Here is a 53,192-nt window from a genome sequence, read left to right on the forward strand (position 1 = left end):
TGCCGCGGAGTCCAGGGCGCGCTGGCCCAGGCACCATGAGTCACGAACGAGGAGGCAGCCTCCGCTGCGGCCCCGCCGGATCCGATAACTGTGGCAACGAGGGCGACCCGGAGCCGGCCGGTGGACCGTGCCGGCGCGGGACTTCGGCGGTTTCCTCGGTGAATGTCCTGCGCGGGCGCACATCCTCATCGAAGAAGAATCTCCGCTTAGCCCAGACCCCTTCGAAAACACCGGCGCGACATCCCCGTAGCAGGCTGAAGACGCTGGTGGCAGCCTCGGGCACTACAACGACAGGATCACTCAAGGCTCGTGACCCTTTTTCTTGGTTTGAATGCTTGAGACACTCATCCGACCGGGGGTACAGGACGCCTTTAAAACCAACTAGCAATCAATTCCCTACGAACGAGGAAGAGCCTGTGATCATGAAGAGACATGAACTGCGACTAGAAACGGCTGGCTGGCTCCGTATAGGCCCGGTGGAGGGCTCAGGACACGTTTCAGGCCGTCATCCACTCAAGATTTTCTGGGGTCGATTGTCGTTATCGATAAATCGATTCCAAAACCCGGCCAACGGCAGAAATACTGAACTTGGCCGATACCGCCTCAAGACCGTTCTCGGCCAGACGCAATGCTAGATCTTGATCTCGCAAAATTGACTCTACAGCTTTGGCAAGCTCATCCGGCGAGCCGTCAGTAACGAGTGCAGCATTACAGTCACGAAGGTCACTGGCGATACCTGAGTCCGCGGTGGTCACCACCGGTGTTCCAACCGACAGGGACTCAAGCACAGTCATAGGGAAGACTTCGCCTCGACTAGGAAGTACATAGACGCTGGCACGAGCGAGTCGCTTTCGGGCGTCCACCATAGGGATAGGGCCCTCGTACATAACTACGGATTCAAGAGAATGTTCCGCAACAAAGGAACGCAATGCGGGAAGATCTCCTTCGTCAGGGCCTACAACAACAAACTTCGCATCTACACCATCCTGGCGGAGGAGTTTAGCCATACTCGCAAACGCAAGTACTCTTTTGCGCGGATGAAGGCGGGCGAGGAAAAGTACTTCATTTGGATTCTCCTGCACGACAGTGGGATCAGTCGGGATCGCGATACCATTTGCAATCCTTCGGACGTTCACGCGAGACTTAGCCACGTGGCCCAGTCCAGTCTCCTCCGCGGAAGTGAGCGTAAGGACACAATCTGCGCCGCATAGAATTCGTCGAGTAATGGCCAAATCAAGGATGCGACTGACAAATCTACGATCCGGCATTATCATTCCGTGGGTTTGGAGGACATACTTGGCGTTGCGGAGTTTCAGCATCTGAGCACAGGCAAGACTAATAAGATCACGTCCGGCATGAACATGCACGGTTGTATTCGCAGTGATCCGGCCTCTCAAATATCCGAGGAGTCCAGGCGCCCAAAGACCACTGAAGCCCACGGGAAGTACCTTGTTTACCCTAAAAAGGCTTATCTTTACGCCGCTTAATTCGACTTTCGCCAGGCCGTCCCATCCGGCGATGAGCTCTACCTCATGCCCCCGCCGTGCAAGCTCCTCCAATTGAGCAGCAGCCACTGCAATCGGCCCACCAAACGCACCATCGCTAGAAATATAAGTGGCAACATGAATAATTCTCAAAACGTCTCACAATCACTATTCGGTAAATCGTTGACCAATTATCATGCCAGGATTGCCTCTCACCACAGAATTCTCTGGTATATGTCCTTTGACGACTGACATAGGGCTGATTAGCGAAGAAGTTCCGAGGTGAGTTCCACCAAGAACAAGGCACCGCGATGTAACCCAGCAACCGTCTCCGATTGTCACAGGGCGTGTGATGAGTGCCATATCTTTCCTGTGAGCGTGACTTCCGGTCGTGATCATAGTTTCTTGGGAGATGACAACATCACAGCCAATATGAACCTCATCTTGGTTATGAATCCAAACCCCTTCCCCAATCCAGCTTCGGTCACCGATACGCAATTTCCACGGGAACTTCACTCGAGTTCGAGGCCGAAAAATCACATCTTCACCTATCTCGGCGCCAAACAAACGAAGAACGGCAATGCGCAATCGCGAACTCACCTGCCATGAACTGTTGACGAAGACTAGCTCCACGATTCCCCACAAGTACACCCAAAGTTTCGGCCTGCCCCATGCCGACTGTTCTCCCGGTGCAATCGAAAGATCTATTACTCGCTGAGACTGACCCAATTGATCCCCTCGTTGTCATACTGCCCAACCACTGGGCCCTGCCGGCTGCAGTCAGGACTATTGTTGCATCTGTGACTAAGACCCGCCTCCGAGTAACAATTCTCGGCTTGAACTACGCCCCCGAACCCACCGGCAATGCTCCCTACACCACGAGTCTGGCGGAGGGCCTCGCCGCCTCTGGCCATACCGTTCATGTTGTTACGGGCTATCCTCACTACCCCGAGTGGAAGGTGAGAGAGGGCTACACAGGCTGGTCTACCACCGAGGTGATTAACGGCGTGCATGTGAAGCGTGTGAGGCACCGCACACCGCGCACCCCAAATACCGTGGCCCGCCTTCACATGGAGCTGAGCTTCGGTTTGAGACTCATGTTTGCACGGTGGCACAGGCCTGATGTCGTGCTATTTGTGAGTCCTGCGCTGTTTTCCAGCGGCCTGGCCGCGCTACGTGCCCAGCTGGGACCACGCCGGCCTGCGGTTGGAATCTGGGTGCAAGACCTCTATAGTCGCGGCGTAGTCGAGACTGGCGGCGGTAGTGGAAAGTTGGCTCAGCTCACTGCCGTCCTTGAAGGAGCGATACTTCGGTCCACCGATGGCGTGGTTGCCATCCATGAGCGCTTCAAAACGTACATCGTAGAATCGTTAGGTATCCCAGAAAGCAAAGTCAAGGTAATTCGAAACTGGACACATTTGCCTCCCTCCCCTGCTCTTGATGTTGACCCGGTGCGTGCTCGCCTTGGGTGGGCTCCTGACGAAGTGATCGTCCTTCACGCAGGGAATATGGGCAAGAAGCAAGGGCTTGAAAACGTGCTAAACGCCGCGAGCTTGGCGCAAAAGGCCAAGAGCAAGGTCCGCTTCATACTGATGGGCGACGGAAATCAGCGTAGAACGTTGGAAACGCTGGCAGTTGGCCTCGAGCACGTAACATTTATGGCGTCTCTTCCCGGAAGTGAATTTATGGAAGCGCTGGCAGCAGCCGATGTGTTACTGGTCAATGAACTACCTGGAGTGACTGAGATGGCGGTTCCGAGCAAACTCACTTCCTACTTCAATGCAGGTCGAGCCGTAATTGCCGCGACTGATGCCGGCAGCGTTACAGCCATGGAAGTAGCCGCTTCTAACGGAGGAATCCGAGTTAATGCTGCCGATCCTCAGGCTCTTCTTAATGCTGTCGAAACCTTGGCCGCCGACCAAGACGTCGCTAGGGCCTTTGGAGCCAACGGGCTTCGCTTCAGACACGAAACATTGTCCGAAGTTGCAGCCTTGGGGCACTATGATGATTTCGTATCAAGCCTGGCATCGTCGCGCGGCCGCTAGGCTGTGTGACTTCTTAACTTTCGCACCATGGGGGGCACAATGACTAAGCGCGCACTAATTACGGGCATCACAGGACAGGACGGCTCGTATCTAGCTGAACTCCTGCTCAGCAAGGGCTACGAGGTCCACGGACTCATCCGAAGGGCATCTACGTTCAACACGGCCCGTGTTGACCACCTCTACGTGGATCCGCATGATCCCAAGGCCCAGCTGTTCTTGCATTATGGCGACCTGAGCGACGGAGCGCGGCTGGTCACATTGCTAGCCGAAATCAACCCCGACGAGGTTTATAACCTCGCTGCTCAGTCACATGTCCGCGTCTCTTTCGATGAGCCAGAGCACACTGCTGACACGACCGGGGTTGGCACAATTCGGCTTCTGGAAGCCGTGCGCATGTCCGGCATCAAGACAAGGTTCTACCAGGCTTCGTCGTCAGAGATGTTCGGTGCAACCCCGCCGCCGCAGAATGAGGACACTCCGTTCTACCCCCGGTCACCCTACGGGGCTGCCAAGGTGTACAGCTATTGGATCACCAAGAATTACCGCGAAGCGTATGGAATGTTCGCGGTCAACGGCATTCTTTTCAATCATGAGTCCCCACGCCGCGGAGAAACTTTCGTAACGCGCAAGATCACTCGGGCGGTAGCGGCTATCAAGGCCGGTAAGCAGGATCTTCTCTACATGGGCAACCTCGATGCAGTGAGAGACTGGGGTTACGCCGCCGAGTACGTCGAGGGCATGTGGCGGATGCTTCAGGCCGACGAACCTGACGATTTTGTGCTCGCTACCGGAGGCAACTACACAGTCCGCGACTTCCTGCAAATTTCATTTGATCACGCGGGATTAAATTGGGAAAATCACGTGCGTTTTGACGAGCGCTACCTGCGGCCCACGGAGGTCGATGCCTTGGTCGGAGACGCATCCAAAGCCCAGGAGAAGCTTGGGTGGAAAGCTTCCGTTCATACTCCGGAGTTGGCCCGCATTATGGTGGACGCCGACATCGAAGCGCTCAAGCATGCCGGTAACCACTGGATTGATACGGTCGACCTCGCAAGTTGGAAGAACTAATGGCAGACGGTGTCGACTTTGTTCCGGCCACACTTGATCGAACGTCGACATTTTACGTCGCGGGGCATCGGGGTCTCGTGGGATCTGCAATTTGGCGCCGGCTTGAGTCCGAAGGCTTCACAGATCTCGTGGGACGGACCTCGTCTGAACTAGATCTGAAGGACCGAGAAGCCGTATTTTCTTTTTTTGCCGCGTCAAAACCTCGCTATGTGGTTCTTGCTGCCGCCAAAGTCGGTGGAATTCTTGCCAACAATACTTACCCAGTCGACTTTCTGAGTGACAATCTCCGCATCCAGGTCAACGTACTCGATGCTGCGCGCGAGCACGGGGTCGAAAGACTCCTCTTCCTCGGGTCATCTTGTATCTACCCTAAGTTCGCGGAGCAGCCAATCCGCGAGGATTCGCTGCTGACTGGACACCTGGAACCCACGAACGACGCCTACGCCATAGCCAAGATTGCCGGGATCATGCAGATCCAGGCCGTTCGAAGGCAATATGGGCTGCCTTGGATTTCGGCAATGCCCACCAACTTATACGGTCCGGGCGACAACTTCTCGCCCGAAGGTTCTCATGTCTTGCCTGCGCTCATTCGTCGTTACGACGAGGCTGCGCAGTCTGGAGCTCAGAGCGTTACCAACTGGGGTTCAGGGTCACCCCGGCGCGAGTTCCTCCATGTCGACGACATGGCCTCCGCGTGTCTACACCTTCTGGAAAACTATGATGGGGCGGCCCAAGTGAACGTCGGCACTGGGAGTGATGTCACTATTAAGGAGTTGGCCTCACTCGTTGCTCACGCAGTCGGCTACCGAGGAGACATAACCTGGGACACCACGAAACCCGACGGAACTCCACGAAAACTGCTTGACGTATCAAAATTGTCGCAGTCTGGTTGGAGTGCTTCCATAGGCCTGGAAGATGGTATCCGCTCCACTGTTGATTGGTACCGGCAAAATTTGCTTTCAATCCGAGGTTGATCGACGAGACATATTGGTGTGCGCGTCTAGCAAATTAGCTTCGAAATGGGGACTCTAGTGGGTGAAGACGCAGACTGGCGCGCACGTTCCTCCCGGCTGTTGGGCGTGGTCGATGCGTTTGTCGTAAGTTGGGCCGTTGTAGGCGCCTTTATAATTCGTTTTGGTATTGAACCAGACTTTGTCGTGGCCGGGCAGGAACTAATCTATGCTTGGCTGTCAGTTGCTTTGGCGGCCGCATGGTGGCTCATGTTGGGTGCTTGGAACAGCCGGCAAAGTAGGGTACTCGGATCCGGACCCGACGAATACAAGCGTGTTGCAGCCGCGTCGCTTTGGTTATTCGGCATCGTCGCCATCGTCTCCTACGTACTCCGAATTGACACTGCAAGAGGCTACGTCGGCCTAGCCTTGCCGGTGGGCCTCTTGGGACTCCTTCTCGCGCGCTGGCTCATCCGACAACACCTCAGTATCAGACGACGCCAAGGCCGAAGCATGTCGCGACTTCTGCTGTTGGGGGGACCGAGCGCTGTCGCCCACTTGGCAGCGTCCCTTCAAGGGGCCAAGCATGCTGGATACCTTCCAGTGGCTGCATACACTCCTGGAACCATGGAAGGTCCTGCAGTTGAGCCCGAGTCCGGACTTCCAATTTTGGGCTTCCGGCCGGACACACGTTCCATCGTGGACGCTATCTCCGAGTGCGGCGCCGATGCAGTCGCAGTATCGGCCGGTGTCCAGCTTCACCCACAAACACTTCGTCATCTTGGCTGGGAATTGGCCTCTCGCAATATTGGTTTGATCATGGCCCCCGCTCTCACCGACATTGCAGGCCCACGTATTCACACGCAACAGGTTGCAGGTCTGCCACTGATTCACGTGACCACGCCGACCCTGGAAGGCGGGCAGCGAGTCGCTAAACGTTTGTTTGACGTAGTTGCTGCCGCATTTCTCCTGGTTCTTGCTGCACCAGCTATGACGTTCGTAGCCATTCTGGTAAAGCTCGACAGCCGTGGCCCAATACTCTTCCGACAAGAGCGCGTCGGTATCGAGGGCAAGATGTTTCGGATGCTTAAATTCCGGTCGATGGTCGTAGACGCTGAAACCAGGCTGCTGGACTTATCGAAGAAGAATGAGGGCAGCGGGCCCCTCTTCAAGATGAAGAATGATCCGAGGGTGACACGCGTCGGCGGAGTCCTACGCAAATACAGCATCGACGAGTTGCCTCAACTGTTCAACGTCCTTGCTGGTTCTATGAGTCTCGTCGGACCAAGACCCCCTCTGCCAGCAGAAGTTGCCGTCTACGAACAAGATGTCCGTAGACGGCTCCTAGTCAAGCCGGGCCTTACTGGCCTATGGCAGGTCAGCGGGCGTTCCAACCTGTCTTGGCAGGACTCTGTGCGGCTGGACCTCTACTACGTCGAGAACTGGTCCCTTGCCGGCGATCTCGTCATCATTCTCCGGACTGTCCGCGCTGTCTTCCACAGCACGGGCGCCTACTAGACTTTCAAAGCCGGACGACTGCCCTCTTGGGGAAGGAACTATAACATGCGCATTTCCGTTATTGGCTGCGGCTACTTGGGTGCGGTACACGCCGCATGCATGGCAAAACTCGGTCACGATGTGGTCGGCATAGATGTGGACGAGCGAAAGGTATCAGAGCTATCCAATGCTACGGCGCCATTTTACGAGCCTGGCTTGGAAGCTCTTCTTCGAGACGTTCAGGACACTGGTCGGTTGTCATTCACCACCGACATGTCCGCGGCGGCCGGCAGCGACGTCCACTTCATATGTGTCGGAACACCGCAAAAGAAGGGCGAAAACGGCGCCGACATGACCTACGTGGACGCAGCAGCGCGGGAGCTCCTGCCTCACCTCGCACCTGGAAATGTCGTGGTGGGCAAGTCCACTGTCCCGGTCGGGACAGCTGCGCGTCTGTCTGATCTCGTCAACGATCAAGAGCCGTCGGCCCACTTGGTCTGGAATCCGGAGTTTTTACGTGAAGGGCATGCCGTCTCTGACACCCTAAGTCCTGACCGTTTGGTCTATGGTGTTATTGATGGTTCGGAGGACCACCCTGCTGTAGCGGTGTTGGACGAGGTATATGCAGGCTCGCTAGCGGGTGGAACGCCACGCTTGGTCACCGACCACCCGACAGCTGAACTGGTAAAGGCGGCTGCCAACTCGTTCCTGGCAACCAAGATCTCGTTCATCAACGCGATGGCAGAGGTATGCGAAGCCACCGGCGCAGATGTGACTCGGCTCGCGGACGCTATCGGCATGGACGACAGAATTGGGCGAAAATTTCTACATGCCGGTATCGGATTCGGCGGTGGTTGCCTGCCGAAAGACATTCGTGCATTCATGGCTAGGGCCGGTGAACTGGGGGCTGATCAGGCCCTGACCTTCTTGAGGGAAGTCGATGCCATCAACATGCGCCGCCGTTCGCGTGTAGTCGAGTTGACTCGGGAAATCTGCGGTGGGTCCCTATTGGGCACGCGGGTCACGGTTCTCGGCGCGGCGTTCAAGCCCGAAAGTGACGACGTTCGGGACTCACCAGCACTTAGCATTGCCGCCCAACTCCAACTCCAAGGTGCAGTAGTCACGGTAACCGATCCAAAAGCCTTGGCGAACGCCGCCAAAAGATTCCCAGAACTACAGTATGAAGCCGACCTGGATCGGGCCATCGGCAATGCTGACGTGTTGCTTCTACTCACGGAATGGCAGCAGTATCGTGGCCTAGACCCCTATGAACTCGGATCCCGAGTTTCTTCTATGCGCATTTTGGATGGACGAAATGTGCTCGACGCAGCCAAATGGCGCGCGGCTGGATGGACCTACCGCGGCCTGGGACGACCCTAACTATGGGGCGTAATGGTTCTGAGGTTGACGCGGGGGGAGCACACGCCACGGGAGAGACCCTCTCAGCATCCTCTAGGGACAGCCGAATCAATCGCGGCCGGCGCCGCCACCCTCGCGCGGTCGTGGCAGCGCTGCTCGCTGCCGCCGCAATCCTCATGCTGGTAACAGCGAGTTGGCTGGGAGCTAAGGCAAATGCCGTTAAGACCGAACTCGAAGCCGCAGCGCAACTGATTCCTACATTGAAGGAGGAAATTGCGGCCGAAAGACCGCAAGAGGCCGTCGAAACTGTCAGGTTGCTCCGTACTCACACAGGAGCCGCACGAGACGCCGCCGGTGACCCTCTCTGGACCTTGGCCTCCGCCATTCCAGCGTTCGGGGCCAACTTCAGTGCCATCACGGAAGTTGCCCGGTCTGCCGACGACATTGCAACGCTCGGGTTGACCCCTCTAGCTAACGTGTTCGGATCCCTAAATTGGGACACTCTGCTTCCAAGCAGTGACGGGACGAACTTGGGGCCGATTCAAGAAGCCTCCCCCAGCGTTTCATCGGCCGCACACGCCGTGCGAGTCTCGGCCGAACGGCTAGAGGAGATTGATGCCAGCAGCCTACTCCCTCAGGTCGCTGAGCCGCTCGGACGAGCTCGAGAGCAGTTCCAAGCCGCCACAGGTGCGTTGGACGCGGCGGCAAATGCCTCCCAGATAGCCCCGGGAATGCTCGGAGCTGATGGGCCACGCAAATACTTGCTCATGATTCAAAACAATGCGGAAACTCGTGCAACGGGCGGAATCCCCGGGGCATTGGCAGTGCTCACCCTAGACGGGGGCAAGCTAGCGCTCGGGGAGCAAAGTAGCGCCAGCGAAGTGGGAATCATGTCCCCGACGTTGCCGGTCGACGCGGAACAGCAACAAATCTATTCCGGACGCCTCGGCAAGTACATGCAGGATGTAAACCTGACTCCGGATTTCCCGACATCCGCCTCCACCGCCCAAAAAATGTGGGAAAAGAAGACTGGACAGCGTGTAGAGGGTGTGATCTCCATCGACCCCGTTGCTCTCGGATACATCCTGGACGCCACCGGCCCGGTGAAAATTCGCACACCAGAACTCGCCGCAGCCGCCAGCGGTGTCCTGCCCACCGAGCTGAACGGTAAGAACGTAGTGTCCACCCTGCTTTCAGATGTCTACGGCAAGATCGAACAGCCGAAGCTTCAGGATGCGTATTTCGCGGGTGTGGCACAGGAAATCTTCGCGGCCCTTTCCAATGGCCAGGGTGACGCCAAAGGCCTGATCGAGGGGATCAGTCGCGCAACAGCCGAGGGCCGTGTCCTTGTTTGGTCCGATGTGGCGAATGAACAGTCAGTGATCACGAAGTATCCACTTAGCGGTTCCATTACCGGACCTAGCGTTTCCCCTGCGCAATTCGGCGTCTATTTCAATGATGGAACCGGCGCCAAGATGGATTACTACGTGAAGCGCACGGTGCAACTCGTTGAGGAATGTACTGGCGACGAGTACGGCCAGATAAAGGTCCGTATTACGAGCACCAATACAGCACCACGAGATGCAGCAAGCACCTTGCCTGACTATGTGACCGGTGGCGGCGTCTTTGGTGTGCCCCGAGGTACGGTCCAGACCAACGTCATTGCGTACGGTCCGGTCCAGGCCAAAGTTGAAACCGCGACCGTAGATGGTAGAAAAACTGATTTCGCCGCACACAGGCATGACAACCGGCCCGTGGGAGCCGTGACAGTCACCTTGGCGCCTGGCCAAAGCAGCACCGTGGAACTAACTTTCGGAAAAATTGTCCAGCACACTGAACCTAACCTGGTTGTCACACCAACCGTCCAGCCCGTCAAAGATGTGATTCTTGGCACCGAAGCCGCGGAATGCGTTCCCGGGAAGTAGACATCGCGTTAACAGTATGTAAAGCGACTTGATTCACTTTGGTAACACCCGTCACGGGATGCTAACTTGTAGTTGGGCACAGCCAATGAGATTTCAACCTACGGTCACTCGGGGGATCGGAAATCTCCACCAATCACGTGACACAAACGTTTTTACGGTCTCAGGGGGACTCATGAAGAAATCACTTGCAGCACTTGCACTCGCAGGTTCCATCGCACTTATCGGCGCCGTTCCGGCGGTCGCAGCCCAGTACCCGGCCCCGGCCGCAGTGGTTGCAGTAAGCAACGCCTCACCGGGCCCCGGCGAGACGTTCACCTTCCGCGGCCGCGCAGCGGCCTTCTTCAACAATGAACCGCTGTCCATCACCGTCACGACGACGGGCGCACCTGCTGCGGCAGGCGCTGGCGTTTCCAACGGTAGCCGCACCGTGTCCGGCAAGATCACCCTGCCGCTCGCACCGCAGACGTTCTCCACCACGGCTGCAAGCGACGGCAGCTTCGCCTTCCCGCTGAGCATCAGCGAAACCGGTACCTACACGCTGACCGCAACCGGTCTTACGTCCGGAAAAAGCGAGTCAGCAACGGTCACCGTTGAAGGCGCCGGCCTGGCAAACACCGGCGGTGCCCCGCTGGCCAACACCGGGGGTGGCGCAGCCCTCGCCAACACCGGTGCCGATGCAAGCCTGGTTCTGTGGTCCCTGGTGGGCGCAGGCGCACTGGCTGCCGGCGCAACCTCGGTAGTTGTAGTTCGCCGCCGCGCCAAGTCTGAGGCCGCAGCGTAGGGCTAAACCAACAAGCACCAAAGAGGGTGGGTGGTTCTCCGGGAAACCGGAGAACCACCCGCCCTCTGCTTTTAAGGTTTCGACAAGCTCAACCACCGAAGTTTTGCAGTTACTCAACCACCGAGTGTGGTATTCATGAGAGTTATGGGGAGACATTGGCGCCGTCCACGCTGGCAGTTCGACTTTTCTGTGCCCTTGCCGCCACTCCACGCACTCCCGTACATGCTCTTAGGGCTCCTAGCCATCGCTGCGCTGGGAGTGTCAGCCCTAGCCCTTCTCCGGACATCTTGAGGCCTGCTTGAAGCGTCTCGCGCAGCCTCGGCTTTGGCGGGCAGTCCTCGCCGCCATGCTGGTGCCGTTAGCGCTGGTGGCTTTCTGGCCCAGCCCGGTAGACAAACCCGTGCAGGGCGAACTCGCAGGCTTCCTCATTGTCATCCATACGCTGGGAATTCCCGGCTGGGTCAATTACTCCTTCATAGAGGCCTCGGCCAACGTGGCCCTCTTCGCGCCGCTGGGCATGGCGGCCTCACTGGCCTTCCCAAACAAGCGGCTTTGGCAGCTTGGCGCCTTCGGTCTGGTGGTCTCCGGCTGCATGGAGCTAGGGCAGCAGCTCTTTCTCCACGATCGGTTCGCGAGCCCGCTGGATCTTGTCACAAACACCGCGGGCTGTGTCATAGGGGCATTGGCGGCCCGGGCTGGAATCCTGGAGCTCAAACGCCGACAGGCTCAACGCCACCTGACGTTGAGCCTGTCGAAAAGCGATTCATGAACCGACTTAGTCGTTCACGAATTCCTTCATCCACGTCTTCAATTCTTCACCGAAGTCCACGCGCTCCGAGGCAATCGAGATAACAGCCTTGATGTAGCTGAGCTTGTCCCCGGTGTCGTAGCGGCGCCCACGGAACACCACGCCGTAGACACCGCCGCCCTCGCCCTCGGTGGTGGCCAGGGTCTGCAGGGCATCCGTCAGCTGGATCTCCCCGCCTCGGCCAGGCTCGGTTTCTTCGAGGACGTCGAACACAGCCGGGTGCAGCACGTAGCGGCCGATGACAGCGAGGTTGGACGGGGCCTCTTCAACAGAGGGCTTCTCCACCAAGCGGTTCACCTGGAAGTAGTTCTCGCCGTCCACAGGAGTGATGTCCGCACAGCCGTAGGCGCTGATCTGCGACGGGTCCACCTCGATCAGGGCGATCACGGAACCGCCGGTCTTGGCCTGGACATCGATCATGATGCTCAGGAGGTCCTCCTGAGCATCAATGAGGTCATCACCCAGCAGTACCGCAAACGGCTCGTCCCCGACGTGCTGTCGGGCGCACAGGACGGCGTGGCCCAGGCCCTTCGGATCGCCCTGCCGCAGGTAGTGCAGCGGTGCGAGGCTGGAGGCGTGCTGAACGGCCTCCAGGCGCTCCAGGTCGCCCTTGAGCTCCAGTGTGCGCTCCAGAGCCGGGGCCCGGTCAAAGTGGTCCTCCAGCGCGCGCTTCGAGCGGCCCGTGATCATCAGCAGATCGTCCAGGCCCGCCTTGACGGCTTCTTCAACCACGTACTGGATTGCGGGCTGGTCAACAACCGGCAACATTTCCTTCGGCATCGCCTTGGTGGCGGGCAGGAAGCGAGTTCCCAAACCGGCAGCAGGAATGACGGCTTTTCTTACGGATTTCCCCAAAGTCATAGCTGCACCATACAAATCGATTGAGGATACTGGCAATTCAGGGCCAAGATTACGTCTTGATGGGGAGCCCTGCCCATCGTGGGCCTTCACTTTTTCGGACATACTTCTGGTTGCAGCTTTCACAAATATTGGGGGAAATCTTGAATAACAACCAGCAGCCTGGCGAGCAGAACCAGCCGGTCCAGCCCGGCTACGAAAACCAGGAGCCATACGGCCAACCGCCTTATCCGCCGCGCGCAGATCAGTACAACTTCAACCAGCCGCCGTACGACCCCGGACACGGACAATATGGCCACCCGGGCCCGATGCAGTTCGGCCAGACACCGCCGAAGCGCAAATTCCCGGTGTGGGGCTGGGTGCTGATCGGCATCGGCACCCTGACCATCCTGGCCTTTGGAGGTCTCTTGTGGCTGGGAGCAATTGTCCAAGCCTCGCAAGCCTCCCCGACATCCCCGAATACAGCCGGCAGTTCAGAGTCCGCTCAGGCGACGGAGGAAGCCACCACCGACGAATCCTCGGCCGCTGCCTCCGGTGAAGAGGACATCTATATCTTCCAGGACGCAGACTTCACGTCGCCGCCGGTCTGGTCCGTGCAGATGCCTGCCGGCTGGACCATCTCAGATACGAAAGACGGCACCACCCAGTACCGCAGCAGCGACAACCCCTGCCTCTTCACCACGCACCAGGCGGTCCTGCCGCCCAGCGGTGCCGTCACGGATGAAGAGGCAACAAAGGCCTCCATGCAGGCGGAAATTGAAGGCATCAAAAAAGCAGCCGCCTCGCCGGTCACAGTAGTGACCGACGCTGAGTCGCTCTACACCAAACTGCGGAATGCGGACGGCCGCGTGATCGAGCTGCAGGAAGCCGAGCTGCGGTTCAAGAACAAGATCGACGTGGACCTGGTGGTCCACCTGGCCGTGCGCGCCATGCCGTCCGGAAGCGGACTGATGGAACTCGACCTCGCCTGCCCTGCCAACATGCCGACAGAATCAGACGTGTGGACGGAACTGACGGGCAGCGTCACCATGGTTGACGATCCGGCGGTTTAGTTTCACCGGTTCTTGAAGACCGGGGTCCGCTTTTCCTGGAACGCCTTGAAGCCCTCCGAGTAGTCCTCGGACTTGCACAGCCGGGCCTGCTCCGCGTTCTCCTCCTCCATTGCCTCCCAGAGGCCAAGGCGCTGGTCGCGGATGTGGGCCACCAGGTCCTTGCTGGCATTGAAGGCACCCGTGGCACCCGTGGCAACCTTCGCCACGATGCCGCGGGTGTTTTCCAGCAGCTCACCCTTGGGCATCGCACGGCTGAACATGCCCTGCGCCACGGCCTCGGCGCCACTCATCAGCTCGGCCGTGTAGATCAGGTCCAGCGTCCGGTGCATGCCCAGCCGCTCAGTGAAGTACCAGTGCCCGCCGGAATCCAGCGTGGCGCCCAGCTTGGCGAACGGCGAGCCGAACTTCGCGTCCTCCGCCACGTACACCACGTCCGTGGCCAGCAACAGGCCCAGCCCCACACCCAGGCAGGCGCCCTGCGCCGCCGCGAACGTGGGAGCCGGGAACGCGGTCATCTTCTGCAGCAGCGGCTGCAGCAGCCCGCCCAGGTAGCCCTGGACGTCGTCAGTCTCCGGCGTCACGCCGGCAATGTCCCGGCCCGCGCAGAAGGCGCGTCCCTCTCCCCTGAGCAGCAACGCCCGCACCTCACCGCGCGAGGCGGCGGCAGCGGCGTCGTCGTACGCCTGGGTTAAATCCTTCAGCGCCTGCTCGTCCAGTGAGTTCAGCTTGTGCGGCGCGTTCAGCACAACCTCGGCGATGCCGTCGGCGATGGAGAGGGAGATCATGGGGCTCCTGTTCGTGGCCGTGACAGCCGGGTTGGGAAAGGCTTAGACGTCGAAGTCGACCGTGACGTCCGGAGTGGTGGGGTGGGACTGGCAGGTGAGCACGTAGCCCTTGTCCAGTTCATCCTGCTCCAGGGCGTAGTTCTCGTCCATGGTGACGGCACCCGTGACCACCTTGGCGCGGCACGTGCCGCACACTCCCCCGGCGCACGCGAACGGCACGTCCGGGCGCACGCGGAGGGCGGCGTTGAGGATGGATTCGCGCGCATGGGTGGGGCTCTCCACCTTGCCCTCGAGGCCGTCCAGCTTGAACGTGATCTTGTACGTCGCCTTGGACTCGTCAGCGATCACCGGGCGGCCGATGTTGCCCTCGGGGCGGTCCGGCTTGCCGGAGGTGAACAGCTCGAAGCGCACATGCTCCGGCTGCACGCCGCGGGCTGCCAGGGTGTCCCTGCACAGCTGCACCAGCTCGAACGGCCCGCACAGGAACCACTCGTCCACATCGTCCGCGTGGATGGCGGTGCCCAGCAGCGCCTGGAGCTTCTCGGCGTCGATCCTTCCGCTCAGCAGCGGCGCGATGCGCTGCTCGCGGGACAGCACGTGGTGCAGGGCCAGGCGGGACGGGTACTTGTCCTTCAGGTCCGCCAGCTCCTCCAGGAACATCACGTCCATGGCGGCCTTGTTGGCGTAGATCAGGTCGAAGCGGGTCTCCGGGTTGGCCGCCAGCAGCGTGCGGGCAATGGCGATCACCGGGGTGATGCCGGAACCGGCGGCGATGGCCACGAAGCTGCCGGGCTCCCCCGCCAAATCCTCCGGGTGGTTCATGGAGTTCATGACGTTCTGCTCAACAGTTTTGCCGTCGCGGCCGTGCTTGGAGACGAACGCGCCCATGGGGCTCATCACGTCCAGCTGGTCGCCGGCCTTCAGCTCGGCGTTCGCCCAGGTGGAGAACAGCCCGCCCAGGTCCTTCTTGATGGCCACACGGATCTCGCTGGTGCCGTCTGCGAAGCTGCGCGGCTCGGCGCAGATGGAGTAGCTGCGGCGTACCTCGTGCGGCTGGCCGTTCTCATCCGGCATGGTGGTGCGCAGGGCCACATACTGGCCCGGCAGGTAGTCGTACTGGCCGGCAAGCTCCGCCGGAACCCCGAACGTCACTTCGATGGCATCTTCCGTGAGCCGGCGGACTTCCGCCACCGTCAGCGTGTGGAAGGACGCACGACGGCGGCCGGTGGCCGTGGCCTGTTCGGCGGCAGTCTGGCGGACAACAGTCATGGGAGCACCTGTTCCTTACAAAACTTTGAAGTAGTCGAACGGTTCCTTGCAGTCCTGGCAGACGTACAGCGCCTTGCAGGAGGTGGAACCGAAGCGGGTGAGTTCCTTGGTGTTCAACGATGAACACTGCGGGCATTTGACGGCCAGGCTCAGGCGGATGGGACCGGCGTGGCGTACTGCATTGCTGTGGCCGCTGGGCGGCGCGATGCCGTACTCCTGCAGCTTGGCTTTGCCGGACTCGGTCATCCAGTCCGTGGTCCACGCGGGGCTGAGCACCAGCTCCACGTGCACGTTGGGGTAGCCCTCCTTGGCGAACACCGCGTTGAGGTCATCGCGGATAGCGTCCATGGCCGGGCAGCCAGAGTACGTGGGCGTGATGGTGACCTGGACGGCGGGCACCATGCCGCCGTCGTCGAACAGCTTCACATCGCGCAGGATGCCCAGATCCGCAATGGTGAGCACCGGGATCTCGGGATCGCACACCGTGGCGGCGAGGTCCCAGGCCTTCTGCTCCGGAGTTTTCGCTTCCTTGCGGTCGCTCTCCGCGGTGGGGTGGCTGACGTACATGGCTACCAGCTCGCTCCTGGGTGCTGGCGGGCCAGCACCTGCATCTCGGCCAGCATGTAGCCCAGGTGTTCGGAGTGCTTGCCGCGGCGTCCGCCGCCCAGTGCGGCCGGAACCTGCGGAACCTCAAGTTCCGCCTCGGCCAGGACCTCGCCGGTGAGCCGGTCAAAGTCAGCGCGGAGGCTGGAAGGCTCGACGGCGGCACCCGCCGCCGCGAGGCGGGCGGTGAGTTCGTCGTCGGCAAACAGTTCGTCAACGTAGGGCCAGATGACCTTGAAGCCGTGGATCATCTTGCGGCGCGATTCGTCCGTGCCGAGGGCCAGGCGCAGCACCCACTGGGCGCTGTGGTCCCGGTGGTAGTCCACTTCCTTCACTGCCTTGGCGGCGATGCCTGCCAGGGTGGCGTCTGTGGATTTGGTGAGCCGGCTGTAGAGCTCGAACTGGTAGTAGCTCACCACGAACTGGCGGGCGATAGTGACGGCGAAGTCCCCGTTGGGTTGCTCGACGAGTTCCACTGAGCGGAACTCGTCCTCGGAGCGGAAGTAGGCGAGGTCGTCCTCGCTCTTGCCGTTGAGTCCGCCGGCGTAGCTGAGGAAGGAGCGGGCGTGGCCCAACTGGTCCAGGGCGATGTTGCCCAGGGCGATGTCCTCCTCCAGCTCGGGAGCTCGGGAGATCCAGTGGCCCAGGCGCTGGGCCAGGATCAGTGCGTCATCGCCCAGGCGCAGCGCAAACTCGGCCACGTCCTCGGTGGGCCTGGCGGTGCCGCGGCTGACAGCCAGCGCAATGTCCTCCGGGCGGAGTGCGTTGCCCGGCGTAATGCGGGTGGCGCTGGCGGTGGCGTCCCCGCTGGTGCCGGCGGTGGCGACGCCCACGGAGATGTCCCCGTGGCCGCCTGTTTCTTCAGTGGTTGCGGGTGAGGTGCTCACAGGTGCTTCACGCCCTCGCTCTTGGTGTAGTACGTCGCGTGCCGGTAGTCCTTGCCCTGGGGCGACTCGAAGAAGGCGCCCTTGGCGTCCGGATCGCTGGAAGCGATGGCGTCCGCGGGGACAACCCAGATGGACACGCCCTCGTTGCGGCGGGTGTAAAGGTCACGGGCGTTGCGCAGCGCCATCGCTGCGTCCGGCGCGTGCAAGGACCCGGCGTGCACGTGGGACAGGCCGCGGCTGGAGCGGACGAAGACTTCCCAGATGGGCCAGACGTTGCCGGCGGGGGTTTGGGGATTCATGCTGCGGATTCCTTCTCTGCTTGCTTGCGGGCGTACGCTGCGGCGGCTTCGCGCACCCAAGTACCGTTCTCGTGTGCTTCGCGGCGACGCTCCAAACGCTGGGCGTTGCAGGGGCCGCGGCCCTTCAGGACCTCGTGGAACTCGTCCCAGTCCAGCGGGCCGTGTTCCCATTTCTTGGTTTCTTCGTTGAAACGGATGTCCTTGTCCGGGAGGGTGAGGTCCAGGACCTTGACCTGCTCCATCATCATGCCGACGAAGCGGTTGCGCAGTTCGTCATTGCTGAAGCGCTTGATGTTCCAGGCCATGGACTGCTTGGAGTTGGGTGAATCGTCATCCGGCGGGCCGAACATCATCAGGGCCGGGGCGTACCAGCGGTTGACGGCTTCCTGGGCCATCTGCTTCTGCTCGGGGGTGCCGTGCGAGAGTTCCAGCAGGATCTCGAAGCCCTGGCGCTGGTGGAAGGATTCTTCCTTGCAGACGCGGACCATGGCGCGGCCGTAGGGGCCGAAGGACGCGCGGCACAGCGGAACCTGGTTGGCGATCGCGGCGCCGTCCACCATCCAGCCGATGGCTCCCATGTCCGCCCAGGTGCGTGCGGGGTAGTTGAAGATGGAGGAGTACTTGGCCTTGCCGTCCATCAGGTCCTGCATCATCTGGTCGCGGGGCTGGCCCAGGGTCTCGGCGGCGGAGTACAGGTACAGGCCGTGGCCGGCCTCGTCCTGGACCTTGGCCATAAGGATGGCCTTGCGCTTCAGGCTGGGGGCGCGGGAAATCCAGTTGGCTTCCGGCTGCATGCCGATGATCTCCGAGTGCGCGTGCTGCGAGATCTGCCGGATGAGGGTTTTGCGGTAGGCAGCCGGCATCCAGTCGCGGGGTTCGATGCGCGAATCCTCCGCCATGACGCGGTCAAAGTACGCCTGACCTTCAGCCTCGTGCCGGGCTGCCTCTTCCAGCTGTTCAGGTGTCAGCTCAGCGGGCACTGACTGCAGGGTCTGCGTTGCCATGGTTGCTCCTATGCATATCCGATAAATAATTACCGACCGTTCGTTCAGGATATGCGGAAGCCGTGAGATGCGTCAAGCACCGGGTGCGCTTGATGGGGTTGATTTTGTGCCTGACGCGGCAGGGCGAATGGTTGCCAGCGGGCACTGAAGACTAAATCCCCGTGTGTAGGCTGTGGGCATGACGGCACCGCAGATCTATGTCAGTTTCCCCGGCACGGCGCGCGAAGCACTCACCTTTTACCGTGACGTCTTCGGTGGAGAGCTATCCCTCTACACCAAGGCGGACTTCGGTAGCAGCGACGGCCCGCCGGATCACATCGCCCACGGAGTCCTCAGCGGCACCGTGGCCCTGGCGGGATCGGATGCGCCAGCCGACGGGAAGACGGTCCGGTTCGAAGGCCTCATGCTCTCGTTGCTGGGGACCGCCGAACCCGAGACCCTCCACGAGTGGTTCGACAAGCTCGCCGTTGGCGGCCACGTGGTGGATCCCCTGGCCCCCAAGCCTTGGGGTGCATCCGATGGCCAGGTGATCGACCGCCACGGACTCCACTGGCTCATCGGGTACGAACCCGCCCCCTGAGCAGTGCCGCTGCTCGAACAGTTGCCCACTGACCGCATCAGAGCCCCACGGGCGTTGTGGGGTAGTTTTGGGGCGTGAACGCAGCCGCCCGCAGGAAGCTCCCCCTCTGGGCTTTGCTCGCCCTCAATATGCTGGTTGCCCTCCTCGCCATCGCCTTGGTCCAGGCGTTCCTGGTCAAGGTGTACCGGGTGCCGTCCGGCTCCATGGAACAGACGCTGCAGGGCTCGCAGGGCGGCGGCGACCGGATCCTGGTGAACCGACTGGCTTACGCGGGCAGCTCACCGCAGCGGGGCGACGTGGTGGTATTCACCCGTCCGGCCTCCTGGCAGCATGAAACAGCAGCGCCCGACGGCGGCGGGCTGGGCTCCGTGGCACGCGCCTTCGGCGACCTTACGGGGATCGGCGTTTCCAACGAGCAGTTCCTGGTGAAGCGCGTCATCGCCGTGGGCGGCCAGACCGTCAGCTGCTGCGGCACCGATGGCCGGGTCAGCGTGGATGGCCAGCCGCTGGACGAGCCCTACATCTACCAGGACTTCCCTTTTCAGGCCGGGGTTTTAGACTGTGCCTCTGTTCCCAGCTCGGCGCGCTGCTTCCCGTCATTCACTGTTCCCGAGGGCCAGCTGGTGATGTTGGGCGACCACCGCTCCGGCTCGGCGGACTCGGTGCTGGACTGCCGGACGCAGGCCGGGAACCCGGCGTCGGCGTTTTCGAATGGCGCGTCGCCGGGGTGCGTCCGGACGGTGGGGACTTCCGAGGTTATCGGTGAAGTGGCCCTGCGGATTTGGCCGCTGGATCACGCCGGCGGAGTTGGCTGAGGTCCTTGACGATCTTCGGGACCGCGCGCAGGAAGCGGGCCCACCGGGCCTGATGCTGCCGGAGGCGGCCCCTGAGGGACATATCCGCGTAGATGTTCCTCGACAGGTGTACTTCCGGCGCAGGGAAGACCGCACGGAACAGCATCCTCGGCTTGTCCCGCAGCGGGGCCTGGGCAATGGCGACGATCCGGGCGCTGCCAGGCTCCTTCGCTAGCAGGCGGTTGCGCCATTCCGTGGACGCCTCCGGCCATTCTTCTGGCTTCGGCTGGGAGACCAGGTCCTCGAGGAAGGGGCGCATGGCAGCAAGCGAACCGGTGGCCGTGGCGACGTCCAGGATTTCCGCCGCGTGCGACTCCCGCTCGGTGAGCTCGCATAGGAACTTTAGTTCCTGCTGACTCTTCGGCAGATGGGGCGAGCGGAGGGCATGCAGGGCAAGGATGAGGATGCCCAACGCCTTTGACGGGACCCGCACCACCTGCCCTGCAAGTTCAAGGTCCTCCGTGTGCGCCCACATCACGTCGAAGGAGTCGCCGGGAGGGTTTTCCATTCCGGGAAAGCGGAAGTGGACGTCGATGCAGCACGGCCATTCCGGGTGATCGATGGTGGTGGAGTGACGCGGGAAGCTGCGCTCATCCGGGTCCACCGGGCGCTCCCGCCAGCCCCGCTCGCGCATGCCTGACAGCAGTGGCTCCAGGTCCGCCGGTGGCACAAAGACGTCCACGTCCACGGACATCTTGGGCAGGCGCAGCCCCTGGACCACGCTGGCCGGACCCTTGATGAAGAACGCCCGGATCCCCAGGCTGTCCGCCACCCGCTGCACCAGGGCATGGCCCAGGAGCACGGCTTCGGGAATGCTCAGCTGCGTTTCGTCAGCCGGATCCTGCATGGCTGGGTTCGGCACGGCTGACCTAGCCCCGTGCCCGGCGGCCGGCGGGCACCGGTTCCAGCACGTCGCCGTCGTTCTTCCGCTGGATTTTGCTCTGGAAGGTGTCGTCAACAAACACCTCCGGGGCGAGGGATTCCGGAGCGGAGAGAGAGTCGGGTACCGATCCGGTGGCGGAGGTGTACGTGCCGTAGTAGGAGTAGGCGTCCGTGCCCTTGGTAGGCACGTAATTGAGGACGGCGCCTAAGATGCGGCCCTTCACCTTTTCCAGGTTGCCCAGGGACTGCCCCAGCTGTTCCTGGGTGGTCCGGCCCGTGCGGATCACCACGATGGCGCCGTCTGCGACGCGGGAGAGGACGGCAGCATCCGTGACCGGCAGCAGCGGCGGGGCATCGATCAGGACGATGGCATTCTCCGCCAGGGCATTGAGCATGTTCTTCATGGCCTTGGACCCGAGCAGCTCGCTGGGGTTCGGCGGAATGCGGCCCGAGCCGAGGACGGACAAGTTGGGCAGCGCACCCCAGGGCTGGAGGACGTCCTCAAGCTCGGCGGTGCCGGTAAGCACATCGGTGACCCCGACTCCCGGAACCAGGTTGAAAACGTCCACCAGCGTGGGGCGGCGGAGGTCGCCGTCGACCACCACAACGTTCTCACCGGCGGCCGCCATGGTGACCGCCAGGTTGGCCGTCACGGTCGACTTGCCTTCGGCCTGCATGGAGCTGGTGACCACGATGATCCGCGGCGGCTGGTCCACGTCCAGGAAGCTGATGTTGGTGCGCAGTTCCCGGAGGGCCTCGGCCATCGCCCCGCCGGCGTCGTGGAGTTGCGCGGCGGCCCCGGCGTCCAGAATGGTGCTTTTCTCGTCCAGGCGGTGATCAATGGGGAGGGTACCGATGACCGGGACGTCGAAGAGCCGCTCGATCTCCGCGGCGTTGCGGATCCGCCGATCCAGGTGCCGGCGGACAAGCGCATAGGCCACGCCCAGGGCCAGGCCGATGAGCGCACCGAGCGCAAGGGTGAGCTTGACGTTCGGGGACACCGGGCTGGTGGGAAGGACGGCCTTGCCCAGCGGGAGGATCCGGACGGCGGAGGCCGTGGCTGCTGGTGCAGCGGCCGGTGAGGTGCCGGCGTCGGGCGTGGTTGTTTCTGTTGTGGCTGTTTCCGGGGTGGCGGTTTCGATGGCTTCCACCTGGGCGGCGAGGCCGTTGACCCAGGCATCGGCCACGCGCTGGGCGGTTGCCGGATCCGGCGACTGGGCCGTCACCCGGATCTCTGCCGTGTCCAGCGGAACCTTCACGCTGATGGTGCCCAGCAGCGCATCGGCGGTGGTCTTGAGCTCCAGGGAGGCGATGACCCGGTCCGCTACCAGCCGGGACTTGGCCACGGACTCGTAGTTCTTGACCTTCGCCTTGGCCAGGCTGTCCCCGGCGAGGGAAAGGCTCACGTTGTCCGAGCCCGGGGTGACCACAATGCCGCTGGAATCGGACGAGTAGATCTTCGGCTGCAGAACGGTCCAGCCGAAGGCCGTCAACGTGGCCAGCAGGGTGAAGGCGACGATTGCCTTCCAATACACCCGCACCACGCGCAGGTAGTCGGCCAGGTCCAGGCCGGCGGGAGTTTCGCCCGCGGGCACAGTGTTGACGCTCATGGTGGTTCCTTCCAAGTTTGTATGTTTCCCTGCGGTCTTCGTTGCCGGGGTGTTGCGTCGTGCGGTGCCCCGCGCGGCTGGCGGCTAGTCGCCGCCCTGCGTTATTCGGTGCCTTGCGTTATTCGCTGCCCTGTTCCAAGACTGATTTGGCGATCAGTTGCCCGGCGGCTGCGGCGACGGCGGCCTTGTAGTCCTCCGGCCTGCCGTGCACCTTTGCGATTTCTTCGGCCAACTGGTCCAGCGTTACTGCGTTTGCGGTGGCTTCCCAGATGGCCGGCCCGATCCCGCTCAGCCGCACGATCTCCGCTTCCAGCATCACCAGCAGGTCGCCGTCGACCGCTACGGCATCCTTCGGTTCAACCCGGCGGATCCAGCCGTCCGAGACGGGGGTCGTGTCGTCGGGCTCAGCTTCTACTGCGCGCGCTGGGCGGGTGCGGGCCTCCCAGACGGGCTTCGAACGGCGCTGCTTGCGGAAGAGCGGCTCCAGGGCCGCCGGCAGGTCCGCGGCCTCCGAATAGGTCACCTGCCAGACTCCGCCGACGCGGTCGATCAGCCGGCACAGCGACTGCAGCGGCTCGTCGATTTCGGCCTGCGAGGACGAATCCGGGATGAGCGCCAGCAACCCGTCAGCCAACGGGAGCTGGCGGAGGGTTGGCTCCTGGTGTGCTTCTTGGGGTGCTTCTTGGTCGGGTGCAATCCGGTTGAGCAGCACGATGGACTGGATGAAGGGCTTGGCCGGTGCCGGCAGGAGCCCGAGCTCGTCGGGACCCACCTGGCGTTTGGGTGCGCCCGGCCCCTGCTTCACGGATAGCGGCTTGGGGTACGGAAGTACCGATCCGTCCGGTCCGATGGCTACCGTTTCGTCCGTGACATACCCGTACGTCCCGGCCAGTACCGAGGCAGCCGTGGTTTTGCCCGTGCCGGACTTGGCCACGAGAGCCACCACGGCGCCGGTCTCCGGAGAGGCCACGCCGCAGGCGTGGAGCATCATTAATTCGCCGGCGTTCTCCAGGATCGCGGCGACCGTGAGCCGGGAGGTGAGGTTCTCAGCCAGCTCCGCAAAGGAGGCGGCCTGCAGGGGGAACGTGCCGCCGTCGTACGTTTGGGACAAGTAGGAGACGGAAGCGGAGTACGGCAGGGATTCCGTGGGTTCCTTGGCGAGCGGCGGGACCATCGGTGCCCCGGCACCGGCACAGCGCGACCAGGCCGAGCGCATGCTGTGCTGCTGCTCGGGGGTGACCGAACGGCCCCAGCGGATGGCGAACTGGGTGCCGAGGACGTCGACGCTCAGCAGTTCCCCGCCGCCGCGCAGATCCTCAAAGAGCCGGGCGTCCCAGCCGCTGGAGAAGTCCCAGTCGAGCTGCGAATCTACGCCATGCTTTTTGTCCTCGCCGCTCATGACTCCCCCTTTCCGTCCAGCCGGTTGCTGCTTTGGTTTCTACTAACCCGGGATCCCAGCAGCTTCGATGAGCCGCTGGGCTTCCAGGCTGGCCAGGAAATTTTCCACCTGGTGCGCCAGTTGGCCGGCCGCGTCCTCGAAGATGGCTTCCAGTTCGGCGATGACGTCCGCCTGGTCGCGGCGGCCGTCGATCAGTTCCCAGATGGCCGCCGCGGTGCCGTCGAGGACTACGGGCTGGGTTGCGTCCAGGTGTAGCAGGGCAACCCGGTTTGTTGACTCGGTGCGGACTTCTGCGACCAAGGTGCCTCGGCGGTAGATCACGGTGTCTGCCTCTATCGATCTAGGGTCACGGGAAGGTGACCGAGAGGGCAATGCCGGGCAAAGTCACTGACTTGCTGTCGGGCAGCGTCAGAGTGATGGTCATCGTGTAGTAGTAGGTGACCTTCTTCGGCAACGGGGTGACGCGCTGGTACTGGAAAGAAAGCGGAATGTTCAGTGTCGCGCCGCTTGCAAGGGGACCAACGGTCGAGAACGTAGCGCTGTACTCATGGGCAGTGGAGTATGCCGGCAAGCCCAGGGCAGCCGGGGCCATGGACTGGATCCCGGCTCCTGTGAGCACTCCCCCGGACGGGATCGGGCTGGAAGGGGCAATGTTGATGGTTCCCGTGATTGTTCCGGTGATTGCGCTACCAGTGTTCTGGATGTCGAAACCCGTAGGCCCGGCGCCGGTAAGGTTCGTGCCCGTACCTGTACCCGTCGAACTGACAATCGTTAAGCCGGCTGTATTTGCACCCTTGAGCGTCAAAGTAGCGCTGTAGACCGCCGTCGGCCCAGACGCCGACGCTGCCGGAGCCGCAATAGCGGCCGCAATAACGGGCACGGACCAAGCCGCTCCCTTAACGATCCTGCGACGGCTGAGACCGCCCTCTTCGCTGCTCGTGACCTCTGCGTTCAGAACCTCAGACAATTTCGCCCCCACATATTTTTCGGCTGGGGCCAGCCCTGATTGGACCGGCCGCTTGCTTTCACCGCGTTTTCGCCGGCTGCGACCACTCTCCCCAACGACGCGAAAGGTTCACGCAAACGTTTTGCAAGATTCGGTCAAGGTTTCCTATCTGTGCAGAATTGAGGATTTCGGGTTGCCCCCTTAAATGTCGGTCCCCACTGGCAGGGTTATCCCATGGAAGCCGTTGGAGAACTCGCCCCGAACCAGGCCGCGCGCCTGGGCGGGTTTTCCGATGTGCCGTCCCTGGTAGTCGCGCCAACGCGGAGCCTTCGCGCGGTGCCCGCAGGCGCCCTCGCAGGCTCCCACTTTCGCGTGCCGGCGTCCGACGGCGGTGGTTCCGATGATCTGGCCCGGAGCCTAGAGCTGCTCAAACGTGCCGCTTCCACGGCGGTCGAGTATGCCGGGCGGCTCGGTTTCCGGGAGGCTGCTGGCTTCGCCGCCAACGTCGAGGACATCTCCCGGACCCTCGAATATCTGCAGATCGTCGCGGCCGGAGCTGTCGACCGGACGCGGCGCGAGGCTTCTGCGGCCGCGCGGGCGGGCACCGGCTCGTGCTCAAGTTCGGGCGCAGCGGTTGGCTGGACCACGGGTTGGGGCACCGACGCAGTGGCCGCCCAAGGTCCGGTCGGCTGGGCGCCCCGGGCCGGTGGCTGGGTCACCGGCCCCGGACCAGCGGCAGCGGATCCCGGCTCGCTGGAACCCGAACCGATGAATACCGGATCCATGCCCGCAGGCCCGGTGCCGGATCCGGCTGATGACGGGTGCCGGAACGCCGCCGAGTTCCTCCGCACCAGCTTGCGGATCAGCATTGCCGAAGCCCGGCGGCGCCTCAGTCTGGCGGACGCGGTGCTGCCGAGGACCGGGATTACCGGGCACACCGAGCCTCCGGGACATCGCGAACTCGCGGCCGCCGTCGCCGCCGGAACCGTTGCGTCCCGCTCAGCGACCATCGTCACCCTGGCCCTGGAGCGGGTCCGGCACCACGCCCCCGAAGACACGATGGCCCGGATGGAACATGACCTGACCCGCCACGCGGCCGGGAACGACCCGGATTTCGTGTCCCGGATCGCGAAGCGTTGGATCGAGGGGCTCGACCAGGACGGGTCCGAACCGTCCGAAGAAGAGCTCCGCCGGCGGCAGGGCGTGTTCCTCCGCCAGCCTCGCCGCGGGCTGTACCATGTGGAATTTTTCGCCACCGCCGACCAATACGAACCGCTCCTGACCGCCATGAACACGGCCACCAACCCCCGCACCCGCACAGGCGCCGGCGAGGGTAGCGGCGGCGACAGCGACACCACCGGCACCGGCGACGCAGAGCAGGACCTGGAACTGGAACTGGATCAGCGGACCCGTCCGCAGCAGCTCCTGGACGGTCTCGTTGGCGCCTGCAAAGCGGGCTTGGCCGCCGGTGGCCTTCCTGCCGCGGGCGGACTCCGGCCCCAGGTCATGGTCACTATCGGCTACCGCGACCTCCTCGACCGGATGGAGAACCTCGAGCACGCCACCGCAACCTCAGGCACCGGCGAGCGGACCGGCGCCACCGGCATCCCAGGCACCGAGGGCATCCCCGGCACGGGCTCGTTCACGTTCACCGGCCCCGTCACCGCCGCCACCGTCCGCAAGATCGCCTGCGACGCGGACATCATCCCCGTCCTGCTCGGCAGCCAGGGCCGGATCCTGGACATCGGCCGCACCACCCGGGTCTTCCCGCCCCATATCCGCAAAGCCCTCACCGCCCGCGACCAGGGCTGCGCCTTTCCGGGCTGCACCATCCCCGCCCCGTGGTGCGAAGCCCACCACATCACCTACTGGTCACACGGCGGAACCACCAGCACAGACAACGGCACCCTGCTCTGCAGCCATCACCACCACCTGATCCACAAGGAACAGTGGCAGATCCACGTCAAAACCGGGATCCCCTGGTTCATCCCGCCACCCCACATCGACCCACGCCAGGTCCCGCGACGAAACGGCTACTTCAGATGCTGAAAGCTCAGGCACTGAACAGCGGGCTGGGCACTGCCGCCCTGCAGAGCTGCCGGCGCCCCACCTCATGAGTGGATGGCCCCGCCTCAGAGGTGGATGGCCCCACCTCATAGGCGGATGACGGAGGTGCACGCCAGAATTGTCGGCGTCTGCTTGCCATACTCGTGGACGGTGACTTCTGCGGTCACCTCAAAGTCGCAGCGGTCGCTATTCCTGCCGCGTCGGCCATAACCGTCCATCGCGAAGTCCAGCTCCGTTGAACCTGCGGCCACATCGTAGATGAAGGCGGCCGTGAACGTGGCACCCTTGAGCGTTAGCGTCGGCAAGACGCATGCCGCACCCACGCTGATGAAGGAAAACGACAGGCTGCCAGGCACCGGCACCTGCCCACCAACGCGCAAAGCCGACGAGACGGGCGCTACCGGATTTATGGTGATTCGGACGCTCACCTTTCCGGAAACGGCGCCAAGACCCCGCAGGGTGAGCTCGACCGGCACCTTGACGGCGGGCCGAAGGTGTCCGGCCTCATTGGGATGCGTGGTCGAAGGAATGGCCCGAATGCCCGAGACGAGCACTGCTGAAGCTGACCCGGTCGAAGCTGGCGCCGCCGCGACCGGCATAACTGAAGCTGGCGTAGCTGGAGCCGGCGTAGCTGAAGCCGGCGTAACTGAAGCCGCCGTGACCGGTGCCGCCGTGACCAAAGCTGGCGCCGTCGCGGACTGAGAGACGGGGGCAGCGGTCGTTTCCGGAGCTGGCCGCAGGCCGCCCCACACCGCCCTGCGGCGCGTGGCTCCGGCATGGTCCTTGATGCGATAAGCAAGCTCTGACATCTACGTCCCCCGTAGCAATCGGTTGGGCCTCCCGGCCGGGCCGCCCAGCTGCTGTGACCGTGTTCTTCACCGGTTGACCCCACTGTGCCTGTTGTGCCTTCAGGTTCACTCAACCGAGCGGCAAGATTCGATCAAGATCTGCCCGTTCCTCCGGGCGGTTTGCCCCCGGACAGGAACTGCCTGCGTGTTAAGTTGAAGATCAGGGATCGCACCGATCTGACAGCCACTCCGGAAAGAGCCCTCACCGTGGAATCGCCAACGCCCGTTCGGATCCTCACAGTCTGCACGGGAAACATCTGCCGCTCCCCCGTGGCCGAACGCCTGCTGCAGGCCGGCCTGGACCAGGTCCTGCCCGGCGGCTTCGAGGTGCGGAGCGCCGGCACCCGCGCCATGGTGGGCAGCCCCATCCAGCCGCTCTCCGCCGAGATCGTGAACATGTACGGCGGCACGGACAAGGGCTTCGCGGCCCGGCAACTTACCCCCAAAATCCTCCGCGACACGGACATCGTGCTGACCATGACCTCCAAGCACCGCGGCGAGGTGCTGCAGCTGGACGCCTCCCTGCTCAAGCGCACCTTCACCATCCGGGAATTCGCGCGGATGCTGGAAGCCCTCGAGGAACGTGACGCCGCCGCCGGTGAAGCCAGCCGCAATGAAGGCAACAACAAAACGCCCGACGCCGGCACGCTCTGGCGCGGCCTGCCCGCCCGCCTCGCCTCAGTCCGGCACCTCGCCCTGGCCGCGGACAGCGCGGACAACGAAGTGATCGACCCCTACAAACGCGGCCCCGAGGTCTACCGGCAGATGGAAGACGAACTGGCTCCCGCCATCCTCACCATCCTTCGCTACGCTCGGCTCAACACGCCCACATAACAGGACTTTCGGCGTCGCCCTTTTCAGCACCAGCGGTGGTAGCGTCCGGTTATGGACAACCAGTCTGATCCGGAAGGAGCGGCTGAAAGTAAGCCGCCGCAGGGAAATTTCGCGTGGCTTCCCGTCTGGCTGCGCCGGCAGCCCCTTTGGCTCAAAGCCGTCCTGGCCATGGTCCTGGTGATCGCCCTGGGCAGCACCGCGTACGCGTTCTCACAGGTGGGACGCGGCGGTCCGCCTGCTCCCACCGCCAGCGGGGTGGCGACGGCGGAAGGAGCCACCTCGACGCCGTCACCCACTGAACCGGCACCGGCCCCGGCCCCGCCACCGGCACCTGAACCGCCGCCCGTGGCCATGAACATCCTGATCATCGGCAGCGACAGCCGCGGGGACTCTCGGGCAGAAGAAGCCCAGGCAGCTGCCGGAACACCGGCCGATCAACGCGCCGACGTCCTGATGCTGGTCCACGTGCCGGCCGACCGCCAAAAGATCTATGGCATCTCGATCATGCGCGACATGTGGGTGAACATCCCCGGCCGCGGCGAAGCGAAGATCAACGCCGGGCTGGAACTCGGCGGCATTCCGCTCATGGTTCAGACCGTGGAAGGGCTTTTCAATACCCACATCGACCACACCGTCATGACTGACTTTGCCGGTTTCAAAAGGGCCACCGACGCTCTGGGCGGCGTGGAAGTCAACGTCACCGTTCCGTTCACATCCACCCATGACTCCGGCCACACCTTCACCCCGGGCATCAACCGGCTCACCGGCGACCAGGCCTTGGAGTTCGTCCGCGAGCGCTACGCATTCGCCGACGGCGACTTCCAGCGCATCCGCAACCAGCAGACGTTCCTCAAGGCCCTGGTGGCCCAGTTCATGAGTGCCGGCACGCTCACCAACCCTGACAAGGTGGTGGGTGTGGTGCAGGCAGTTCGGCCGCACCTGATCTTGGACCAGAACTTCACCTTGGACAACCTGTGGCGGCTGGGCTACAGCTTGCGTGACGTGGGCCCCGAAGACGCCATCTTCTTCCGGCTGCCCGACGGCGGCTTCGGCTTCAGCACCACCGGGCAGTCGATCGTCTTCCAGAACCCCGGCGCGATAGGCGCCGTGTCAGCAGCACTCGCCAACGGCACCCTGGCGGACTACGTGGCGGCCAACGGCTTCGAGGGCGGGAACTGAGGGGTCGGGACTTGAGGGCTCGAGACCACCATGCCAAAGGGCCATCTGCAGGCGATTATGGGCCTACACAGGTGGCTGTTGAAGCATGGTGACGAGTTGCGGTGAGCTGCGTTCCGCCGCTTAGGCGGCGAGGCTCATGGCCCGGCTCCTTCGTCGGGTTGCCGTCTCCGTACCCCGGTGCGCGGTAACCCGCGGTGCGGGAGCCAAGACGCTGATGTTGCATTCCGACTGGAGCGGATCAATGGACGCCGGCAGGTGGTGCGATTCCGAACATGCCTGCAGCTGCTCCATTGCAGCCGGCTCAACATGTGCGTGGCTCACATCCACCACCAGGTGGAGTCCTTCCTTCAAATGATTTGCCCTCTTCACAACCACATACAGGGCCTGGAGGCTTTTCGCCGTCACATGGCCTTGGGCGGCAACTTCAGCCTGTCCGCAATCGAGATCGAGCCGTACTAAAACCTTGAGTTTGTCGTTCAAGTGTTTCCCCTATTCACTGCATGGCCGCGACGCTGCGACCTCCATCAGACTAGGGAGCGGATGTGACGTACGCAACACTGAGCGTCACATGCGGAAAGAGTGGCGTTATGAACGGCGGGGGGTGTTGTGGCCGGCTGCGGCGTGGGGTAATGACTCGCCTACGATGGAGCCCGTGAAGACCCGGACGTTTGTGGCATGGATGGAACGCCGCCAGATCGGCCTGTATCTTGCCGCGATTGCGGCCGGTGCCGCAGCGGGTTTGTGGGCGCCGGACTCGGCCGCCGTGCTGGAGCTGGCCATCAATCCGGTACTGGGGCTGCTGCTCTACGCGACATTCCTGGGGATCCCGTTCGCGGCACTGGGACGGGCCCTACGCGACGTGCCCTTCATGGCGACGGTGCTGGTGCTCAACTTCGCCGTGGTGCCCCTGGTGGTGTTCGGGCTGAGCCGTTTCGTCGCCGGCGATCAGGCGCTCCTGGTGGGCTTACTGCTGGTACTCCTCACGCCGTGCATCGACTACGTGATCGTGTTCACCGGTCTGGCCGGCGGGGCCGCCGACCGGCTGCTCGCCGCGGCACCGGTACTGATGCTCGCCCAGATGCTCCTGCTGCCGGTGTACTTGCTGATGTTCGTGGGGCCGGAGCTGGTGTCGGCGATTGATCCGGCACCGTTTATGCAAGCACTGGTGGGGCTGATCATCGTTCCGCTGGGTTTGGCGGCGCTGACGCAGTGGCTTGCCGGACGGTCCTTGCCGGGCGGGGAAGGTGACCTTCCCGCCGTCGGGCGTTCCGTCGTCGGACTTTCCGTTATCGGTTCCGCACCGGCGCACAAAGTCATGGCGGCCATGCAAGCGCTGATGGTCCCGCTCATGATGGCGACGCTGGCCGTGGTGGTGGGTTCGCAGATCGCGGGCGTGCGCCAGGAACTGGGTTCGCTGCTGGCCGTGGTGCCGCTGTATGCCGCGTTCCTGCTGGTGATGGTGCCGCTGGGCCTGCTCGCGGCCCGGACCGCCCGGCTGGATGCCCCGGCGAGCCTGGCCGTGGTGTTCAGCGGCGCGACCCGCAATTCGCTGGTGGTGCTTCCGCTGGCACTGGCGCTTCCCGAACCGCTGGCCCTCGCCGCGCTGGTGGTCGTGACGCAGACCCTGGTGGAACTCGTCGGCATGGTGGCCTATGTGCGCTTCCTGCCGGGGTTGGTGCCTGCGGGCGCTTCGGCGCATTAACGGAGCCAGGCTCCAGACCTGCCTCTGAGGAGGCCGTGCCTGGAGCCTGGCCGTGAACCGCGGAATCATGCTGTCCGCGGGTCCGGTTAGCAGGAGAGCGCCACCGAACCAGTCAGGTTGGTGCCGGACTTCGAGCAGCTGAAGATGATCGTTCCCACTGGCTGCTCGATAACGAGGGAAATACTCGTCACCGTGATCACCGGGTTGACGCCGGTCCAGTTGGGATTGGGGCATCCAGCTTCGGCCCCGGTTACTGTGGTCGGCGCCGTCAGGACCGCCGGATTCGTGACGAGCGTGAGGTTACCGTTCTTGATTGCACTGCCGGAAATGTCAGTTGGCGCGACGGCCGGACCAATGACGACCTTGTTCTGTCCAGGTGCAGTGTTTCCGCCGCCGTTCTGACACTGGTACACCGCAGCCCCGCTAACCGTTACGGTGGCACGGAGATCCGCGCCGCCAAGTCCGGTGATGACCGCCCTACAAGTTGTTGTCGCGGTGGACCCGCTAATGCTCACGGTGCAGACCGGCGAGCCGCCCTTCTTGAAATGCGGACTAGCCGCCTGGGCTGCCGACACCCCTGCCGTGAAAACAAACAGGACAACTGCGAAAAGCATGATGAGTCGTTTGATGATTCTGTTCATGGGATTGACCTCTGGGAAGGCGCTGGCTTAGACCAGCACGTAGTGGCACATCCACCCGGACACTGGCTTTACCGTTGTCCGAGAACAGTCCGTGGCCCCCCAGTAATACGGGCCAAAATCCGACGCGACATACAGGATGCGCGTCCTCAAGAACCGTTGCAACGGCCCCTGGGCCTCGCCAGGAACCGCCTGAAACTGTGCTACTCGTCAGGAGTTCAACTGTGGGAATCCCGACCCACCAAGGTGACACCCTGAGCGCCGCCACGACAAGGGCCTTTAGTATCTATTTCTGGAGTTCTTTTGTGGAGCTCTCGCAACGGTGGCGGAAGTAACGCGGGACAATGTCAGCGCGCAGGCTAATCCACGTGAGCTAAGGGCCGGCGGTGCCTGGGGAAGCCTCGGTCTCAGAAGGCTTATCACCGCCGGCCCAGCTCAACGTGATCCGGAACGTTGTCCGGGCCAAGCATCGGACTGGCGGGAGTTCCCAGGGGGACCAGGTCCTCCGCCGACCGACTCCTACAGACTATTTACCGCCAACATCCTGTGCGTGAGTGGCCACTACTTGTCTTTAAGTTGCAGAAGTGACACGGTGTGCAGGGCGCTACGCACGAAGAAAGCGGACCACTCTATCCCCCGGTAGCGAACGCGGGTGCCCGGAGCGGAATAGCTTTATATATTGAGTCAATGACCCAGACTCCAGTGCAGCACCCTGCCGACCACACTCCTGCGTCCGCCGCCCCCGTTGCCCGGAAGATCCCGAAGGAACGGACCCACCACGGCGACACCTTCGTGGACAACTACGAATGGCTGCGGGCCAAGGACTCCGAGGACGTGGTGGAGCACCTCAAGGCCGAAAACGCCTACCAGGAAAGCGTCACCGCCCATCAGGAACCGCTCCGGGAAGCGATCTTCCAGGAAATCAAGGGACGCACGCAGGAGACAGACTTGTCTGTCCCGAACCGCAAGGACGGCTGGTGGTACTACACCCGCTCCGTGGAGGGCAAGGAGTACGGCATCCAGTGCCGGGTCAAGGCCCGGAACACCGGGGACCCGGTGGCCGACTGGACGCCCCCGGCGGTGGAGGCCGGCGTCGAACTTCCCGGCGAAGAAGTCCTGCTGGACTGCAACGTGGAAGCCGAAGGCAAGCCGTTCTTCGCGGTGGGCGGCACCGCCGTGACCGTGGACGGCAACCTCTACGCCTACGCCGTGGACAACGCCGGCGACGAACGCTTCACGCTGCGCTTCAAGGACCTGCGCACCGGCGAAATGCTGCCGGACGTCATCGAGAACATCTTCTACGGCGTCTCCTTCTCCCCCGACGGCACGCGCCTGTTCTACACCGTGGTGGACGACGCCTGGCGCCCCTACCAGGTGAAGTCCCACGTGCTGGGCACGCCGGTCACCGACGATGAGGTGATTTACCAGGAGGACGACGTCGCCATGTGGCTGGGCTTCGACCTCTCCTCCGACAGGCGTCACCTCGTGCTGAGCATCGGCTGCTCCGAGTACAGCGAGACGCGGCTGCTCCGCTTTGACGATTACGACGCCGGACTCAGCACCGTGATTTCCCGCGACGAACGCGTCCTCTACGAGGCCGAGCCGTTCCTGCTGGATGGTGCCGAACGGATTCTGGTGACGCACAACCGGAACGCCATCAACTCCATGGTGTCGCTGGTGGACCCGGCCGAGCTCGCCAAGCCGCTGGCCGAGCAGGAGTGGACCACCGTCGTCGAACATTCCGACCAGGTGCGCGTCAACGGCGCGGGCGTCACGTCCACGCACGTGATTGTGTCCGTCCGCAAGGACACCATTGAGCGCGTGCAGGTACTGGCGCTCGCCGGTCTGGGCACGCCCGCGCAGGGCGATCCGGTGGAACCGGCGTTCGACGAGGAGCTGTACACCGCAGGTGTGGCGGGCTCCGACTACGAGGCGCCGGTGATCCGGATGGGCTACACGTCCTACTTCACGCCGTCGCGCGTGTACGACTTCGTGCTGCCCACCGCTTCCCAGCCCGCGGGCGAGCTGCTGCTGCGCAAGGAGAGCCCGGTGCTGGGCGGCTACTCGCCGTCGGACTACGTGGCCACCCGGGAATGGGCGACGGCGGCCGACGGCACCCGCGTTCCCCTGTCGGTGCTGCGGCACGCCTCGGTTTCCCGCGATTCTTCCGCGGCCGGGCTGGTGTACGGGTACGGCTCCTACGAACTGAGCATGGACCCGGGCTTCGGCATCCCGCGGCTGTCGCTGCTGGACCGCGGGATTGTGTTCGTGATCGCGCACATCCGCGGCGGCGGCGAGCTGGGCCGGCACTGGTACGAGGACGGCAAGAAGCTCCACAAGAAGAACACGTTCACGGACTTCATCGCGGCCACGGACTGGCTGGCAGGTTCCGGATGGGTCGCGCCTGACCGCATTGCCGCGATGGGCGGCTCCGCGGGCGGCCTGCTGATGGGCGCCGTGGCCAACCTGGCACCGGAAAAGTACGCCGCGATCGTGGCCGCCGTGCCGTTCGTGGATGCGCTGACCACCATCCTCGATCCGGAGCTGCCGCTCTCCGCCCTCGAGTGGGAGGAATGGGGCAACCCGATTATGGACCCTGACGTGTACGCGTACATGAAGTCCTACACGCCGTACGAGAACGTTGGTGCCCTGCCCTATCCGAAGATCGCCGCAGTGACCTCGTTCAACGACACGCGCGTCCTGTACGTGGAGCCGGCCAAGTGGGTGCAGGCCCTGCGTGCGGTTTCCACCGGGTCTGAGCCGATCGTCATGAAGATCGAGATGGACGGCGGCCACGGCGGGGCCTCCGGCCGGTATGTCCAGTGGCGCGAGCGGGCCTGGGACTACGCCTTCGTGGCCGACTCCGTGGGCGCCGTAGAGCTGCTGCCGGGGGCCGGGCTGAAGTAGGGTTCAACTCCCCATCGATTGCTCCGTAACGGCCGTTCTGAGCCCCCAAAACGGCAGTTACGGAGCAATCGATGGGGTATGTGGCGGGCTATCCGCCGTCGTGGTGTTCTGCCAATAAGTCCGCGAGGGTCTCGAGGTTCGCGCGGACCGTTCGGGTATGGGCCTTCTGCACGAACGGGTCGGCCAGTTTGCCGAAGACCCCGCCGAGCCCGGTGCCTGCATCGATGCGGTGGGTGAGGCGGGTCCCGTCGCCCTCGGACTCAAGGGTGTCTGTGATGGTGAAGTCGAACTTGCCTTCAACGGAACGGATCACCGTCTTGTTGGGCGGATCGAAATGGGTGTTTTCGCTGACCCAGTCGAAGTGCCGGCCCAATACCTTGCTGCTGCCTTTGGTCCGCGTGCCCACCCCAACGGGACCGTCGCCTACCTGTTCTGCCTGGACAACGGATGAATCCCAGACGGGGATGTTCTCGCTCTTGATCAGGAACTCGAAGACCTCCTGGGGCGGGCGGGCTATGAAGACACTTTCTTCGATCACGGGCATGGCGGGTACTCCTCGGACACGCCTGCTGACGGCACGGCTCGGCCGCCAGGTAGGTTTAGCGCCAGTGTGGTCCGGCCCTGGCTGTGGTGTCAACGCTGCTGCGACCCGGCGGAGGGGCCCGTAGAACCCGACGATAATCCGATGGTTGAGCCTGTCGAGACCCGGGTCCCGACAGGCTCCATCACCGGTGGTTGGCTCGAACTATGCGGTGACCTCGAACTATGCGGTGACTGGACCCGTCGGTGCCGCGGCGCTGGCGGCAGGTCCGCGGCGGCCGCTGGGCCACATTTGCACAGCCATGACGAACGCCCAGGCGGCCATGAGCACCAGAGCCACCAACCGGGGCGCCGAATCGAACAGGCCAACATAGGAAACCATCAGGCCGTGGATGATCCATGCGATTCCCGAAGCGGCGGCCAGCCATCCCGGCCAGCGGGCGAACGCGTAGCCGTACGCGATAGCCAGCCCATAGAAAATCAGCGCGAGTCCGAGCAGGATGTTGGAATAGCTCTGCAGCGCGTACTCAGTCCATCTCAACCCCATGGCGGCCGAGAGCGCTGACGACTCCTGATCGGCGGGAGCCACCGCCCAGGCATCCACCGCCCATTTGAGCGCCACACCATCCACCGCCTGGAGCATGGTGATGGCCGCCGCGGTCAGCACCACCGCGACCAGGCCGAACCGCGCCAGCGGTTTTGGCCCCTCCTTCTTGGCGGTCATGGCAAAGTACAGGGCCACGAGCCCGCCGAAGAACATCAGGGCGGCTAGCCACTGCGTGAAGTGGATGGCAATCCAGCCATCGGTCTGCGCGTACTCCCTAAAGACTGCAGTGTGGTTCATGGGGTCTTCCCTGGACGGGTGCACCGCCGTCGCGGCCACCAGCAGGATGACGCCGAGGGGAAGCGCAATCGCACCGATCCTCCCCCAGAATGCTCTTGGTTCCACGTCCGTTTCCATCGCCTTCTCCTCTCCAAGCCGGCTGCTTCCCAACGGTGCCCGTGATCCCCTGCGGGAGGCATGGCCAGGCTTTCCATTGCTTCAATGTGGCTGGAGCGGGCGAGATTAACTTCGCCCGTAGCAACAGATTAGGAGCATGAGGCTAGAAGAGGTAGGCCTTCTCGAAGAGCGCATCCTGGCCGCTTCAGAACACTGGGGGCCATAAACACTGCCACCGCATCTGCAGCCTGCGTACCGTGGTGGATGTGGACGAAAAGATGCAGTTCGTGACGGAGAGGTAACACACGATGAGACTGACGCTGATGCAGTTCTTAACCTTGGACGGCGTGTCGCAGGGTCCCGGCTCCCCGGATGAGGACACAAGCGACGGCTTCACCCAAGGAGGGTGGTTTGTCCCGCACTTGGATGAGGAGTTCGTGCAACAGGCTGTGGACTGGCTGGGCCAGGCGGACGCTTTGCTATTCGGCCGCCTCACCTACGACAACTTTTCGCGCGACTGGCCCCAGATCACGGACCCCGATGATCCGTTCTCCGAAAAGATGAACGGCCTCCCGAAGTACGTGGCCTCCCAGAGCTTGAAGCAGGCCACTTGGGCACCGACGACCATCCTCTCCGGGGACGTCGCCGCACAGGTCGCCGAGTTGAAGCGGCAGCCCGGACGGGAGCTGCAGATCCACGGGAGTTCCAGGCTGGCGCAGTCCCTGCTGGCCGCCGGGCTGATTGACGATGTGAGGCTGGTGATCGCCCCGGTGGTGGTGGGGAACGGGCGGCGGCTGTTTCCGGTGGGTGGCGCCCCGGCGGGCCTGCGTCTGGTCAGCAGCAGTACGACGCCGGGCGGACTCGCCATTCTTGTCTATGAGTCGGCAGGGCTTCCGGAGTACGGGACGTACGGGGCCGGCGCCTAGTTCCAGGCAGCTGGCGCGTCAGCTGCCCGCTTTCCGTGCTGTCCATTCGTCGCGCAGCATGGCGTAGACAACTTCCGTGGCCCACACGCCCTTGTACCGCCACTTGTCCACGTGCTTGCCCTCCAAGCGCATGCCCAGCCGCTCGCAGATCGAGGCCGACGCCGTGTTCAGCGCGTCCAGTTTGGCGTCGATCCGGTGGAAGTCCAGGCCCTCGAACCCTAGCTTCAGCATCGCCTCCGCAGCTTCGGTGGCGTAGCCCTTGCCGCGCGCTCCCGGGGCCAGGCTCCAGCCCACTTCCGCCTGGCCGAGGCCCGGCAGCCATTTCAGCACCACTTCGCCGATCAAGCCCGGCGAATCCGCGGCCTCAATGGCCAGCGCCACCCAGTCGCCCTCCTTCTTAAATACAAAGTTGGCGTAGTTGCCCACACGTTCCATGCACTGGGTGTAGCTCTTGGCTTCGCCCGGCAGGAACCGCGCGGTTGCGGGCAGCGAGTGGTAGGCGTAGAAGGCGTCGAGGTCGGCGGCCTCGAAACGGCGGAGGACCAGGCGGTCGGTGCGGATGGGCAGTCTGATGTCCGGCATGGTTTGAGCGTACCCTCCGCCGCTTCAGCACACTGGGGGTGTCCGATAGACACTGCCACCGGATCTGCGGCCTGCGTACCGTGGTGGATGTGGACAGAAAAGACGAAATCCGTGAGTTCCTGATGTCGCGTCGCGCGAAGATCAGCCCGGAGCAGGCCGGCATCCCGAACTACGGGGAGCTGCGGCGGGTGCCGGGCCTGCGCCGTGAGGAAGTGGCGCAGCTCGCCGGGGTAAGCACGGACTACTACACGCGGCTGGAACGCGGCAGTATCCGCGGCGTCTCTGACTCGGTGCTTGAGGCCGTGGCCTCCGCTCTTCAACTGGACGACGCCGAGCGGACTCACCTGATGGATCTGGCGCGGACTGCCAACTCTCCCTCGCGGGTGGAGTCGCGCAAGGCACCCCGCCGGCCGCCGCAGCAGCGGGTCCGTCCCGGCGTGCTGCGCCTGCTGGACGGTATGACCGGAGTGGTGGCCATGGTGCAGAACGGCCGGTCCGACGTGCTGGCAGCCAACCTGCTGGGCCGCGCGCTGTACTCGGAGGTGTTCGACTCCCCCGCATCATCCGGTCCGGACACTCCCGGCCGGCTGCCGAACCAGGCGCGCTACCTCTTCCTCGATCCGCGCGCGGCTGACCTGTACCCAGATTGGCGGGCGATCGCGGCCACCACAGTCGCGATGCTGCGGCTGGAAACGGGGCGGAACCCCCACGACCGGGCGCTGAATGAGCTGGTCGGTGAGCTGACCACCCGCAGCGGACTGTTTGCCGCGTTGTGGGCAGGGCACGACGTGCGGATCCACACCACCGGAACCAAGCGCTTCCACCACCCGGTGGCCGGGGAACTGTCCCTGCAGTTCGAAACGCTGCACCTCCCCGGCGACGAGGGACAGACCCTGTTCACCTTCACCGCGGAGCCGGGCTCCGCCTCCGAAAACGCGCTGGCATTCCTCGCCAGCTGGGCGGCACCGCCCGCCGACACAACCACCAAACCCGAAACATCCACACGGAAAGACAGCACAACACAATGACTGAACAGCACGACACCATCACCGCGAACACCCCCGCCGGGAACACCATCACCGGGAAAAAGGTCTGGTTCATCACCGGAGCCGGTCGCGGCATGGGCACCGACATCGCAAAAGCGGCCCTCGCCGCAGGCCACGCCGTGGTCGCCACCGGCCGCAACCCCGAAAAGGTCACACAGGCGGTCGGCGAAAACGAGCACCTGCTGGCCGTCAAGCTCGACGTCACCGACCCCGCCGACGCCGTGGCCGCAATCCAGGCAGCCGTGGACCACTTCGGCCGGATCGACGTCCTTGTGAACAACGCCGGCAACTTCTACGCCGGGTTCTTCGAGGAAATCACCCCGAAGGACTTCCGGGCACAGATCGAAACCACCATGTTCGGGCCCATGAACGTCACCCGCGCGGCCCTGCCGGTGATGCGGGCGCAGCGCTCGGGCCTGGTGGTCACCATCTCGTCGACGGCAGGCATCGCGGGCGGGGAGTTCCTGTCCGCATACGCTGCCTCGAAGTTCGGCGTCGAGGGCTGGGCGGAGTCCCTGGCGCCCGAGGTGGCGCCGTTCGGCATCCGCACCATGATCGTGGAACCCGGGTTCTTCCGCACCGAACTGCTCACCCCGGAATCGACAAGCTACGCCGAATCCACCATTGGGGATTACGCCGAGCGCACCGAACAGACCGTGGCCGCGTGGAAGGGCATGAACGGGCTGCAGGGCGGCGATCCGGCCAAGCTCGCCGACGCCCTGATCGAACTGGCCGAACAGGATGAACCGCCGCTGCGCTTCGCGGCGGGAGCCGACGCCGTCGGCGTGTTCGAGGCCCGGGCCAAGGCTCTCCAGGACCAGGCCGACGCCCACCGCGAACTGTCCAGCAACCTCGCCCACGCGTAGGAAGTGTGAGAGGGTCCCGGGAAAGGCGACCAGAAGTGAGAGAGCGTCCCGGTCAGGAAGCGGAATGCACGACGGCGGCGGTCGCCTCCGCGATGGCGCGCTCCTCGTCGGTGGGAACCACCAGGACGGGGATCAGCGACTCTGGCGTGGAAATCACGCGGGGTTCCTTGGACCGCTCACTGTTCAGCCCGGCGTCGAGCTCTATGCCCAGCGCCCCCAGCTTGTCCCCCACCAGCGTGCGGAACTGGTGTGAGTTCTCGCCGATGCCGGCGGTGAACACCAGCGCCTTCGCCCCGCCGACGGCCACGTGGTAGCCGCCGATGTACTTGGCCAGCCGGTAGGACGCGACGGCGAGCGCCGTGGCCGCGCGGGCATCGCCGGCTTCGGAGGCCTCCACCACGGAACGCATGTCGTTGTTTCCTGCGAGGCCCTTCAGCCCGGATTCGCGGTTGAGCAGGGAGTCGATGTCCTCCGTGGACCAGCCGGCCCGGCCCAGGAACACCAGGATGGACGGGTCCAGGTCGCCCGAGCGCGTGCCCATCACCAGGCCCTCCAGCGGGGTGAAGCCCATGGAGGTGTCCACGGACTTGCCGCCGCGGATGGCCGTGACGGAGGCGCCGTTCCCCAGGTGGGCGATCACGCCGTCGAACTCTTCCACCGGAAGGTCCAGCAGCGCCGCCGCCTGGTGCGAGACGTACTCGTGCGAGGTGCCGTGGAAGCCGTAGCGGCGGATTCCGTGGTTGGTGTACAGCGAGTCCGGCACCGCGTAGCGCCACGCGTGCTCGGGCAGGGTGCGGTGGAAGGCGGTGTCGAACACGGCAACCTGCGGCATGTCCGGCCATTTCTTGGCGATGGCGCGGATGCCCAGGACGTTGGCCGGGTTGTGGAGCGGAGCCAGCGGGTTGAGCCGCTCGATGGCGCGGGTGATCTCGTTGTCGATCAGCACCGGCTCGCCGAACCGCTCACCGCCGTGCACCACGCGGTGGCCGACGGCGTCCAGCTTCCGGTCCCCCAGCACCTCGTGGATGGCGGCGTCCACCTGCTCCAGCGCCTCGGCATGGTCCCGCGGGCCCTCGATCTCGCCGTCGCCTTCACCGCCGTTGCCCATGCCGATCTTTTCGATCAGCCCCTCGGTCAGGACGCTGTGGGATGCCACGTCCCGCACCTGGTACTTGAGCGAAGACGAACCGGAGTTGATGACGAGGACGAGCACTGGGCCTCCTAAGCCGTAGCTGCTGCGGTGGTCGGTGGAGGTTCGATCGTAGCGCCATTGCGTCAGCCGCGGCGGGCGCTTAGAGTCGGCGGACCAATGGGACAACGCACGGAGGGCTTTTCCATGACTGACAGCACCACCCAGCCGGACAGCACCACACCGGAGAGCGCGGGACCTGCGGGCACCGCGCCGGACACCGGGTCAAAAAAGAAGGATCCCACCGGCATTGAGGGCGCGAACCCGGCCCTGGACGATACAGGGAACGTCAAGGCCGCCGAGGTGGGCGAGTCCCCCGAGCCGCCCGAGAACGTGGAGGACCTGGACCTCACTCCCGCCGGCTTGGCCGATGAGCCGGCCAAGCAGGAAGGCCCGGACAGCCCGGCGGAACCGGAGAACAGCTGACCGGAGAACAGCTGACCGGACAACAGCTAGCTACGCGTGCGCGGCCGCGGCGGCCGGTTCGGCGGCCGGTTCCACTGACTGCGCCTGCACGGCCGTGATGGCCACCGTGTTCACGATGTCCTCCACTGTGCAGCCGCGGGAGAGGTCGTTCACCGGCTTGCGGAGCCCCTGCAGGACGGGCCCGACGGCGACCGCCCCCGAGGACTGCTGCACCGCCTTGTAGGTGTTGTTGCCGGTGTTGAGGTCCGGGAAGATGAACACGGTGGCCTGCCCTGCGACGGACGAGCCCGGCATCTTGGACTGCGCGATCGCGGCGTCCACGGCGGCGTCGTACTGGATGGGGCCTTCGACGGCGAGGTCCGGGCGGCGCGCCTTCACTACTTCGGTGGCCTGCCGGACTTTGTCCACCGCCTCGCCGGTCCCCGATCCGCCGGTGGAGTAGGACAGCATGGCCACGCGCGGTTCCACGCCGAACTGCGTGGCGGTCTCGGCTGAGGCCAGCGCGATGTCCGCGAGCTGTTCGGCGTTCGGGTCCGGGTTGACGGCACAGTCGCCGTACACCAGCACCCGGTCCGGCATCAGCATCAGGAAAACCGAGGAGACGATCTTCACGCCGTCGCGGGTCTTCACGAACTCGAGCGCCGGGCGGATGGTGTGGGCGGTGGTGTGCGCGGCGCCGGACACCATGCCGTCCACCACGCCCAGCTGGACCATCATGGTGCCGAAGTAGCTGCCGTCCAGCATGACCTCCAGTGCCCGGGCCAGGTCCACGCCCTTGTGCGCACGCAGCTCCGCGTATTTCTCGGCAAACTGCTGGCGCAGCTCGGAGGTGGCGGGATCCACGATCTTCATGCCCGACAGGTCGATGCCCTGCGTGGAAGCCAGTTCGCGGACGTCCGACTCGTTGCCCAGGATGGTGAGGTCGCAGACGTCCCGCCGGTGCAGGATTTCCGCGGCGCGCAGGATCCGCACGTCGTTCCCCTCGGGCAGCACGATGTGCCGGCGCTGCAGCCGGGCCCGTTCGATCAGGTCATGCAGGAACCGCAGCGGCGTCATCCGCTCCAGCCGCGGCAGGTGCAGGCGCTCCACCAGCTCGGCCTCGTCCACCCGTTTGGCCCACAGCCCGACGGCGGACGCCACCTTACGCCGGTGCCCGGACCAGATTTCGCTGCGGACCTCGGACACCCGCTTGGCGGTGGTGTAGGTATCGTCCGGGCTGGCGAACACGGGGAACGGCGCCTGAGCCAGCAGTGAGTAGATGTTGGGGTCCGGGGCCAGGCCGCCGGTGAGGATCAGCGCAGACGGCACCGGGAATTCGGGCGAGAACGACGACGCCAGGCACGCGACCATCACGTCCGCACGGTCACCCGGGACGATCACCAGGGCGCCGTCGTCGAGCACGTGCAAAAAGTTGGCCACACTCATGGCCGCCACTTTGATGGAGTGGACGTCGCGTTCCATGTCCTGCCGCCCGGCCACCTGGCGGATCCCCAGGGCAGTGGCCACCTCGCCGGTGGTGGGCCGGGCAATGTCCTCCAGCTCCGGGAAAACGTACACCGGACGGCCGGACGCACCGGGCTTCACGGCCGCGACGATCCCGTCCACGTCCTCCGGGTCCGCACGGTTCACCATGATTGCCAGCAGGCTGCAGCGTTCCGCCGCCAGTTCCTTGCGGGCAACCTCGACGGCGTCAGCCGCCTCCGCGACGGTGCGCCCCTTCGCGCCCACCACGGCCACGATCGAGGCGGCCAGGTTGTTGGCGAGGCGTGCGTTGAGGTCGAATTCGACGGCGGCATCCTGGCCGGTGAGGTCGGTGCCCTCCACGATCACCACATCGCAGTGGCGGGACATGTCGGCGAAGATCTCCACGCAGCGGGCGTCAATCTCCGCCCGGTTTCCTTCGGCCAGGAGGGCGCGGACCTCGGCGAACGTCAGGCCGCCGCGGCAGCGGTCGTCGTCGAGGTCGAACCGGGCTTTCATCAGGGCCACCATGGGGTCCGAGGCGGCGTCGGCGCCGTGGACCACGGGTTTGAAGAAGCCGATGCGGTCCGCGTGCCGGTGCAGCGTGTCCGCAAGCCCCAGCGCTATCAGCGACTTACCGGATCCCGGTGTGGTCGCGCTGACGTAAATCCCCTTGGCCATGATCCGCCCTTAGGTAGTGACGTGGTGGTGCTCCGTCCCTCCATACTTCCACGGTCAGGACCTCTGGACATCCCTGCTCTGGGGTTGTGGCTCGGAGGCTGTGCGGCCCGGCGCCGCGGGCTGCCCCTGGGCCGGCCCGACGGCGAGCTCCCGGATGTGTTCGGTGGCGGCCCAGCTGGCCAGCAGCCGCAGCCGTTCATCCGACGGCGATCCCGGCACGGCCGGGTAGACGGTCAGCCTGAAACCGGGGTCCTCGGCGAGATCCATGGCTTCGTACGTGAGCTCGAGCTCCCCCACGACCGGGTGGTGGAACATCTTGGTGCCGGCGTAGTGGCGGCGGACGTTGTGGGCTGCCCAGCGGGTGCGGAATTCTTCGCTGCGCGTGGACAGTTCCCCGACGAGGTCCGCCAGGCGTTTGTCGAAGGGATTCTGGCCGCTGTAGGTCCGCAGAAGGGCCACGTTGGTGTTGGCGGCCAGTTCCCAGTTGGGGTAGAAGTCCCGGGCTTTGGGATCAAGGAAGATGAACCGGGAGTGGTTGGCAGGCCGGGCGGGACTGCGGTACATCTCGGAGTACAGGGCATAGCCGAGCTGGTTGGCCGCCACGATGTCCATGTGCTGGTTGCCGATGAAGGCCGGCGCTGCCGTGATGGCGTCCAGCATGAACTGAAGGGGCGGGCGAACGGTCCCGCTCTGGAGGGGCCGCTGCTTGGTCCTGCCGGACGCGTTGGAAGCCCTGGCAAGGTTGTAAAGGTGGTCACGTTCCGCTTCGTCCAGCTTCAGGGCCCTGGCGATGGCGTCGAGGACACTTTCGGATGTGCCGGACAGGTTTCCGCGCTCGAGCTTCGTGTAATAGTCCACACTGACCCCGGCGAGCATGGCGACTTCTTCGCGGCGCAAGCCGGGAACCCGGCGTCGTCCGCCAAAAAGCGTGAGTCCGGCCATTTCCGGAGAGATCTTGGCGCGCCTTGAGGCGAGGAACTCCCTCACCGCCATCCTGTTATCCACTCGTTCACGCTACACCGGGGCGGCGGGTCCTAGGGAGGTACTGCCAGAACCCGGATAGGGAGAGCCGTGGCTAGGAAGGGCGCGGCCGGGTTGAATGGGAAACCAAGCCCATCACCACTGGAACGGAGCCAGCATGACCGCCACCGGCGCCCCTGCACACGCCACTGCACCCGGACCTGCTCCCGCACCCAGACAGGCCGTCGGCCGGCCGCTCGCGGTGGTACTCGGGCTGTTGACAATCTTCGGTCCGATTTCCATGGACCTCTACCTGCCGGTCCTCCCGGCCCTCACCGCGGAGCTCCGCAGCACAACGTCCGTGGCGCAGCTGACCATCACGGCGTGCCTGCTCGGCCTGGCCATCGGGCAGGTGGTGGCCGGGCCCATGTCGGACCGCTTCGGCCGCCGGAAGCCGCTGATCATCGGAGTGATCGCCTATACGGTCACCTCGGTGCTGTGCGCGCTCAGCCCCACGGTCGAAACCCTCATCCTCGCCCGGTTCGTCCAGGGCCTCGCCGGCGCTGTGGGCATTGTTATCGCGCAGGCCGCCGGCCGGGACGTCTACTCGGGCGGGAAGCTGATCCGCTACTACGGCCGCCTCACCGTGCTCGGCGGGCTGGCCGCCATCATCGGCCCCGTGATCGGCGGCCAGCTCGCGGCCGTCACGGACTGGCGCGGAGTGTTCCTTTTCCTCGCCGCAGTAGGTGTGGCCATCCTCGTCGCGTCCCTGCTGATCTTCCGGGAGACCCTCCCGCAGGACCGGCGCATCACCGGCGGCCTTTCCCACACCCTCAATGACTTCCGCCGGCTCCTGGCGGACCGGATGTTCGTCGGCGCCGTCCTGATCACGGGCTTCACCTACTCGGCGATCTTCGCCTACCTGAGCGGGGCAACGTACATCCTCCAGGGCATGTACGGGCTCTCCCCGCAGGGGTACTCGTTCGCCTTCGGACTGAACTCCCTGGGCTTCGTGATCTTCGGGTTCATCTCCGGCCGGCTGGCCGAGCACTGGTCCGAACGGGGAACCCTCGCCATAGGACTGGTCATGGCCCTCGCCGGCGCCCTGGGCCTGCTGGCCACGGCGCTCCTGCATCTGCCGCTGATCGCGATCATCCTGTCCCTGTTCACCATGGTCAGCGGTGTGGCCGTGACCAGCCCGCCGGCCACGTCGCTTGCGCTCAAGGAGTACCCCGACATCGCCGGCACGGCCTCCTCGCTCCTGGGCCTGGCCCGGTTTTCCTTCGGCGGCCTGGCAGCACCCCTGGTAGGCATCGGCGGGGGCAACGATCCGGTGCCTTTCGGCATCGTCGCGGCTGCCGCCGCAGCAGCGGCCGCACTCTGCCTGGGACTGGTCCGCCGCGGTCGAACGGTCAGCGGGGCGGGTGTCAGTTCGGTCAGCGGGGCGGGCGGGCTCGGCTGAGCTGCTGGATGAAGCGCCCCAGCGCGGTGGCCTCCGCAGGGTTGTCAGCAAGTGCCACGAGGCCGCATGCAACACTGGCGAGTTTGATGTTGCTGCTGTTGCTGTAGGCGGTCAGCAGTTGGAAGGCCTCATCCGATCCGATCCCGAGCCGGCCCATGAGGATGCCCTCGGCTTTCGCGATGGTGCTCCGGGTAGCCACTGCGCCGCGGACGGCTTCGCGCGCGGCCAGTTCCGTCTCCCGTTGGATTGTTGACGTCAGGTCCAGCATGACTCCCGAGATCGTCGACACCTTGCCGGCCTCGTCCAGCGCTGCCTCCCCCGCCGTCAGCACTTTGCGCTCGCGGGACGCGGCATCGATCAGGCGATGGTAGATGGCAACATGACCGCCATGTGCGAACAGTTCGTTGCTGACCTCTTGGATGCGCGGCAGGTCATCAGGGTGCTTGTGCGCCATCGTCAGCTCCATTGTTGGAACGACGTCACCGCGGCGGTAGCCGTGGATCCTGTAAACCTCGTCCGACCACGTCATGGCCCGGGATTTGGCATCAAAAACAAACGTCCCGGCCAACAAGTTTGACGCCCCCAAAGCACTCGAGTACGTCCGCGCCTGCCCCAAAATTCCGCTCATGGCGTCCCCTGTCATGGGTCGGCTTCCCCCGCCTCCGATCGTACGCCGATCGCGCCTGATTCCTAAGGTTCAGCCCTCACCGGCGGAAAACTGATATTCCCATTCCAGTTCGGGATCAGCGATTCTTCGCCTTTGTCGGCGGGATGTTCGTGTTCACGTCCTTGACCAGTTCCGAGATGTGGGGCAGCTAGCCGGACCGGGAAGCACCCACAAACACCCTCGCACGACCACCGGAAAAACCAGCGGCTCTTGACAGCATGCCCCAAAATGGGATTACCTAATGAACATTCGGTAAATAAAGCTGGAGGCAATGACGCATGGCTGAAGCAACGCTCTCCGGGGCCACCCACCCCATCCTTGAAAACGACTATGCCTCTGAATGGATGGGCATCGAAGTCCTCAAAGTGGACGACGGTCACGCCACCATCCGCATGACCCTCCGGCAGGAAATGCTCAACGGCTTCGGCATGGCCCACGGCGGAATGATCTTCGCCTTCGGCGATACCGCATTTGCCCTGGCCTGCAACCCGGCGGGCCCGCCTGCCGGCACGGCGGGAGCCGACGGCGACACAATCACCGTGGCGTCCGGCGTCGACATCAATTTCCTCAAGCCGGCCTTCACCGGCCAGGTGATCACCGCCGTCGCCAACCGACGCGCCCATGCCGGCCGCAGCGGACTCTACGACGTCCAGATTTACGCCGCAGACCCCCACACCGCCGCAGGCACCAACACCGCCGCCCCCGCAGGCACGAACGCCGGCACTGCCGACGGCAGCGCTAATGATGAAACCCCGGGCGAGCTCATCGCCGAGTTCCGCGGCCGCAGCCGCACCATCTCCAAGAAATAGAAACAGGGACCCCAGATGACCCTCCACGCCACTGAACCAGCAGCTGCCACCGACGCCGTGCTGGACCGCGAAGAAACGATATCCCGCGACGAGCTGGAGGCATTGCAGCTGAGCCGCCTCCAGCACACGGTCGCCTACGCCTATGACCGCGTTCCACTGTACAAGCGCAAGTTCGACGAGGCCGGCGTCCACCCCACCGACCTCCGCGAACTGGCCGACCTTGGCAAGTTCCCCTTCACCACCAAGGAAGACCTCCGCCTGGAGTACCCCTTCGGCATGTTCGCCGTGCCGCAGCACGAGGTGGCCCGCATCCACGCCAGCTCCGGCACCACCGGCCGCGCCACGGTGGTGGGCTACACCAAGAAGGACCTCGCCGACTGGGCCAAGCTGGTGGCACGTTCCCTCCGCGCTTCCGGCGTCCGGCCTGGCATGAAGGTCCACAACGCCTACGGCTACGGCCTGTTCACCGGCGGCATGGGTGCCCACGCCGGCGCCGAGGCCCTGGGCTGCACGGTCATCCCGATCTCGGGCGGCCAGACCGAACGCCAGATCACCCTGATCCAGGACTTCAAGCCCGACGCGATCCTGGCCACCCCCACCTACCTGCTGACCATCGCCGACGCGATGATGAAGCAGGGCATCGACCCGGCCTCCACCTCACTCAAGTACGCCGTTTTGGGTGCCGAGCCGTGGACCGAGGAAATGCGCCACGAGCTCGAAACCACCATGAACATCAAGGCCTGCGACATCTACGGCCTGTCCGAGGTCATGGGCCCCGGCGTGGCCGGTGAAGCCGTGGAAACCCAGGACGGCAGCCACATCTGGGAGGACCACTTCCGCCCCGAGATCATCGACGCATTCGACCCCACGAAGGTCCTGGGCGACGGCGAACACGGCGAACTGGTGTTCACCTCGCTCACCAAGGAAGCGCTGCCCATCATCCGGTACCGCACCAAGGACCTCACCCGCCTGCTCCCCGGCACCGCCCGCCCCGCGCACCGCCGCATGGGCCGCATCACCGGCCGCAGCGACGACATGATCATCCTGCGGGGCGTGAACCTGTTCCCCTCGCAGATCGAGGAAATCGCGCTGCGCATCCCCGAGCTCAGCCCGCACTTCCAGCTGGAACTCACCCGGCCCGAGGGGCAGCGGATGGACCAGCTCACGGTGAAGATCGAACGCCGGGAATCCGTCTCAGTAGAGGGCGTGGCCTCGGCCGCCAAGGTCCTGCAGCAGCAGATCAAGATCCACGTCGGGTCCTCCTGCACCGTGAACGTCGTCGAGCCCGGGTCGCTGGAGCGCTCAAACGGCAAACTCCGCCGGATCTACGACCTGCGCCCGAAGGCATAGCGCGAACGTACACTTGCGGCCCCACCGGGCAGCAGCCACGAAGGGTCCGGGTCCCCCCGGACCCTTTTGGCGTGCCTGGTATTCCACGCGGGCCGTCCGCAGGTTCGCCATTTTCGGCATATGTTGCCGCAACTTAGGCAATCGGTTGCCAAATGCGGCTTTCAACCCCTAGTCTGGAAAGCGCGCCCACGCAGTGGTGGGTGCTTTCTCCAGAACAGGAACAGCAATGACGCATACTCCCTTGCCTACGGGAACCCCGCCACATGGCGCCCTCCACCCGGTCGCCGTCAATAAGACCGAGCTCCGCCGCGCCGGCTGGGCAGGGTTCATCGGAACCGTTCTGGAAAACTACGACATGGTTGTCTACGGCGTGGGCACCGCCATCATCTTCAACACCCTGTTCTTCCCCAACGTCTCCCCCGCAGTCGGCTTCATCGCCAGCTTCGGCGCGTACGCCGTCGGCTTCATTGCCCGGCCCATGGGCGGACTGTTCTTCTCCCGTTACGGCGACAAAATCGGCCGGAAGTTCGTGCTCGTGGCCACCCTGGCCCTGATGGGCACCGCAACCTTTGCCATGGGCCTGCTGCCCACCTACGAATCCGTGGGCATCCTGGCCCCGATCCTCCTGACCGTGCTGCGGTTCATCCAGGGCTTCGGCGCCGGCGCGGAAATGGCCAGCGCGGTGGTGCTGCTGGCAGAGTTCGCCCCCAAGGGCAGGCGCGGCGCGATGACTTCGCTGGTATGGGCCGGTGCCGCCGTCGGCTCCGTCTTCGGCTCCGGCGCCTGGATCCTGGTGCAGCTGCTGCCGCGCGAAGACCTCGAATCGTGGGGCTGGCGCTTGGTGTTCCTTTCCAGCGCCCTCGTGACCGTGGCCGCATACCTGATCCGCCGCAACATGAAGGAATCACCGGTCTTCGCCGAACTCAAGAAGGAGCACGTCGAGGCAGCCTCGCCGGTCTCGGAGGTGATCAAGAAGGGCCGCCGCCCGCTCCGCCAGGTCTTCCTCATCAACATGGGCACCCACGCCCATTCCTACATTTACCAGGCGTTCCTGGGCACCTTCCTGATCTCCGTGGTCAACATCGACAAGGCACTCATCCCCCAGATGCTGGCCATGGGCGGCCTCTTCGCCATTCCCGCCGCGCTGATCGCCGGACGCGCCACCGACCGCTGGGGCCGCAAACCGGTGAACGTCTTCATCCTCGCCTTCCTCTTCCTGTTCTCCTTCCCCGCGTTCTGGCTCAGCAGCACCGGCAACGTCTGGCTGATCGCCCTCGTCTACGCAGTCGGCTTCACCTTCGCCGTGGAAGGCGGCATCGCGGCACAGTCGGCCATGTACGCCGAGCTGTTCGGCTCCAAGTACCGGTATGCCGGCGTGGCTATTGCCCGCGAGTTTTCGGCCATCTTCGGCGGCGGCATCGCGCCCATCATCTGCTCGGGGCTGCTCGCCTGGGCCACCGGCTCCTACTGGCCCATCGCCGTGTACATGATGGTCATCGTCGGCATCTCGCTGTTCCAGGCGATCAAGGCCCCGGAGACAAAGGACCGCGACCTCACCCTGGAGGAGAACGCCGGCTAGGGCGGCGCCCACCCTTCATAAAGCGCCCGACGTCGGAAGGTCACCGACATGGGGAAGGTCCCCGGCTGCTGCAGCCGGGGACCATCCTTTTACGGGAGGCATTCAGTGCACTACTGCCAATGCGCGACAGCGCTGTGACGTGCCGATGGCTAACCGCCAGCCGGGCAGCCCAACGTGCCTGATCCCGTCCCGATCCTTGAAACTTTTGAGTCAGAACCGGCGCCGTGCCGATAGTTCCTCTACAAGCTTTCTAGCACCGGGGCACGGCGCAGGCAAGGGATTTCTGGTCCATGACACCGATTGCGCCTAATAACCGAACGTTCATGAGAAAATAGCCGGTATGTCCACACCTGATGCACCCACCAAGCGCGGCCGCCCCGGATACGACCAGCAGTCGGTGCTGCAGATCGCAGTCGAGGTCTTCAACCGCCACGGCTACGACGCCACGTCCATGGGCATCCTCGCCGAAAACCTTGGTATTTCCAAGTCGGCCATCTACCATCACGTCCCGTCCAAGGGCGACCTCCTCAAGCTCGCCCTTGAAGAGGCGCTGGGCGGACTGGAGGCCATCCTCGAGCAGCCGCAGGCGCAGACCGGAACGGCCGAGGCCCGGCTGGAGTTCGTGCTCAGGCAGACGATCTCCGTGCTGGTGGAACGGCTTCCGTTCGTCACGCTGCTGCTGCGCCTGCGCGGCAACACGGACATCGAGCGTGACGCCATGGAACGCCGCCGCACCTTCGACCACAAAGTGGCTGCCCTGATCTCCGCCGCCCGCGATGAAGGTTCCCTCCGCGCGGACATCGATCCCCGTACGGTTACGCGCCTCCTGTTCGGCACCATCAACTCGATCGTCGAATGGTACAAGCCCGGCGGCTCGCTCTCCCCCGAAAAGCTGGCCGACGACGTCATCACAATGGCATTCAACGGGCTCCACGCGGCACGCTAAGTCCGTTCTTCCCGCACGTCCGCCGGAGGGCTCTCCGGGGGCACTCATTGACGGCCGGATATGTGGCGCCCACCCTGTAGTCATGGCCACGAAATTATCCGAAGTCCTCTTCGGCACATTCCCCCATTTGCGGTACCAGCCCACTCCCAAACGGGTCCGGGCCATGGTGGACGGGAACGCCGTCGTCGACACTTTGTATGCGCTCCTGGTGTGGGAGCCCAAGCGCGTTACTCCCATCTATGCCGTGCCCGAGGTGGACCTTCAAGCCGAACTCGCGCCACCGAAGCAGCAGCCGGGCCAGATTGCGGAACACGGTTTCAGGCTCGGCCTGGACGGACCGCATGCATTGGATCCGCGCACGGGTTTCGGCCGGCACACAGCGGACGGCGAGGAGTTCGACGTCGTGACTTCCGGGGCGAGACTGCCCCGCGCGGCCTTCCGGCCGGCCGACCCCGACCTCGCCGGCCACGTGGTGCTGGATTTCAACGCCTTCGACTGGCTGGAGGACGACGAGGAGATCATCGGCCACCCCCGTGATCCGTTCCACCGCGTGGACATCCGGGCCTCGTCCCTCACCGTTGAAGTGAGGCTCGACGACGTCACGCTGGCCACCACGAACGCCGCCCAATTGCTCTACGAGACCATGCTGCCGGTGCGCTACTACATCCCGCCCGCGGACGTCCTGCTGGACATCATGGAGCCCAGCCCCAAGAAGACGGTGTGTCCGTACAAGGGGACGGCGAGCTACTGGACCTATCCGCACTCCGAAACCGGGCGGAACATCGCGTGGATGTACGACCAGCGGTTCCGCGATGCCGCCCAAATCCACGGGCTGGTGAGTTTCTTCAACGAACGGGTGGACGTGACGGTGGACGGCGTCAGGCAGGAGCGGCCGGTTACACCGTGGTCCGCGACGCCGCCGGAATCGCCGTGAGGCCGAGTGGTCCTTGATCACCCTGAAGCAGGCAAAAAGATAGGGCGTCCCGCTGAGCCGGGACGCCGGTCCTCTTCGCCCTGGCCGGCTTGGTCACCGGCAGGGCCACCGGGCTAGAGCTGGTACTCCGCCTGCTGAATGCCGAGGGTTTCGTGAACGCAGAGAATATTGTTCTCGGTGTCCATGAACCATGCGCACTTTTCGGAATCGGTAGTACAAATGTGGTGTTCGCCAGTCTTCAGATCAGGGCGATCGTAATCCTGGAACCGGACGCCGCGGGCTTCCATTTCATCAACGGTCCGCTCGATGTCCCTGACCTCAAAGCTCAGCGTAGTGTGCTCGGAGTGCCTGCCATCCTTCACCGGCATCAGCTGCAGCATGGGGCCGTCGCCGCTGCCAAACAATTCGCTTCCGTCATCTGCCACGCCGCGATGAGGCAGTCCGAGTGTTTCCGCGTAAAAACGACGGGCGCGCTCTTTGTCATCCACGGGCAGGACGGTTGTGGCTGTGTTCAATACTAGGGTCATTTCGCCACCTCCTACGCAAAAAATTCTACGCCGGAGCAGGGCGGAAAGATCTTACGAAACCCTCTCTCACATCCTGCCGCCCAACCCCCGACGCTCCCTCACCGGTGAACTGGTCCCCGGAGGTTGGACTGGTTAAATGAGATCCTAAGCCGCGAGGGCCTGGGCACGGTATTGCGCCGGG

The 53,192-nt window shown here is 64.0% G+C and carries 51 protein-coding genes; 27 read left to right on the forward strand and 24 right to left on the reverse strand.

Annotated features, from left to right (window positions below; genetic code table 11):
* Positions 1-539: 539 nt before the first annotated feature.
* Positions 540-1,637, reverse strand: a complete 1,098-nt coding sequence (locus AC07YR_RS18575; RefSeq protein WP_494734813.1) for a glycosyltransferase — start codon at positions 1,635-1,637, stop codon at positions 540-542.
* Positions 1,638-2,320: 683 nt separating this feature from the next.
* Between AC07YR_RS18575 and AC07YR_RS18580 the strand changes: the two genes are divergently transcribed.
* The 8 genes from AC07YR_RS18580 (at position 2,321) to AC07YR_RS18615 (ending at position 11,878) form a co-directional block, all read left to right on the forward strand.
* Positions 2,321-3,529, forward strand: a complete 1,209-nt coding sequence (locus AC07YR_RS18580) for a glycosyltransferase family 4 protein (RefSeq protein WP_494734814.1) — start codon at positions 2,321-2,323, stop codon at positions 3,527-3,529.
* 39 nt (positions 3,530-3,568) lie between these two features.
* On the forward strand, positions 3,569-4,597 hold the full coding sequence (gene gmd / locus AC07YR_RS18585) for a GDP-mannose 4,6-dehydratase (protein WP_494734815.1): 1,029 nt from the start codon (positions 3,569-3,571) through the stop codon (positions 4,595-4,597).
* Positions 4,597-5,571, forward strand: a complete 975-nt coding sequence (locus AC07YR_RS18590; protein WP_494734816.1) for a GDP-L-fucose synthase family protein — start codon at positions 4,597-4,599, stop codon at positions 5,569-5,571. Before gmd ends, AC07YR_RS18590 begins: the two co-directional genes overlap by 1 nt.
* Positions 5,572-5,616: 45 nt before the next feature.
* A complete protein-coding gene (locus AC07YR_RS18595; RefSeq protein WP_494734817.1) occupies positions 5,617-7,065 on the forward strand; it encodes a sugar transferase in 1,449 nt (482 codons plus the stop codon).
* Between the two features lie 45 nt (positions 7,066-7,110).
* Positions 7,111-8,424 (forward strand): UDP-glucose dehydrogenase family protein, encoded by a 1,314-nt coding sequence (locus tag AC07YR_RS18600; protein ID WP_494734818.1) that lies wholly within the window; start codon positions 7,111-7,113, stop codon positions 8,422-8,424.
* 122 nt (positions 8,425-8,546) lie between these two features.
* Positions 8,547-10,328 carry a DUF4012 domain-containing protein gene (locus AC07YR_RS18605; RefSeq protein ID WP_494734819.1) on the forward strand — a complete coding sequence of 594 codons (1,782 nt, stop codon included), beginning with the start codon at positions 8,547-8,549 and terminating at the stop codon, positions 10,326-10,328.
* Positions 10,329-10,500: 172 nt separating this feature from the next.
* The gene (locus tag AC07YR_RS18610) at positions 10,501-11,109 is read left to right on the forward strand and encodes an LPXTG cell wall anchor domain-containing protein (RefSeq protein WP_494734820.1); all 609 of its coding nucleotides are present in this window, start codon (positions 10,501-10,503) and stop codon (positions 11,107-11,109) included.
* Between the two features lie 298 nt (positions 11,110-11,407).
* Positions 11,408-11,878 carry a VanZ family protein gene (locus tag AC07YR_RS18615; RefSeq protein WP_494734821.1) on the forward strand — a complete coding sequence of 157 codons (471 nt, stop codon included), beginning with the start codon at positions 11,408-11,410 and terminating at the stop codon, positions 11,876-11,878.
* Between the two features lie 6 nt (positions 11,879-11,884).
* Here AC07YR_RS18615 and galU read toward each other — a convergent pair whose 3' ends face one another.
* Complete coding sequence (galU, locus tag AC07YR_RS18620) at positions 11,885-12,778, reverse strand: UTP--glucose-1-phosphate uridylyltransferase GalU (protein ID WP_494734822.1); 894 nt, start codon at positions 12,776-12,778, stop codon at positions 11,885-11,887.
* A gap of 140 nt (positions 12,779-12,918) precedes the next feature.
* Between galU and AC07YR_RS18625 the strand changes: the two genes are divergently transcribed.
* On the forward strand, positions 12,919-13,827 hold the full coding sequence (locus tag AC07YR_RS18625) for a hypothetical protein (RefSeq protein WP_494734823.1): 909 nt from the start codon (positions 12,919-12,921) through the stop codon (positions 13,825-13,827).
* 2 nt (positions 13,828-13,829) lie between these two features.
* Here the strand turns inward: AC07YR_RS18625 and AC07YR_RS18630 are convergent, their stop codons facing one another.
* From AC07YR_RS18630 to paaA, 6 genes are read right to left on the reverse strand one after another with little or no spacing between them, the layout of a single operon-like run.
* Positions 13,830-14,612, reverse strand: coding sequence for an enoyl-CoA hydratase/isomerase family protein (locus AC07YR_RS18630; RefSeq protein ID WP_494734824.1), 783 nt, complete (start codon positions 14,610-14,612; stop codon positions 13,830-13,832).
* 42 nt (positions 14,613-14,654) lie between these two features.
* Positions 14,655-15,881, reverse strand: a complete 1,227-nt coding sequence (gene paaE, locus AC07YR_RS18635; protein WP_494734825.1) for a 1,2-phenylacetyl-CoA epoxidase subunit PaaE — start codon at positions 15,879-15,881, stop codon at positions 14,655-14,657.
* A gap of 15 nt (positions 15,882-15,896) precedes the next feature.
* Positions 15,897-16,448 carry a 1,2-phenylacetyl-CoA epoxidase subunit PaaD gene (paaD, locus tag AC07YR_RS18640; protein WP_494734826.1) on the reverse strand — a complete coding sequence of 184 codons (552 nt, stop codon included), beginning with the start codon at positions 16,446-16,448 and terminating at the stop codon, positions 15,897-15,899.
* A 2-nt stretch (positions 16,449-16,450) separates the two neighbouring features.
* Positions 16,451-17,371, reverse strand: a complete 921-nt coding sequence (gene paaC / locus AC07YR_RS18645; protein WP_494734827.1) for a 1,2-phenylacetyl-CoA epoxidase subunit PaaC — start codon at positions 17,369-17,371, stop codon at positions 16,451-16,453.
* Positions 17,368-17,670 (reverse strand): 1,2-phenylacetyl-CoA epoxidase subunit PaaB, encoded by a 303-nt coding sequence (gene paaB, locus AC07YR_RS18650; RefSeq protein WP_436058426.1) that lies wholly within the window; start codon positions 17,668-17,670, stop codon positions 17,368-17,370. Before paaB ends, paaC begins: the two co-directional genes overlap by 4 nt.
* Positions 17,667-18,674: a 1,2-phenylacetyl-CoA epoxidase subunit PaaA gene (paaA, locus tag AC07YR_RS18655; RefSeq protein ID WP_055804578.1), complete on the reverse strand. Its 1,008-nt coding sequence runs from the start codon at positions 18,672-18,674 to the stop codon at positions 17,667-17,669. The genes paaB and paaA overlap by 4 nt, the downstream gene beginning before the upstream one ends.
* Positions 18,675-18,852: 178 nt before the next feature.
* On the opposite strand from paaA, the gene AC07YR_RS18660 reads away from it, so the two are divergent.
* Both AC07YR_RS18660 and lepB read left to right on the forward strand, forming a co-directional pair.
* Complete coding sequence (locus AC07YR_RS18660; protein ID WP_494734828.1) at positions 18,853-19,254, forward strand: VOC family protein; 402 nt, start codon at positions 18,853-18,855, stop codon at positions 19,252-19,254.
* A 74-nt stretch (positions 19,255-19,328) separates the two neighbouring features.
* Positions 19,329-20,069, forward strand: a complete 741-nt coding sequence (gene lepB / locus AC07YR_RS18665; RefSeq protein WP_494734829.1) for a signal peptidase I — start codon at positions 19,329-19,331, stop codon at positions 20,067-20,069.
* Here lepB and AC07YR_RS18670 read toward each other — a convergent pair.
* The 5 genes from AC07YR_RS18670 to AC07YR_RS18690 form a co-directional block, all read right to left on the reverse strand.
* Positions 20,011-20,970, reverse strand: coding sequence for a nucleotidyltransferase family protein (locus AC07YR_RS18670; protein ID WP_494734830.1), 960 nt, complete (start codon positions 20,968-20,970; stop codon positions 20,011-20,013). The two genes, lepB and AC07YR_RS18670, sit on opposite strands and share 59 nt — an antisense overlap.
* Before the next feature lie 7 nt (positions 20,971-20,977).
* Positions 20,978-22,600 carry a tyrosine-protein kinase domain-containing protein gene (locus tag AC07YR_RS18675; protein ID WP_494734831.1) on the reverse strand — a complete coding sequence of 541 codons (1,623 nt, stop codon included), beginning with the start codon at positions 22,598-22,600 and terminating at the stop codon, positions 20,978-20,980.
* Positions 22,601-22,718: 118 nt separating this feature from the next.
* Complete coding sequence (locus tag AC07YR_RS18680; protein ID WP_494734832.1) at positions 22,719-23,999, reverse strand: hypothetical protein; 1,281 nt, start codon at positions 23,997-23,999, stop codon at positions 22,719-22,721.
* 42 nt (positions 24,000-24,041) lie between these two features.
* Positions 24,042-24,320, reverse strand: coding sequence for a PqqD family protein (locus AC07YR_RS18685; RefSeq protein WP_494734833.1), 279 nt, complete (start codon positions 24,318-24,320; stop codon positions 24,042-24,044).
* Between the two features lie 25 nt (positions 24,321-24,345).
* Positions 24,346-24,966 (reverse strand): hypothetical protein, encoded by a 621-nt coding sequence (locus tag AC07YR_RS18690; protein ID WP_494734834.1) that lies wholly within the window; start codon positions 24,964-24,966, stop codon positions 24,346-24,348.
* Between the two features lie 213 nt (positions 24,967-25,179).
* Here AC07YR_RS18690 and AC07YR_RS18695 point away from each other — a divergent pair, with 213 nt between their 5' ends.
* Positions 25,180-26,994 (forward strand): HNH endonuclease signature motif containing protein, encoded by a 1,815-nt coding sequence (locus AC07YR_RS18695; RefSeq protein WP_494734835.1) that lies wholly within the window; start codon positions 25,180-25,182, stop codon positions 26,992-26,994.
* 104 nt (positions 26,995-27,098) lie between these two features.
* Here the strand turns inward: AC07YR_RS18695 and AC07YR_RS18700 are convergent, their stop codons facing one another.
* On the reverse strand, positions 27,099-27,566 hold the full coding sequence (locus tag AC07YR_RS18700; protein WP_494734836.1) for a hypothetical protein: 468 nt from the start codon (positions 27,564-27,566) through the stop codon (positions 27,099-27,101).
* Here AC07YR_RS18700 and AC07YR_RS18705 point away from each other — a divergent pair.
* From AC07YR_RS18705 to AC07YR_RS18715, 3 genes are all read left to right on the forward strand, one after another.
* Positions 27,550-27,714 (forward strand): hypothetical protein, encoded by a 165-nt coding sequence (locus tag AC07YR_RS18705; protein WP_494734837.1) that lies wholly within the window; start codon positions 27,550-27,552, stop codon positions 27,712-27,714. The genes AC07YR_RS18700 and AC07YR_RS18705 overlap by 17 nt on opposite strands.
* Positions 27,715-28,067: 353 nt before the next feature.
* Positions 28,068-28,694, forward strand: a complete 627-nt coding sequence (locus tag AC07YR_RS18710; protein ID WP_494734838.1) for an arsenate reductase/protein-tyrosine-phosphatase family protein — start codon at positions 28,068-28,070, stop codon at positions 28,692-28,694.
* A gap of 51 nt (positions 28,695-28,745) precedes the next feature.
* Positions 28,746-29,873, forward strand: a complete 1,128-nt coding sequence (locus AC07YR_RS18715) for an LCP family protein (protein WP_494734839.1) — start codon at positions 28,746-28,748, stop codon at positions 29,871-29,873.
* Positions 29,874-29,993: 120 nt separating this feature from the next.
* Here the strand turns inward: AC07YR_RS18715 and AC07YR_RS18720 are convergent, their stop codons facing one another.
* Complete coding sequence (locus AC07YR_RS18720) at positions 29,994-30,353, reverse strand: hypothetical protein (protein WP_494734840.1); 360 nt, start codon at positions 30,351-30,353, stop codon at positions 29,994-29,996.
* A gap of 163 nt (positions 30,354-30,516) precedes the next feature.
* Between AC07YR_RS18720 and AC07YR_RS18725 the strand changes: the two genes are divergently transcribed.
* Positions 30,517-31,575, forward strand: a complete 1,059-nt coding sequence (locus AC07YR_RS18725) for an arsenic resistance protein (RefSeq protein WP_494734841.1) — start codon at positions 30,517-30,519, stop codon at positions 31,573-31,575.
* A gap of 86 nt (positions 31,576-31,661) precedes the next feature.
* Here AC07YR_RS18725 and AC07YR_RS18730 read toward each other — a convergent pair whose 3' ends face one another.
* Entirely contained in the window at positions 31,662-32,216 is a 555-nt protein-coding gene (locus tag AC07YR_RS18730; protein WP_494734842.1) for a hypothetical protein, read from the reverse strand.
* Between the two features lie 684 nt (positions 32,217-32,900).
* Between AC07YR_RS18730 and AC07YR_RS18735 the strand changes: the two genes are divergently transcribed.
* A complete protein-coding gene (locus AC07YR_RS18735) occupies positions 32,901-35,120 on the forward strand; it encodes a S9 family peptidase (protein ID WP_494734843.1) in 2,220 nt (739 codons plus the stop codon).
* An 88-nt stretch (positions 35,121-35,208) separates the two neighbouring features.
* On the opposite strand, the gene AC07YR_RS18740 is transcribed toward AC07YR_RS18735, so the two are convergent.
* Together AC07YR_RS18740 and AC07YR_RS18745 are read right to left on the reverse strand one after the other, a co-directional pair.
* Positions 35,209-35,664 (reverse strand): SRPBCC family protein, encoded by a 456-nt coding sequence (locus AC07YR_RS18740; protein ID WP_436058443.1) that lies wholly within the window; start codon positions 35,662-35,664, stop codon positions 35,209-35,211.
* Between the two features lie 219 nt (positions 35,665-35,883).
* The gene (locus tag AC07YR_RS18745) at positions 35,884-36,609 is read right to left on the reverse strand and encodes a hypothetical protein (protein WP_494734844.1); all 726 of its coding nucleotides are present in this window, start codon (positions 36,607-36,609) and stop codon (positions 35,884-35,886) included.
* Positions 36,610-36,923: 314 nt separating this feature from the next.
* Between AC07YR_RS18745 and AC07YR_RS18750 the strand changes: the two genes are divergently transcribed.
* Positions 36,924-37,526, forward strand: coding sequence for a dihydrofolate reductase family protein (locus tag AC07YR_RS18750; RefSeq protein ID WP_494734845.1), 603 nt, complete (start codon positions 36,924-36,926; stop codon positions 37,524-37,526).
* 18 nt (positions 37,527-37,544) lie between these two features.
* On the opposite strand, the gene AC07YR_RS18755 is transcribed toward AC07YR_RS18750, so the two are convergent.
* Positions 37,545-38,108, reverse strand: a complete 564-nt coding sequence (locus AC07YR_RS18755) for a GNAT family N-acetyltransferase (protein WP_055804625.1) — start codon at positions 38,106-38,108, stop codon at positions 37,545-37,547.
* A gap of 89 nt (positions 38,109-38,197) precedes the next feature.
* On the opposite strand from AC07YR_RS18755, the gene AC07YR_RS18760 reads away from it, so the two are divergent.
* The gene (locus AC07YR_RS18760) at positions 38,198-39,136 is read left to right on the forward strand and encodes a helix-turn-helix transcriptional regulator (RefSeq protein WP_494734860.1); all 939 of its coding nucleotides are present in this window, start codon (positions 38,198-38,200) and stop codon (positions 39,134-39,136) included.
* The gene (locus AC07YR_RS18765) at positions 39,133-40,020 is read left to right on the forward strand and encodes an SDR family oxidoreductase (RefSeq protein ID WP_494734846.1); all 888 of its coding nucleotides are present in this window, start codon (positions 39,133-39,135) and stop codon (positions 40,018-40,020) included. The genes AC07YR_RS18760 and AC07YR_RS18765 overlap by 4 nt, the downstream gene beginning before the upstream one ends.
* A 52-nt stretch (positions 40,021-40,072) precedes the next feature.
* Here the strand turns inward: AC07YR_RS18765 and AC07YR_RS18770 are convergent, their stop codons facing one another.
* Entirely contained in the window at positions 40,073-41,233 is a 1,161-nt protein-coding gene (locus AC07YR_RS18770) for an acetate kinase (RefSeq protein WP_494734847.1), read from the reverse strand.
* Positions 41,234-41,356: 123 nt separating this feature from the next.
* Here AC07YR_RS18770 and AC07YR_RS18775 point away from each other — a divergent pair, with 123 nt between their 5' ends.
* Entirely contained in the window at positions 41,357-41,635 is a 279-nt protein-coding gene (locus AC07YR_RS18775) for a hypothetical protein (RefSeq protein WP_494734848.1), read from the forward strand.
* Between the two features lie 30 nt (positions 41,636-41,665).
* Here the strand turns inward: AC07YR_RS18775 and pta are convergent, their stop codons facing one another.
* Together pta and AC07YR_RS18785 are read right to left on the reverse strand one after the other, a co-directional pair.
* A complete protein-coding gene (pta, locus tag AC07YR_RS18780) occupies positions 41,666-43,777 on the reverse strand; it encodes a phosphate acetyltransferase (RefSeq protein ID WP_494734849.1) in 2,112 nt (703 codons plus the stop codon).
* 54 nt (positions 43,778-43,831) lie between these two features.
* Entirely contained in the window at positions 43,832-44,782 is a 951-nt protein-coding gene (locus AC07YR_RS18785) for a helix-turn-helix transcriptional regulator (protein ID WP_494734850.1), read from the reverse strand.
* 133 nt (positions 44,783-44,915) lie between these two features.
* Between AC07YR_RS18785 and AC07YR_RS18790 the strand changes: the two genes are divergently transcribed.
* Positions 44,916-46,199 (forward strand): multidrug effflux MFS transporter, encoded by a 1,284-nt coding sequence (locus tag AC07YR_RS18790; protein ID WP_494734851.1) that lies wholly within the window; start codon positions 44,916-44,918, stop codon positions 46,197-46,199.
* Here the strand turns inward: AC07YR_RS18790 and AC07YR_RS18795 are convergent.
* Positions 46,174-46,827, reverse strand: a complete 654-nt coding sequence (locus AC07YR_RS18795) for a PAS and ANTAR domain-containing protein (protein WP_494734852.1) — start codon at positions 46,825-46,827, stop codon at positions 46,174-46,176. The genes AC07YR_RS18790 and AC07YR_RS18795 overlap by 26 nt on opposite strands.
* A 317-nt stretch (positions 46,828-47,144) precedes the next feature.
* Here AC07YR_RS18795 and AC07YR_RS18800 point away from each other — a divergent pair, with 317 nt between their 5' ends.
* From AC07YR_RS18800 to AC07YR_RS18820, 5 genes are all read left to right on the forward strand, one after another.
* A complete protein-coding gene (locus AC07YR_RS18800; protein ID WP_494734853.1) occupies positions 47,145-47,675 on the forward strand; it encodes a hotdog fold thioesterase in 531 nt (176 codons plus the stop codon).
* Between the two features lie 15 nt (positions 47,676-47,690).
* On the forward strand, positions 47,691-49,025 hold the full coding sequence (paaK, locus tag AC07YR_RS18805) for a phenylacetate--CoA ligase PaaK (protein ID WP_494734854.1): 1,335 nt from the start codon (positions 47,691-47,693) through the stop codon (positions 49,023-49,025).
* A 226-nt stretch (positions 49,026-49,251) separates the two neighbouring features.
* Positions 49,252-50,604, forward strand: a complete 1,353-nt coding sequence (locus AC07YR_RS18810) for an MFS transporter (RefSeq protein WP_494734855.1) — start codon at positions 49,252-49,254, stop codon at positions 50,602-50,604.
* A gap of 340 nt (positions 50,605-50,944) precedes the next feature.
* Positions 50,945-51,550, forward strand: a complete 606-nt coding sequence (locus AC07YR_RS18815) for a TetR/AcrR family transcriptional regulator (protein WP_494734856.1) — start codon at positions 50,945-50,947, stop codon at positions 51,548-51,550.
* 82 nt (positions 51,551-51,632) lie between these two features.
* Complete coding sequence (locus tag AC07YR_RS18820; RefSeq protein ID WP_494734857.1) at positions 51,633-52,484, forward strand: DUF427 domain-containing protein; 852 nt, start codon at positions 51,633-51,635, stop codon at positions 52,482-52,484.
* A 113-nt stretch (positions 52,485-52,597) separates the two neighbouring features.
* Here AC07YR_RS18820 and AC07YR_RS18825 read toward each other — a convergent pair whose 3' ends face one another.
* Complete coding sequence (locus AC07YR_RS18825) at positions 52,598-53,011, reverse strand: VOC family protein (RefSeq protein WP_055804662.1); 414 nt, start codon at positions 53,009-53,011, stop codon at positions 52,598-52,600.
* Positions 53,012-53,192: the final 181 nt, after the last annotated feature.

It is taken from the genome of Arthrobacter sp. GW460-12-1-14-TSB2 (assembly GCF_059423525.1).

Excerpts from the sequence above, each read along its gene's own strand:
- gmd (WP_494734815.1), top strand. The coding sequence starts at position 3,569 with ATGACTAAGCGCGCACTAATTACGGGCATCACAGGACAGGACGGCTCG.
- AC07YR_RS18590 (WP_494734816.1), top strand. The coding sequence starts at position 4,597 with ATGGCAGACGGTGTCGACTTTGTTCCGGCCACACTTGATCGAACGTCG.
- AC07YR_RS18595 (WP_494734817.1), top strand. The coding sequence starts at position 5,617 with ATGGGGACTCTAGTGGGTGAAGACGCAGACTGGCGCGCACGTTCCTCC.
- AC07YR_RS18600 (WP_494734818.1), top strand. The coding sequence starts at position 7,111 with ATGCGCATTTCCGTTATTGGCTGCGGCTACTTGGGTGCGGTACACGCC.
- AC07YR_RS18610 (WP_494734820.1), top strand. The coding sequence starts at position 10,501 with ATGAAGAAATCACTTGCAGCACTTGCACTCGCAGGTTCCATCGCACTT.
- galU (WP_494734822.1), bottom strand. The coding sequence starts at position 12,778 with ATGACTTTGGGGAAATCCGTAAGAAAAGCCGTCATTCCTGCTGCCGGT.
- AC07YR_RS18630 (WP_494734824.1), bottom strand. The coding sequence starts at position 14,612 with ATGATCTCCCTCTCCATCGCCGACGGCATCGCCGAGGTTGTGCTGAAC.
- paaE (WP_494734825.1), bottom strand. The coding sequence starts at position 15,881 with ATGACTGTTGTCCGCCAGACTGCCGCCGAACAGGCCACGGCCACCGGC.
- paaD (WP_494734826.1), bottom strand. The coding sequence starts at position 16,448 with ATGTACGTCAGCCACCCCACCGCGGAGAGCGACCGCAAGGAAGCGAAA.
- paaB (WP_436058426.1), bottom strand. The coding sequence starts at position 17,670 with ATGAATCCCCAAACCCCCGCCGGCAACGTCTGGCCCATCTGGGAAGTC.
- paaA (WP_055804578.1), bottom strand. The coding sequence starts at position 18,674 with ATGGCAACGCAGACCCTGCAGTCAGTGCCCGCTGAGCTGACACCTGAA.
- AC07YR_RS18660 (WP_494734828.1), top strand. The coding sequence starts at position 18,853 with ATGACGGCACCGCAGATCTATGTCAGTTTCCCCGGCACGGCGCGCGAA.
- AC07YR_RS18675 (WP_494734831.1), bottom strand. The coding sequence starts at position 22,600 with ATGAGCGTCAACACTGTGCCCGCGGGCGAAACTCCCGCCGGCCTGGAC.
- AC07YR_RS18680 (WP_494734832.1), bottom strand. The coding sequence starts at position 23,999 with ATGAGCGGCGAGGACAAAAAGCATGGCGTAGATTCGCAGCTCGACTGG.
- AC07YR_RS18695 (WP_494734835.1), top strand. The coding sequence starts at position 25,180 with ATGGAAGCCGTTGGAGAACTCGCCCCGAACCAGGCCGCGCGCCTGGGC.
- AC07YR_RS18705 (WP_494734837.1), top strand. The coding sequence starts at position 27,550 with ATGCCCGAGACGAGCACTGCTGAAGCTGACCCGGTCGAAGCTGGCGCC.
- AC07YR_RS18715 (WP_494734839.1), top strand. The coding sequence starts at position 28,746 with ATGGACAACCAGTCTGATCCGGAAGGAGCGGCTGAAAGTAAGCCGCCG.
- AC07YR_RS18725 (WP_494734841.1), top strand. The coding sequence starts at position 30,517 with ATGGAGCCCGTGAAGACCCGGACGTTTGTGGCATGGATGGAACGCCGC.
- AC07YR_RS18730 (WP_494734842.1), bottom strand. The coding sequence starts at position 32,216 with ATGAACAGAATCATCAAACGACTCATCATGCTTTTCGCAGTTGTCCTG.
- AC07YR_RS18735 (WP_494734843.1), top strand. The coding sequence starts at position 32,901 with ATGACCCAGACTCCAGTGCAGCACCCTGCCGACCACACTCCTGCGTCC.
- AC07YR_RS18740 (WP_436058443.1), bottom strand. The coding sequence starts at position 35,664 with ATGCCCGTGATCGAAGAAAGTGTCTTCATAGCCCGCCCGCCCCAGGAG.
- AC07YR_RS18750 (WP_494734845.1), top strand. The coding sequence starts at position 36,924 with ATGCAGTTCTTAACCTTGGACGGCGTGTCGCAGGGTCCCGGCTCCCCG.
- AC07YR_RS18755 (WP_055804625.1), bottom strand. The coding sequence starts at position 38,108 with ATGCCGGACATCAGACTGCCCATCCGCACCGACCGCCTGGTCCTCCGC.
- AC07YR_RS18765 (WP_494734846.1), top strand. The coding sequence starts at position 39,133 with ATGACTGAACAGCACGACACCATCACCGCGAACACCCCCGCCGGGAAC.
- AC07YR_RS18775 (WP_494734848.1), top strand. The coding sequence starts at position 41,357 with ATGACTGACAGCACCACCCAGCCGGACAGCACCACACCGGAGAGCGCG.
- pta (WP_494734849.1), bottom strand. The coding sequence starts at position 43,777 with ATGGCCAAGGGGATTTACGTCAGCGCGACCACACCGGGATCCGGTAAG.
- AC07YR_RS18790 (WP_494734851.1), top strand. The coding sequence starts at position 44,916 with ATGACCGCCACCGGCGCCCCTGCACACGCCACTGCACCCGGACCTGCT.
- AC07YR_RS18795 (WP_494734852.1), bottom strand. The coding sequence starts at position 46,827 with ATGAGCGGAATTTTGGGGCAGGCGCGGACGTACTCGAGTGCTTTGGGG.
- AC07YR_RS18800 (WP_494734853.1), top strand. The coding sequence starts at position 47,145 with ATGGCTGAAGCAACGCTCTCCGGGGCCACCCACCCCATCCTTGAAAAC.
- paaK (WP_494734854.1), top strand. The coding sequence starts at position 47,691 with ATGACCCTCCACGCCACTGAACCAGCAGCTGCCACCGACGCCGTGCTG.
- AC07YR_RS18810 (WP_494734855.1), top strand. The coding sequence starts at position 49,252 with ATGACGCATACTCCCTTGCCTACGGGAACCCCGCCACATGGCGCCCTC.
- AC07YR_RS18815 (WP_494734856.1), top strand. The coding sequence starts at position 50,945 with ATGTCCACACCTGATGCACCCACCAAGCGCGGCCGCCCCGGATACGAC.
- AC07YR_RS18820 (WP_494734857.1), top strand. The coding sequence starts at position 51,633 with ATGGCCACGAAATTATCCGAAGTCCTCTTCGGCACATTCCCCCATTTG.
- AC07YR_RS18825 (WP_055804662.1), bottom strand. The coding sequence starts at position 53,011 with ATGACCCTAGTATTGAACACAGCCACAACCGTCCTGCCCGTGGATGAC.